Below are 53497 nucleotides of genomic sequence, written 5' to 3' on the forward strand. Positions count from 1 at the left end.
GCTGGTCGACGTAGCGGCTCTCGTGGGTGCCGAAGGCCTTGGCGATCTGCGCGTTGCTGCCGGTGGCGTTGACCACCTGGCGGTTGGCGCTGACCGAGGCGACCTTCAGACCCTGGCCCGCCAGGTAGGAACGGACCTGGTCGACGTCGGCCTGGGTCGGGCCGAAGCGCTCGGTGAACTGGGCCGGCGTCAGGTAGTGCCCGTACTCGGGCGAACCCTTGGTGCTGACGGCAGCGAGGAACCGGTCGAGCTGCGCGGTGTTGCGCAGCTCGAGGCTGACGGCCACGGATATCTGCTGGGCGGCGGGGACGTCGCCCTGCTTCTGGGAGTGGGCCACCGCGGGTGTCACGGTGTTGGGCAGGGCCACCCGGGGCGCCGAGACGTGGGGAGTCGGCGCGGCGTAGGCGGCCGTGGCACCCAGGGACGCCGCGGTCAGCGGCAGTACGGCGAGTGCCGAGGCAAGGACGAGCGAGCGGGGTCGCACGGGATCCTCCGGGAAGTGGGGGTCGCTCCGATGTGGGAGCGCTTGTCCGAAGTTCCCAGGAAACTCTCAGAATTGGGTCCAAGTCTGAGCAATTCCTTACTAAAAAACAGTCAACTGTGAACAGGCTGGGAGCAGCAACGGAATGACAGCGCCTCCATACAGTTAACTGACGGCACCACAGCCAGAGTTGGGGATGTCCACCGGACCGCCACCCAATCACCCGGATCGTGAAGCCCGTGTCCTCCTCGACTCCGGCCGGCCGGCCCGGGCTGCCGGAGTCCGGAAGCGTCAGCGATCGTTGCCCGGGCCGAGGCCGAGGAGGGTGTGGAGGAGGAGGGCGGAGCCGAGGCCGACGGCCCAGCCGTAGTCGGCGAGGGGCTTGAGGAAGGGGATCACGCCGTCGGCGGGGAAGGGGCCCTGCTTGACGCCGTGGGCGTCGAGGGTGGAGTAGGAGCCGCCGACGGCGAAGACGCTGCCGACCAGGAAGGCCAGCACGGCGCGGAGGTTCCAGCCGCCCGTGTACCAGTAGCGGCCGTCGGGGCGGTAGAGCTCTTCGAGGGCGAGCCGGGTACTGCGGAGCAGCCAGTAGTCGGCGATCAGGATGCCGGCCACCGTGCCGAGCAGGCCGCCGACCACACCGAGCCAGGTGAAGATGTAGACGTGCGGGTTGGCGATCAGCTTCCACGGCATGATGGCGATCCCGACCACGCCCGTGATCAGCGCGCCGGTACGGAAGTTGACGAAGCGCGGCAGCAGGTGGGCGAGGTCGTAGGCGGGGCTGACCACGTTCGCCGCGATGTTCACCGACAGGGTGGCGACCAGGACGACCAGCAGGGCGAACAGTGTGCCCGCGACGCTGTCCGTCTTCGCCGCCAGCGCGATCGGGTCCCAGATCGGGGCCCCGTAGACCGCCTGGGAGCCGGAGGTGACCAGCACCGAGAGCAGCGCGAAGAGCGTCATGGTGGTGGGCAGACCGAGGGCCTGGCCACGGATCTGGGCGCGCTGGCTGCCGCCGAAGCGGGTGAAGTCCGGGATGTTCAGCGACAGCGTCGACCAGAAGCCGATCATGCCCATCAGTGCGGGGAAGAAGACCTTCCAGAAGCCGCTCCCCCACCCGAGTGCCGACGGCTGGGACAGCAGCGGGCCGAACCCGCCCGCCTTCACCACGATCCAGGCCAGCAGCGCCAGCGCGCCCACGATCACGAACGGCGCCGCCCAGTTCTCGAACCGGCGCAGCGTCTCCATGCCCCGGGCGATCACCGCGATCTCGATCAGCCAGAACGCTCCGAACGCCAGCCACAGCGTCCACGGCTGCCCGGCGACCTGCCCGGCGTCCCGCCACCACGCGCCGAGCAGCTTCCCCGCCAGCAGGAAGATCCCCTCACCGCCGATCCAGGTCTGGATGCCGAACCACGCGCACGCGACGGCGGCCCGCAGCAGCGCCGGCAGGTTGGCCCCGCGCAGCCCGAAGGAGGCGCGGGCGAACACCGGGAACGGGATCCCGTACTTCGTGCCGGCGTGCCCGCTGAGCAGCATCGGCACGAGCACGATCAGGTTGGCCAACGCAATGGTGAGGACGGCCTGCTTCCAGTCCATGCCGAGCGCGACCAGGCCCGAAGCCAGGGTCCAGGACGGGATGTTGTGCGCCATGCCCACCCAGAGGCTCAGGTAGTTGTAAACACCCCAGGTGCGCTTCTCGACGGGCACGGGGGCCAGGTCGTCGTTGGCGAAGCGGGGATCGTCCAGGACGACGTCCGCAGCGAGGGCGACTCGGCCGTCGGGAAAGCTCTGCTGCGTCGTGGCGGTGCCGGGTCTTGAGCGTGCACTGGAGGACATCGAAGCCACCTCGGTTCGCGGAGTCTCGTGCAGCGGGACGTGACACCTCCCGAGGGGGCAGCACCGGGCCCTCGGGGTGGTACGAAGAAGCGGCGCGCGCCGAGGTTCGTGGCCGCTCTTGAGCGGCCCACGGCGCCGGGTGTCTGCGGCCGCCCCGGGTGCGGCCGCCTTCGACAAGCGGTCCGGATTCGCCAAGCGATCGGGATTCGACGAGCGGTCGGGCGGCCGGCCCGGCGGGGTCGGCCGCCCGACGGGGTGTCAGCCGAGCGCGGGGATGACGCTCTTGCCGTACGCGTCGATGGTCGCCTCCACCGCGTCGTGCATGGCGTAGACGGCGAACTGGTCGACGCCGAGGGCGCGCAGCTCGGCGAGCCGGGCGAGTTGGGCCTCGGGCGGTCCGATCAGGCAGAAGCGGTCGATGATCTCGTCGGGGACGAAGGCGGTGTCGGGGTTCCCGGCCCGGCCGTGGTGGGAGTAGTCGTAGCCGTGCCGGTCCTTGATGTACGCGGTGAGCGCCTCGGGGACCATCCCGGAGTGCTCGCCGTAGCGCGCGACCAGGTCGGCGACGTGGTTGCCGACCATTCCGCCGAACCAGCGGCACTGCTCGCGGGCGTGGGCGAGCGCGGCGGGCGAGTCGTCCTCCGTGACGTACGCGGGGGCGGCGACGCAGATGGTCAGCGAGGCGGGGTCGCGTCCGGCCTCGGCGGCGGCGGCGCGGACGGCCTTGATCATCCACTCGGTGAGGAAGGGGTCGGCGAGCTGGAGGATGAAGCCGTCCGCCTGGCGCCCGGTCAGCGCGAGCGCCTTGGGGCCGTACGCGCCCGTCCAGACCGGGAGCCGGGCACCCGGTTTGACCCAGGGGAGGTGCATGGCGGTGCCGTCCACCTCGGCCTCGCGGCCCTCGGCGAGCTCCTTGATGGCGTGCATGGCCTGCGAGAGCCGGTCCAGGGTGGCGGGGTGGCGGCCGGCCACCCGCATCGCGGAGTCGCCGCGGCCGATGCCGCAGACGGTGCGGTTGCCGTACATGTCGTTGAGGGTGGCGAACAGGGAGGCGGTGACCTCCCAGGTGCGGGTGGCGGGGTTGGTGACCATCGGGCCGACGACCAGGCGGCTGGTCTCGGCGAGGATCCGGCTGTAGATGACGAAGGGCTCCTGCCAGAGCACCACCGAGTCGAAGGTCCAGCCATGGGTGAAACCCGCCGACTCCGCCCGTTTCATCCGCTCGACGAGCAGCTGCGCGGGCGGGTCGGTCTGGAGCACAAGTCCGATGTCCACACTTCTCCTTAACGGTTGCCCAGGTGGTTCGGAGGCACCGGCAGGTACCTGCGGGTGCCTGCCGGTACGGCGGGTCTCGGCTCAGTCGAGGTACTGGCAGGTGGCGCGCGGCTGGTAGCGCCCGTGTCCGGCCCGGCCCAGGTAGGCACCGTCGTCGATGACGACGGCACCTCGGGAGAGGACGGTGCGGACCTTGCCGGTGACCTCCTTGCCCTCGTAGGCGGAGTAGTCGACGTTCATGTGGTGGGTGGCGGCGGAGAGGGTCTGCGTGGCCGCCGGGTCGTAGAGCACGATGTCGGCGTCGGCACCGGGGGCGATGGTGCCCTTGCGCGGGTAGAGGCCGAACATCCGGGCCGGGGCGGCGCAGGCGATCTCGATCCAGCGGCGACGGGAGATCCGGCCCTCGACGACCGCCTGGTGGAGCAGGTCCATCCGGTTCTCCACGCCGGGCAGACCGTTGGGGATCTTGGAGAAGTCGTCGCGCCCGAGCTCCTTCTGGCCGCTGAAGCAGAAGGGGCAGTGGTCGGTGGAGACCACCTGGAGGTCCCCGGTGCGCAGGCCCTTCCACAGCTCGGCCTGGTGCTCGCGCGGGCGCAGCGGGGTGGAACAGACGTACTTGGCGCCCTCGAAGCCGTCGGCTCCGGACTCGGCCAGGTTGTCGGTGGAGAGGAAGAGGTACTGCGGGCAGGTCTCCCCGAAGACGCTGAGTCCCTGCCGCCGGGCGGCGGCGAGTTCGGCGACCGCCGAGGCGGCGGAGACGTGAACGACGTAGAGCGGGGAGCCGGCCACCTGGGCCAGCTTGATGGCCCGGTGGGTGGCCTCGGCCTCCAGGAGCTCGCGGCGGACCTCGCCGTGGTAGCGCGGGTCGGTCTTCCCGGCTGCGAGGGCCTGTTCGACCAGGACGTCGATGGCGATGCCGTTCTCGGCGTGCATCATGATCAGCCCGCCGTTGTCGGCGCCGCGCTGCATGGCGCGCAGGATCTTCCCGTCGTCGCTGTAGAACACGCCGGGGTAGGCCATGAAGAGCTTGAACGAGGTCACGCCCTCCGCGACCAGCAGGTCCATCTCCTTGAGGCTGTGCTCGGTGACGTCGGCCAGGATCATGTGGAAGCCGTAGTCGATCGCGCAGGCGCCCTGGGCCTTGGCGTGCCAGGTGTCCAGTCCCTCGCGCAGCGAGGAGCCCACCGACTGGACGGCGAAGTCCACGATGGTGGTGGTGCCGCCCCAGGCGGCGGCCCGGGTGCCGGTCTCGAAGGTGTCGGAGGCGGAGGTGCCGCCGAACGGCAGCTCCATGTGGGTGTGCGCGTCCACGCCGCCGGGGATGACGTACAGCCCGCGGGCGTCGAGCACGCGGTCGGCCGTCCAGCCCTCGGCGACGCCGCTGCCGAAGGACGCCAGGGCCACCACCTTCTCGCCCTCGATCAGGACGTCGGCGTGCACTTCCTCGGCGGCGGTGACGACCAGGCCGCCGCGGATCACCGTACGGTTCATGTTCCCGTTCCTCTCAGGCCTCGGTGAGCGGGCCGTACGCCTCGGGGCGCCGGTCGCGGTAGAAGGCCCACTGCTGGCGGACCTCCTCGATCACGTCCAGGTCGAGGTCGCGGACGAGAAGTTCCTCCTCCTTGTCGGAGGCCACCTCGCCGACGAACCGGCCGCGCGGGTCGACGAAGTAGGAGGTGCCGTAGAAGTCGTTGTCGCCGTACTCCTCCACGCCGACCCGGTTGATCGCGGCGATGTAGTACTCGTTGGCGACGGCGGCGGCGGGCTGTTCCAGCTGCCACAGGTAGGAGGACAGGCTCCGGCTGGTCGCGGAGGGGTTGTAGACGATCTCGGCGCCGGCAAGGCCGAGCGCCCGCCAGCCCTCGGGGAAGTGCCGGTCGTAACAGATGTAGACGCCGACCTTGCCGACGGCGGTGTCGAACACCGGCCAGCCGAGGTTGCCGGGCTTGAAGTAGTACTTCTCCCAGAAGCCCTTGACCTGCGGGATGTGGTGCTTGCGGTACTTGCCGAGGTAGGAGCCGTCGGCGTCGATCACGGCGGCGGTGTTGTAGTAGAAACCGGACTGCTCGGCCTCGTACACCGGGACGACGATCACCAGACCCAGCTCGCGCGCCAGCTCCTGCATCCGGCGCACGGTCGGGCCGTCGGGGACGGGCTCGGCCCAGCGGTAGTGCTCGGGCTCCTGGACCTGGCAGAAGTAGGGGGCGTTGAAGACCTCCTGGAATCCGATGATCCGGGCGCCCTGCGCGGCCGCGTCCCGGGCCGCCTTCTCGTGGGCCGCGATCATCGTTTCCGGGTCACCCGTCCAGGCGGTCTGGAAGAGAGCTGCTCGAACGACTCGGCTCATCGGTCCACTCCTTCGACGAAGGTGCTGTAGACCGTTGAGACTAGGAGCTTCCCGGCGCCACGTGTAGTGCCACGCTGTAACGCCGGGAAGCCACTTTCATTCCGCCGCGAAACCCCGGGGCCGCACGGCCCCGTCAGCCCTCCAGCGGGGTCAGCCGCCGCAGTGCCAGCGGCTCGGCGAGGATCGTGTCCAGGACCTCGCTCGCGTGCCGGAAGTGCGGCGTGGCGAAGTGCTCCTGGAGCGCCTCCTCGTCCTGCCACTCCTCGATGATCACCATCCGCTCCGGGCGGTTCGGGTCGACCAGCGGCTGGTACGAGCGGCAGCCCGGCTCCTTCAGCGAGGGCTCGATCATGCCTTCCAGCAGCGTACGGAGGCGGTCGGCCTGGTCGGGCACCGCGGTCAGCTCGGCTATGAGGATCATCGGATGGTCTCCTTCGGATCGACGGGACCGGCCCGGCCCCGGTGCGCTCAAGGGTATCCGCGATCTCTGACGGTCCGTCAGCGCAGGGTCCCGGCCGTCCGCCCGCCCGGGCCGGAGGGGCATCCGGGCCACCGGCTCCGGGACGGGGCCGCGCCGCTCCGGTCGGCCGCCTGTTCGGCAGGCTTTGCCCGGGACGATCGCGAGCAGGCAAGATAGCGGAGTGACCCTCCTGGACCTGATGCCGAGCCCTGCCACCCCCGATGCGCTGTACGAGACCTTCGTCGAGTGGACGCAGGAGCGGGGCATCACCCTCTACCCAGCCCAGGAGGAGGCGCTGATCGAGCTGGTCTCCGGGAACAACGTGATCCTGGCGACCCCCACCGGCTCGGGCAAGAGCCTGGTGGCGGCGGGCGCGCACTTCGCCGCGCTGGCCGAGGGCAAGCGGACCTTCTACACCGCGCCGATCAAGGCGCTGGTCTCGGAGAAGTTCTTCGACCTGGTGAAGATGTTCGGCACCGAGCAGGTCGGCATGATGACCGGCGACGCCAGCGTCAACCCGACCGCGCCGATCATCTGCTGCACCGCCGAGGTGCTGGCGCAGATCGCGCTGCGCGACGGCGAGCGGGCCGACATCGGCCAGGTCGTGATGGACGAGTTCCACTTCTACGCCGAGCCGGACCGCGGCTGGGCGTGGCAGGTCCCGATCCTGGAGCTGCCGCAGGCGCAGTTCCTGCTGATGTCCGCGACCCTCGGTGACGTCCGCCGCTTCGAGGAGGACCTCACCCGGCGCACCGGCCGCCCGACCACCGTGGTCCGCTCCGCCACCCGCCCGGTGCCGCTGTTCTACGAGTACCGCCGCACCACCCTGCACGACACCCTGGAGGAGCTGCTGAAGACCGGCCAGGCGCCGGTCTACGTGGTCCACTTCACCCAGAAGGAAGCCGTCGAGCGGGCGCAGTCGCTGATGAGCATCAACATGTGCTCGAAGGCGGAGAAGGACGCCATCGCCGCCCTGATCGGCAACTTCCGCTTCACCACCAAGTTCGGCCGCAACCTCTCGCGCTACGTCCGGCACGGCATCGGCGTGCACCACGCGGGCATGCTGCCCAAGTACCGCCGGCTGGTCGAGCGGCTCGCCCAGGCCGGTCTGCTGAAGGTCATCTGCGGCACCGACACCCTCGGCGTCGGCGTCAACGTGCCGATCCGCACCGTGCTGTTCACGGCCCTGTCCAAGTACGACGGGCAGCGGGTCCGGGTGCTGCGCGCCCGCGAGTTCCACCAGATCGCCGGACGCGCGGGCCGGGCCGGCTTCGACACCGTCGGCCAGGTCGTCGCCCAGGCCCCCGAACACGTGGTGGAGAACGAGAAGCTGCTCGCCAAGGCCGGCGAGGACCCCAAGAAGCGGCGCAAGGTGGTGCGCAAGAAGGCGCCGGAAGGTTTCGTCGGCTGGAGCGAGGAGACCTTCGAGCGGCTGATCGCCGCCGACCCGGAGCCGCTGGTCTCCCGGTTCAAGGTCAGCCACGCCATGCTGCTCTCGGTGATCGGCCGCCCCGGCAACGCCTTCGAGGCGATGCGCAAGCTGCTCACCGACAACCACGAGGACCGCGCCGCGCAGCGCCGCCACATCCGCTCCACCGTCGCCATCTACCGCTCGCTGCTCGAGGGCGGCGTGGTCGAGCGCCTGCCCGAGCCGGACGCCGAGGGCCGGATCGTCCGCCTCACCCTCGACCTCCAGGAGAACTTCGCGCTCAACCAGCCGCTCTCCACCTTCGCCCTGGCCGCCTTCGAACTGCTCGACCCGACCTCGCCCTCGTACGCCATGGACGTGGTCTCGGTGGTCGAGGCGACCCTCGACGACCCGCGCCAGATCCTCGCCTCGCAGGAGAACAAGGCGCGCGGCGAGGCCATCGGCGAGATGAAGCGCGACGGCGTCGAGTACGAGGAGCGGATGGAGCGGCTCCAGGAGATCACCTACCCCAAGCCGCTGGAGGAGCTGCTCGGCCACGCGTACGAGGTCTACCGGCGGGCGCACCCGTGGATCGGCGACCACCCGCTGCGGCCCAAGTCGGTGATCCGCGACCTCTACGAGCGCGCGATGACCTTCACCGACTACGTCGGCCACTACGAGCTCGCCCGCACCGAGGGCATCGTGCTGCGCTACCTGGCCAGCGCGTACAAGGCGCTGGAGCAGACCGTCCCCGAGGACATCAAGACCGACGACCTCAAGGACGTCATCGCCTGGCTCGGCGAGCTGGTCCGCCAGGTCGACTCCAGTCTGCTGGACGAGTGGGAGCAGCTGGCGAACCCGACCACGCCCGAGGCCGCCGAGGTCCGCCTCGACGACAAGCCCGCGCCGGTCACCGCCAACGCCCGCGCCTTCCGGGTGCTGGTGCGCAACGAGATGTTCCGCCGGGTGGAGCTCTGCGCGCTGGAGCACTACGAGGAGCTCGCCGAGCTGGACGGCGAGTACGGCTGGGACGCCGACCGCTGGGCGGACGCGCTGGACGGGTACTGGGAGGAGTACGACGACCTCGGCACCGGACCGGACGCGCGCGGTCCCAAGATGCTGCTGATCGAGGAGGACGACTCCGCCTGGCGGGTCCGGCAGATCTTCGACGACCCGAACGGGGACCACGACTGGGGCATCAGCGCCGAGGTCGACCTGTACGGCTCCGACGAGGAGGGCCGGGCGGTCCTGCGGGTGACGGCGGTGGACCGCCTGGGCGGCTGACCACCGCCGCCTCCGGGAGACCGTCGGCCGGGCGCACCTGACCGGCGGTCTCACGGTCGGCGGTTCTCACAGCCGCCGGCCTCGTATCCGCCGGCCTCACATCCAGAGGAAGGTCGACCCCGCCGTGAAGGAGACGGCCCGGGTCGCGCGGTCCAGCGCCGGGTCGGGGGTGGGACCGGTGGCGCGCAGGTCCGCGTAGCGGGAGCTGGTGACGGTCAGGTAGTGACCGACCACCTCGACCTGGCTGTCGGTCAGCGGCTTGGGGCTGTTGGTGCCGCCGGACTGGCCCTGGGGCGGCTGCCCGGACGGCGACTGTCCGGACTGCGGCTGCCCGGACTGCGGCTGCCCGGACGGCTGCGGGCTCTCCGGCGGGGCCGATGACGCCTGCCCGCCCGGACTCGGCGACTGCGAGGACGTCGAGGTGCTGGGAGCGGGGCTGGGCGCGGGCGGGTTCGCGGCTTCCGGGGTGAGGAAGGAGACCGCCCCCGGGTCGTCCTTCAGCGCGTCCAGGGCCTTGCGGGCGGACGTCTCGTCAGCGAAGCGCAGCACCGTCAGGCTGGTCACCACCGGCTGGTCGGCCTGGCTGAAGCCGACCGCGAGATAGCTCTCGCAACCGATGTCGCGCAGCACGTTGCGGGTGCGGTCCTGGAACACCTCGCCGCAGTCCTCGCCGTCCCTGGCGGCGGTGCGGCGGGCCTTGTAGCCGTCCAGCTCGATGGCCCTCTGGAGCGGGAAGTAGTAGTCCGGGGCGAAGGCCTGGGCCTCCGTCAGCGGCTCGCCGGAGGCAGTGCCCCCGGCCGGGAGGGTCTTGCCGAGGTCCGAACCGGTCCGGCCGAGACCCGGTATCAGATCGCCTTTGCTGGAACTGGTCGCAATCCAGCCCGCCCCCGTCGCCGCCACCGCCAACAGTGCGCACCACACCAGAACCGGCCGGCGTCCCCCTCCCCGGTGGGTGTGGGCGGGTTTGGCGTCCTGCTGGCCTACCGGGCGCGGATCGCGCTCCCCCTGCGTGGTCATGGCGGAAATTCTAAGCAGACGGCCTTCCTGCCGCCCGACCCGCCTGCCCCGCACCGACCTGCCCACTTCGTCCGCGATCGAAGATCATCGGCATTGTGACAACTCGCACACGGCCACAGGGCCATCTTGGTGGGTTCTCTCTAGCGCGAGCCCGGGTTGTCCGGGCAGGATCAGGACCATGGATCTGCTCGACACCCTCACCGCCAAGGGCCTGCGCCGGGAACTCCCCACCAAGGAGGAGGCGCTCGCAGTTCTCTCCACCACTGACGACGAGTTGCTGGACGTGGTTGCAGCAGCCGGTCGGGTGCGCCGACAGTGGTTCGGACGCCGGGTCAAACTCAACTACCTGGTGAACCTGAAGAGCGGGCTCTGCCCCGAGGACTGCACCTACTGCTCGCAGCGGCTCGGCTCCAAGACCGAGATCCTCAAGTACACCTGGCTGAAGCCGGAGCAGGCCGCCGAGGCCGCCGCCGCCGGACTGGCCGGCGGTGCGAAGCGGGTCTGCCTGGTGGCCAGCGGGCGTGGTCCGACGGACCGTGACATCGACCGGGTCGCCGGCACCATCTCCGCCGTCAAGGAGGCCAACGAGAACGTCGAGGTCTGCGTCTGCCTCGGCCTGCTCTCCGACAACCAGGCCGAGCGGCTGCGCGCGGCCGGTGCGGACGCCTACAACCACAACCTCAACACCTCCGAGGGCACCTACGGCGACATCGCCACCACCCACACCTACGCGGACCGGGTGGACACCGTCACCAAGGCGCACGGCGCCGGGCTCTCCGCCTGTTCCGGCCTGATCGCGGGCATGGGCGAGACGGACGCCGACCTGGTGGACGTGGTCTTCGCGCTGCGCGAGCTGAACGCGGACTCGGTGCCGGTCAACTTCCTGATCCCGTTCGAGGGCACCCCGCTGGCCAAGGAGTGGAACCTCACTCCGCAGCGCTGCCTGCGGATCCTCGCGATGGTCCGCTTCGTCTGCCCCGACATCGAGGTCCGGATCGCCGGCGGCCGCGAGGTGCACCTGCGCACGATGCAGCCGCTCGGCCTGCACATCGCCAACTCGATCTTCCTCGGCGACTACCTGACCAGCGAGGGCCAGGCCGGACAGGCCGACCTCGACATGATCAAGGACGCCGGTTTCATGGTCGAGGGCACGGACGAGATGACGCTGCCCCGCCACCGCGCCGACGTGGCGGGCGGCAACTCGTGCGGCACGGGCGGCGGTTGCAGCCCCTGCGGCGACGGCTCCGCCGCGCCGGCCGGAGCCTGCGGCACGGCCGGGGACTCCGCCGTCGGCGAGGACTCCGCCGCGACCGGGGACGCTGCCCCGGCCGGGGACGAGACCCGCACCGACCTGGTCCGCGTGCGGCGCCGCGGCGCCGGCACCGAACTGGCGCCGAACGCCTGAGGACCGCGCACCCATGGCACAGCTCTCCCCCGAATCCCTCATCTCGCTGGACCGGGCCCACGTCTGGCACCCGTACTCGCCGATGCCCGGCAAGGCCACCCCGTACGTGGTCGAGTCCGCGTCCGGAGTGCGGCTCCGGCTCGCCGAACCGGCGGCCGGGCACCGGGAACTGATCGACGGCATGTCCTCCTGGTGGGCCGCCATCCACGGGTACGGCCACCCCGAACTGGACCAGGCCGTCCGCGACCAGCTCGGCCGGATGAGCCATGTGATGTTCGGCGGGCTCACCCATGAGCCCGCCGTCCGGCTGGCCACCAGGCTGGTCGAGATCACCCCCGAGCCGTTGCAGCACGTCTTCCTGACCGACTCGGGCTCGGTGTCCGTCGAGGTCGCGATGAAGATGTGCCTGCAGTACTGGCAGTCGCTCGGGCGGCCGGAGAAGCGTCGTCTGCTCACCTGGCGCGGCGGCTACCACGGCGACACCTTCCACCCCATGTCGGTCTGCGACCCCGAGGGCGGGATGCACCAGCTCTGGGGCGGGGTGCTGCCGCAGCAGGTCTTCGCCGGCGAGCCCCCGGCCGGGTTCGACGCCCCGGTCGACCCCGCCTACGCGGCCGAGCTCGCCGAGCTGATCGAGCGTACGGCCGGGGAGCTGGCCGCCGTGATCGTGGAGCCGGTGGTGCAGGGTGCGGGCGGGATGCGCTTCCACTCCCCCGCGTACCTGCGGCTGCTGCGCGAACTGTGCGACCGGCACGGCGTACTGCTCGTCTTCGACGAGATCGCCACCGGCTTCGGCCGCACCGGCGCGCTGTTCGCCGCCGAGCACGCCGGCATCTCCCCCGACGTGATGTGCCTGGGCAAGGCCATCACCGGCGGCTACCTGACGCTCGCCGCCACCCTGTGCACCGGTGAGGTCGCCGACGGCATCAGCAAGGGCGAGATGCCGGTGCTGGCCCACGGGCCGACCTTCATGGGCAACCCGCTGGCCGCCGCCGTCGCCAACGCCTCGATCGACCTGCTGCTCCGCCAGGACTGGCGGCTGGAGGTCAAGCGCATCGAGACGGGCCTGCGGGCCGGTCTCGCGGACGCGGTCGACGTGCCCGGCGTGCGCGACGTCCGGGTGCTCGGCGCGATCGGCGTGGTGCAGCTGGACCACCCGGTCGACATCGCCGCGGCGACCGAGGCGGCCGCCCGCGAGGGCGTCTGGCTCCGGCCGTTCCGCGACCTGCTCTACACCATGCCCCCGTACATCACCGGGGACGAGGACCTGGCGCGGATCGGCACCGCCGTGACCGCCGCGGCGGTGGCGGGATGAGCACCGACACGAGCAGCACCGACGGCATCCTGTTCGTCACCGGGACCGGGACCGAGGTCGGAAAGACCATGGCCACCGCCGCGGTCGCGGCCCTGGCACTGGACGCCGGGCGTACCGTGGCGGTCCTGAAGCCGGGCCAGACCGGGGTCACCCCGGACGAGCCCGGGGACGTGGACGAGGTCCTCCGGCTGGCCGGTCCGGCCGTCCACCCGGTCGAACTCGCCCGCTACCCCGAGCCGTTGGCCCCCGACACCGCCGCCCGGCGGTCCGGACTGCCCACGATCGGCCCCAAGCAGGTCGCCGAGACCGTGGCCGACCTCGCCGAGCAGTACGACCTGGTGATCGTCGAGGGCGCCGGCGGCCTGCTCGTCCGGTACGACGAGGACGGGCACACCCTCGCCGACATGGCCGTCGCCACGGCCGAACTCGGCCTGCGCCCAAGGGTGTTGCTGGTCGCGGCAGCCGGTCTCGGCACGCTGAGCGTCACCGCGCTCAGTGCCGAGGCGCTGCGCGCCCGCAGCCTGGAGCTGGCGGGCGTGGTGGTCGGCTCCTGGCCCGCCGACCCCGACCTGGCCTCCCGCTGCAACCTCGCCGACCTCCCGGCCTCCGCCGAGGCTCCACTGCTCGGCGCCCTGCCCGAGGGCGTGGCCGAGGGCGGCAGCACACCCTTCCGGCGCCGCGCCCGCCAGGCGCTCGCCCCCGCCCTCGGCGGCGACTGGGACGCGGCGGCCTTCACCGCCGAGCACCGGCCGGACAACTGACGCTGAGTCAATTTCCGCCCCACTCCTGCCGCAACCGCGCGGACCGACCGCAGCCACCCGGCCGGGCTCGTACGCCCGGCCGGGAGCGGGGTCGCGGTCGGCGAAGGGGTCGGGCCGGGTCCCGTCCGGTCAGGGTGAGAGCGGCTTGACCCAGCGGCACCACTGCTCCTCGCGGACGTACCCGGCCGCCCTCCAGGCGCGCTGGGCCTGCTCGTTGCCCTGGAGCACCCGGCGCACCGGGGCCACCGTGAATTCCACCCCTCGGGATCACCCGCCGGTCCGGACAGCCGGATCAGGCGAGCCGCCACACCGTGGTGGTCTTCACCGCGCTGTTCTCCAAGTCCGCCATCACCGGCACCTCGTACGAGGCGACCGCCGTGAACCGCCCCCGGGGCAGGTACGCCCGGCCCGGGTCGCCGACCAGGACCACCGCACCCCGGGCGTGCGCGCGCTCCAGGAACGGCAGGAAGCGGTCGGCCATCCAGCGCTCGTAGAACACGTCGCCGGCCAGTACGACTTCGGCCTCCCCGCCGTCGCCGTCCAGCAGATCGGCGCACTCCGCGGTCACCTCGACACCGTTCGCGCCGGCGTTCACCGCGATCGCGGCCACCGCGTAGTCGTCGATCTCCGCAGCCCGGACGGCGGCCGCCCCGCGCAGTGCCGCCGCGATCGAGACCACGCCCGAACCGGCGGCCACGTCCAGGACCTTCCGCCCCGCGACGATCTCGGGGTGGTCCAGGACGTAGCGGGACACCGCGACTCCCCCGGCCCAGGCGAACGCCCAGAACGGGGGCGGCAGTCCGACCTCGCCCTTGGCCGCCTCGGTCCGCTCCCACAGTTCGATGGCCTCCTCGGCCTGGCGCAACCGGATCTCCGGCAGGAACGGGACGGGGCCGAGGCTGGTCTGCTCCAGCACGAAGGCCGTACTGCCGCCCTCGGTGGTTGCGGTGCCGCCGGACATGGCGCTCCTCTGGTCACAGTGGCAAGTGAACAGACCCTAGTGCACGATCGGTTCCACCGTGCGCCATCGGGCGGACGGGCATCCCGGAGCGGCCGCACACCGGATCACCGCAGCCCTCACCCGAGGATCCCACCGCACCTGCTCCACTCGCCCCCGGTGCACACCCGATCCTCACGCGGTACGTACCGTTTCGATACCGAAGCCGTTATGAGCTGCGGAAATGCTCGCTAGAGCGGTGACTCCCGAGTAGCATCCGGCTCACGCCCTCCGGCGCCGTAACCCCGTGTCGCGCCGTCCGGTCGGCGATGCTCGCGGGACAGCTGGGGGTCTGCGCGCACTGGGCACTGCGCGCCAGAGCTGTCGCGCGTACGCGGAAGGGCAGGGACTTGGCGGATCGGCTCACCGGAGGGGACTCCTCCCTGCTGCGACGGATCAACGCGGCGGTCACGCTGCGCACACTGCGCAACGGCCGGTCGGTCACGCTCACTCAACTCGTCGGCGACACCGGCCTCTCCCGGCCGACCGTCGAAGGCGTGATCGAGGGCCTGATGGAATCCGGACTGGTCGCCGAGGTCGACCACACCCCTGTCGGCCGGCCTCCGGGCACCCGTCAGCGCGGCCGCCCCGCCCGCTGGTTCCGCTTCCGCGCCGAGGCCGGGCACGTCCTGGGCATCGAGATCGGCGTGCACGGTCTGCGGGTCGTGCTCGCCGACCTGACCGGCGAACTGCTCGGCAGCGAGGCCAGGGAGGTCGACGAGACCCTGGACGCCGAAGAACGGCTCTGCGCCGTCCGCACGGCCGTCGCCGAGGTCCTGCGCAGGACGGGCGTCTCCCGCGACAGCCTCTGGGCGGTCGCCGTCGGCAGCCCCGGCATCGTGGACCGCGACGGCACCATCCGGCTCGGCACCGCCATGCCCGGCTGGACCGGTCTCGACCTCGGCGCCCGGCTGCGCCGCTCCTTCCGCTGCCCCGTACTGATCGAGAACGACGCCAACCTGGCCGCCATCGCCGAACACTGGCAGGGCGCGGCCGTCGGCAAGGGCGACGTGGTCTTCGTGATGGCCGGGCTCAGCCCCGGGGCCGGTTCGCTGATCAACGGCAGACTGCACCGGGGCTTCGGCGGCGCCGCCGGGGAGATCGGCGCACTGCACCTGCTCGGCCAGGAGGCCACGCCCGAACGGCTGTTGTCCACCAGCGGCAAGCCGCTGGACCCGCTGGACGAGGCCGCGGTGGCGCGGGTGCTGCGGCTGGCGCGGGAGGGCGACGAGGTGGCCCGGGTGGCGATGGACCGCTTCCTGCGGCGGCTGGTGCACGACGTGGCGGCGCTGGTGCTGGCGCTGGACCCGCAGTTGGTGGTGGTCGGCGGCTGGGCGGCCGGGCTGGACGGCGTACTGGAGCCGCTGCGCGAACAGTTGGCGCTGTACTGCCTTCGGGCGCCGGAGGTCGCCCTGGCGGCCCTGGGCGAGGAAGTGGTCGCCTTGGGGGCCCTGCGCGTCGCACTCGACCACGTCGAGGAGCAGCTCTTCGCGGTCGACCCCCCGACGATCAGTCCACGCTAGGCCCCCGCCCGGGGGCAAGGGTGAACCCTCAGGGGCGCGGGGGACTGCGCGAAACGGAAGGGCAGCAGGCCGCACTGTTACCCGGCAGGGCACCATGCACCGCCCCACCGGGAGTTCACGAGGTGCACCGTGCTCGCCGGGGCGCGGCTGGACCATGGAGCCTTCCGCCTCGCGCAGTTCCCCGCGCCCCTGGCTGCGCGCGGCGCAGCGGCGGCCCGGCCTCAGGAGGCGGTACGGACCGCGCCCGCCTGGACCGGCGTGACCTCGACCTTGCCGGTCTCGCCGAAGGTCAGCTTGCAGGTGTCGGCCCGGTAGGTGGAGACGGCGAGGGCGACCAGCCGGCCGGCGGCCGCGTACCGGGCGGTGACCACCAGGACCGGAGTGCCGGGCGGGCGCTCCAGCAGGGCGGCCTGCTCGGCCTCGGCGACGCCGAGCTCGACCGAGCGGGACTCGCCGTCCACGCCGAGCCGCTCCAGCTGCCGCAGGACCGACTTCGCCTGGTCCTGCTCGGTGGCACTGCCGACGACGTGCGGAACGGCGGGCAGGTGCGGTACGGCCGAGTCCGGCACGTGCAGCGACTCGGTGGCCATGATCTGGCCCTGGACCAGCCGCAGTCGGCGGACGGTGTGCACGGTCTCGCCCACCGGGATGCCGAGTGCCGACGCGAGCTGGGCGGAGGCCGGGGCGCTCACGCAGTCCACGGCGCGCCAGGTCAGGCTGCCGCCGGGGGCGCCGGGGCCGCTCTCGCCGGGGCTGCTGACCGGGATGCCGACGCGGGGCGCGGCGATCAGGGTGCCGATGCCGCGGCGGCGGATCAGGCGGCCCTCCAGCTCCAGCTGGTCCAGCGCCTGCCGGAGGGTGGCCCGGGCCACGCCGAAACGGGCGGACAGCTCACGCTCGTTCGGAATGACCTGGCCGGTGGAGAACTCCGCGTCGATGGTCCGCAGCAGCACCGTGCGCAGGTGCCAGTACTTGGGCTCCGGTACTGTCGCCAGCTGTCCTTGCCCCACCGTGTCCTCCACCCTGAAGGACGTCGGACCGGCCCCGTGCCCTGTGTTGTGGCAGGTGGGAGGGGCAGGCTTTATCAGTCCTTCTTTATTAAAGGTCTTTGCAGTAAGCGACCCTAGGGGGTGGCCGACGAGATGGTCAAGACCAATGACACCGCACACGTCCTTCTCATCGGACCTTCATCCGGGCCGCTCGGCGCGGGCGCGGCCACTCGCCCGGCCGGGAGCGGGGCGGATACCCTTCCCCGGTGATCGTGGTGACGAGTGTGAACGTGAATGGCATCCGGGCTGCCGCCAAGAAGGGCTTCCTGGAGTGGCTGGCGGCCACCGAGGCGGAGGTGGTCTGCCTACAGGAGGTGCGCTCCGAGCCGGAGCAGCTGCCCGCCGAACTGCGCGACCTGCCCGGCTGGCACGCGGTCTGGGCACCTGCCGCCAGCAAGGGCCGGGCCGGGGTCGCCGTGCTCTCGCGGAAGGCTCCGGAGCGTACGGCGATCGGATTCGGCTCGGCGGAGTTCGACGGTTCGGGGAGGTACGCGGAGATCGACCTGCCGGGGCTGACCGTGGCCAGCCTCTACCTCCCGTCCGGCGAGGTCGGCACCGAACGCCAGGACGAGAAGGAACGCTTCATGGCGGAGTTCCTCGTCCACCTCGTCGAGCTGCGCGCGCGGGCGGCGAAGGACGGCCGCGAGGTGGTGGTCTGCGGTGACTGGAACATCGCCCACCAACCCGCCGACCTCAAGAACTGGAAGGCCAACCAGAAGAACGCCGGCTTCCTCCCGGAGGAGCGCGCCTGGCTGACCCGGGTCCTGGACGAGGGCGGCTACGTGGACGTGGTCCGCCGTCTCCACCCCGACCAGGAGGGCCCCTACAGCTGGTGGTCCTACCGCGGCCGCGCCTTCGACAACGACTCGGGCTGGAGGATCGACCTAATTATCGCTACTGGAATCCTCGCTAAGAAGTGCGTCGAGGCCTACGTCGAACGCTCCGCCACCCACGCCGAGCGGTGGTCCGACCACGCACCGGTCACGGCAGTGTTCGATCTGAACAACTAGGCAGCAGAAACTGGTAGTTCGACAGAATCAAGAGGCGGCCCCGACGCGGGGCATTCCACACGTCGGGGCTTCCTCTCGGTAGCAAATACGCCAGCGGCGAAGGAAGTCGCACGGCACTCCCGGAGTGGATTTTTCAGCAAAGCGATTCACGTGACCCTGCTTCCACAAGCGAAGCACCTGTCCGCCCCAGATCAGCTCCCCCGACGATCCAGACCCGAACATCCCTCTAGATACGGCCACCGCCCGCAACCCCTTGACCCCCAGCGGTCGAACGAGCGTCCGACTACTGCTGGCCGGTCCTGTTCGCGCAGGTCAGGGCCTATCTCGTCCGCTCCACATTACGCCCGATGCCGCCTCGTGGCACTCAATCCGTGAGAGCCCCGTGAGAGGTGCGCGAGCCGCTCTGAGTTGTCCCACTGCGGCTCAGTTGTGAGCGGATGCCGACGACCCGACCATCGCAGGCTGGACCCAACCGGTCCGCGACAGCCTGCGGAGCAGTCTCCATCACCTGCACCGCTTAATTCACCACCGCTGGACGCCGGCACAACCCGTCCTCCGCCGAACCATGACACACGGCCCCGCCCCAGAAAGAGGCCGTTCCCCGCATCGCTTCGGGGAACGGCCTTCCGGCCTGCATGAACGTAGCACCGACCGGGGCAACAGGATCTGAATCTACGCCCCCCTCACCCCGATTCACCCTGTGATCTTTCCCGCCGAAAAGGCGGACATTTTTACGACCACGAGTCGCAGAGTCAGGAATCCTGCCTCAGTGATCTGCATATTCGCCTCCTCGCGATCGTCCTACCGGTAACTTCTCCCGGTAATTTCCAGGATACTCCTTACTGCGATAATTCGAGCCCGCCGTGCACATAAGTTAATATTTGAAAATTCCCCCGCGTGACGTTTGAGCCTGGATCCACCGATTGGTGACGGGCTGCGGGAGGGTCTGACGCAGAGAGGTGCCCGCTGAGCTGGGAAGATGGGAGTTCCTACGCAACCATAGGTCGGCGGCGCTCGGGAACCGGGCGATGTCCGCGCCGATCTCCGCGAGGACCACCTCGGCTGCGCGGATGTTCATGCCGGGGATCGTGGTCAGCAGTTCGATGCGGCGGCGAAAGGGCCGCACCTGTGCGTCGATGCGCTCGCTGAGCCGGGTTTCCATCGCGGTGCAGGCGTCGATGCGGTCCAGCATGGCGCGGACCAGGAACGCGTGGTGGTCGGTGAAGCGGCCGGTCAGCGCGTGGGCGAGGATCTCGCGCTTGCCGCACATGCGCCGCAGCGCCAGTTCCGCGAGCACCAGGGGGTCGCGTTCGTCGGCGATGAGAACACGGCTTCGAACCCGAGGTTGGCCGCCCGACCATGCTGGGGCTCTCTGTGTCCGCGGCCGCCGCTGGGTGCGCGGACGCGGACACCAACACCCGGAGCGAGCAAGGGTTCCATGTACAGGAACAGCGAGTACAGCGCGACCGGGCAGTACGGGAGCAGCTCTGTTCTCCGTTCAGCCGAGCGGGGAACCGGCCGTGCCGAGGGTGTCGCGTAGCCACTGCTCGACACCTGCCACGTGGACCGTCGCCCAGGAGTGCGCGAGGTCGGGTGCGCGGCGGGTGATGGCGTCGAGGATGGCGTGGTGCTGCTGGCGGGTGCGCTCGACCGCGCCCTCCTCCGTCAGTCCGCGCCAGATCCGCGCGCGTGCGGTCGGGCCGGACAGGCCGTCGATCAGCGAGCAGAGCACGGTGTTGCCCGAGCCGGCGGCGATCCGGCGGTGGAACTCGAGATCGTTGTCGATCAGCTCCTGGAGCGTGGCGTCGTCACTGAGGCCGTCCAGCACCTCGCGCAGGGCTGTGATGTCCTCGTCGGACATGACCCGAGCGGCCATGGCCGCAGCGGCGGGCTCCAGGATGCGGCGGACCTCCAGGAATTCCAGCACCGTGTCGTCCTGGTGAAAGTCGACGACGAAGCCCAGGGCGTCCATCAGCAGGTTCGGTTCCAGGCTGGTCACGTACGTGCCGTCGCCCTGGCGCACGTCGAGCACCCGTATGAGCGAGAGGGCCTTGACCGCCTCGCGCAAGGAGTTGCGTGAGAGGCCGAGCCGCTCGGCGAGGTCGGCCTCCCTCGGAAGGCGAGAGCCGGGGCGGAGCTCGCCACTGACGATCATCGCCTTGATCTTCTCGATCGCCTCGTCAGTGACTGGCACTGCATGCCTCCCATGGTCATGTGCCTTGCAGCATAGTCCTCGCCGCGTCATTCGAACTTATCTTCGAAGTGGCGGCCGTCCACCACCGCCGTACTCACCTGGTCCGAGCCGACGGCCTGCGGTCTGCTCGCCGGGGTCGCTCACGCCTCGTCGTCAAGCGGCCCGGGTGGCCGCAGCCCGTACACCCGGATCGCGTTGCGGCCGAACACGGCCTCCTTCTCCCCCGGGGCCAGCCGGTCGGTGAGGCGGTCGGCAATCCGGACCACTTCGGGGTAGCCGGCCCGGAGGGTGCAGACCGGCCAGTCGGAGCCGAAGAGGATCCGGTGCGGGCCGAAGGCGTCCAGCGCGGTGTCCGCGTAGGGCTTGAGGTCCTCGCTCCGCCAGCTGCCCGGGGTGGCCTCGGTGACCATTCCGGAGAGTTTGCACACGGTGTTGGGCAGTGCCGCCAGCCGGCACAGGTCGGCTGCCCAGGGGTCGAGCGCGCCGGTGGCGATGGGCGGCTTGCCGAGGTGGTCGAGGACGAAGGTCAGCCCGGTGATGCCGGCGGCGGCGAGGGCGGCGGCACGCAGTTGGTGCGGCTTGACGACGAGGTCGTAGGCGAGGCCGGCCGCGGCGACGGCGAGCAGCCCGCGGCGGACATCCCGGCGGAGCAGCCAGTTCGGGTCGGGCTCGTCCTGGACCTGGTGGCGGATGCCCACCAGCCGCTCGCCACCGGGAAGTTCGCGCAGGGCCGCGATCGTGTCGGCGACGTCCGGGGCGGTGAGGTCGGTCCAGCCGACGACCCCGGCGACCAGGTCGTTGCCAGCGGCGAGGGCCAGCAGCTCCGGGGTCTCCTCGGGGACGCAGACCGTCTGGACGGCGACAGTGCCCACCACCCCGGCAGCACGCGCCTCGGCTTCGAGCTCGGCGGCGGAGAACGAGCGGGCGAGCGGTGCGAGGGACTCGCCGGCGATCCAGGGCTGCGGGCGGACGGCCAGGTCCCAGACGTGGTGGTGCGCGTCGATGATCTGCCGGCCGGTCACAGCTCCCACACCACCGGGATGCCTGCGGTGGCGCCGGCCTTCGAGTAGTCGTGGACCACGTCGAGGAGGTCTGCCATCCGGGTCTGCCAGGCGATGTTGACCGGCAGCTGCTCCAGCTCGGCGAGCAGGCCGGCGTAGTCCTCGCATTCGAGCAGGTGGAAGAGCTCGCAGCCGCTGCGCCAGATGGTCCAGGAGGTCGCGCCAGCGGCGCGGATCCCGGCGGTCAGCTCGTCCGGTACCGCACGGTGTGCGGCCTCGTATTCCTCGATCCGGTCCTCGCGGACGCGGGTGTGCAGGGCGATTCTCATGGCTGCTGCTCCGGGTGGGCGGGGTCGACGATGATGACGTCCAGGGTGCGGGGCCCGTGGACGCCTTCCACGCGGTCGAGTTCGATGTCGCTGGTTGCGGACGGGCCGGAGATGAAGGTCAGTGGCCGGGTCGGGTCGAGCCGGGCGAGGGCGTCGGGGACGTCGGCGGCGATCTGCTCGGCCCGGATGACGCACAGGTGGTAGTCGGGGACGAGGGTGAGTGCGCGGCGGCCCTGGCCGGGGCCGGTGTCGAGGACGATGGTGCCGGTGACGGCGATGCCGGCGGCGGCGAGGGTGATCGCACCGTCCAGGGCGTCCAGGGCGGGGATGTCCAGGGGCTCCGTGTGCCACGCCCAACTGCCGGCCGGCAGCAGCGCGACGGGAAATCCGTCCGGCAGGGCCAGGTGGCGGACATCGTGTCTGGCGAGGGTGGCGGCGATGGCGTCCGACAGGCCGGCCCGGTCGGTACGGGTGACGGTGGCGCGGTAGTCGGCGACGCGCTCGGCGAACAGCGCCACGGTGTTCTCGCCCGGCCGGGTGTGGGTGCGGCGGTAGTCGCGGGGCACGGGCACGTCGCCCGGGGTCTCGTCGGCCGGGACATCGGCGAGGGCGGCGCGGATGCGGCCGAGGACGGTGTCGCGGCTGGTCATCGCTCCCCTTCCTTGTTCTTGCGCCACCAGGTGCGGAAGGACTCGGCGGGCGGCGCGGGGGTGTCGCGGGTGTCGGACCACCCGTGCAGCGGGCCGGGCAGTCGGCCGATGCGGCCGCGTCGGGCGAGCGCACGGCCGCCGAGACTCGCCGCCTTCTGCGCAGCGGCGAGCAGCTGGGGGGAGTCGAGAACTCTGGCTGCGGCCTTCATCGCCACGGCCTCGGCCGTGGGCAGGCGTTCGGAGGTCCGCTTCGCCTCGACGACCTCGGCCCGCAGGTGGGCCAGGACCTCCGGGATGTTGATCTTTACGGGGCAGGCGTCGTAGCAGGCCCCGCACAGGGTGGAGGCGAAGGGCAGCAACGCGGCCCCGCTTTTTATGTCACCGTCCACTCCCACCAGCTGCGGGGTGAGTACGGCGCCGATCGGTCCGGGGTAGACCGAGCCGTACGCGTGGCCGCCGGTGCGCTCGAAGACCGGACAGACGTTGAGGCAGGCCGAGCAACGGATGCAGGCGAGGGCCTGGCGTCCGACGGTGTCGGCGAGGGTGTCGCTGCGGCCGTTGTCGAGCAGCACCAGGTGGAAGTCCTGCGGCCCGTCGCCGTCGGTGGTGCCGGTCCAGGTGGAGGTGTAGGGGTTCATCCGCTCGCCGGTGGAGGAGCGGGGTAGCAGCTGGAGGAACACCTCCAGGTCGGACCAGGTGGGGACGACCTTTTCGATGCCCATGACGGTGATCAGGGTCTGCGGGAGGGTGAGGCACATCCGGCCGTTGCCCTCGGACTCCACGACGACGACGGTACCGGTGTCGGCCATGGCGAAGTTGGCGCCGGAGACGGCGACCTTGGCGGTGAGGAACTTCTCGCGCAGGTGCAAGCGGGCGGCCTCCGCGAGTTCGGCCGGGTCGTCGCCCAGCCCGTCGGGCGCCGGTTGCCCCCACTCCCCCATCCTGGCGGTGAAGAGGTCGCGGATCTCGGTGCGGTTCCTGTGGATCGCCGGGACCAGGATATGGGAGGGCCGGTCGTCGCCCAGCTGGACGATGAGCTCGGCGAGGTCGGTCTCGTACGCGGTGATCCCTGCCTCAGCGAGGTGTTCGTTGAGGCCGATCTCCTGGGTGACCATGGACTTGACCTTCACGACCTCTTGCTCGCCGGTCGCGCGTACCAGGTCGGTGACGATCCGGTTGGCCTCGGCAGCGTCGGCGGCCCAGTGCACGGTTCCGCCCGCCGCGGTGACGGACTGCTCCAACTGCACCAGGTAGCGGTCGAGATGGCGCGACGTGCGCTTCTTGATCGCGGCAGCCGACTCGCGCAGCGCCTCCCAGTCGTCCAACTCGGAGGCGACGGCGAGGCGCTTGTCGCGGATGGTGGAGGTGGCCCGTCTGAGGTTGGCGCGCAGCTGGGTGTTCTTCAGTGCCTCGCGGGCGGCGTCGGGGAAGGACGGGGAGCCGAGCCAGACCACGCCGCGGTCGCCGGGGTTGCTCATCGCGCGGCTCCTTCGGTGGCTGCGAGGATCTCGGCCAGGTGCATGGTCCGGACCGGACTGCCCTGCCTGGAGAGGCCGCCGCCGATGTGCATGAGGCAGGAGTTGTCGGCCGCGCAGAGGACCTCGGCCCCGGTGGACAGTACCCCGTCCGTCTTGTCGGCGAGCATCGCGGCGGAGGTCTCGGCGTTCTTGACGGCGAAGGTGCCGCCGAAGCCGCAGCACGCGTCGGCGGCCGGCAGGTCGACCAGCTCGATGTCCTTGACGCCGCTCAGCAGTTGCAGCGGGCGGTCGCCGAGGCGCAGGCCGCGCAGCGAATGGCAGGTGGGGTGGTAGGTGACGCGGTGCGGGAAGCGGGCGCCGACGTCGGTGACACCGAGGACGTCGGTCAGGAACTCGGTGAACTCGTGCACTCTGGGCACCACTTCCGCGACCTGCCACTGGAGCTCGGTGTGCCCGTACTGCTCGGCCAGTACCGGGTGGTTGTCCCGCACCATGCCGGCGCACGACGCGGACGGGGTGACCACCGCGTCGTACTCGGCGAAGGTCCGGGCGAAGCGCGACACCAGTGGCACGGCGTCCGGGCGGTAGCCGGTGTTGAAGTGCATCTGTCCGCAGCAGGTCTGCTCCTGCGGGAAGTCGACCGTGTGGCCGAGCCGCTCCAGGACGGTCACCACCGCCCGGCCGGTGCCCGGAAACATGGTGTCGTTGAAGCAGGTGATGAACAGGGCGATACGCATCAGCCCACCTCCGAAGGGGTCGGCACGTCTGCGGCGAGCATCCCGCGCTCCTTCAACTCCGCCCACAGCGCATCCGGGATGGGGTGGTGGAGCATTGCGGCGGCGTCCCGCGCCTCGGCGGCGCTGCGGGTGCCGACCAGGACGCTCGCTACGGCTGGGTGCCCGAACGGGAATCGCAGGGCGGCGGCGCGCAGCGGCACGCCGTACCGTTCGCAGACGGTCTTGAACCCGATCGCACGCTCGAGTAGCTGCAGCTGCGCGGGAGCGTAGTCGAAGGTGGCGCCGGGTCTGGGGTCGGCGAGCAGGCCGGAGTTGAAGACCCCGCCGATCACCACGCCGACGCCGCGCTGGTGGGCGAGGGGCAGGAGTTCGGTGAGACCGCGCTGGTCGAGGAGGCTGTAGCGACCGGCCAGCAGCACGGCGTCGATGTCCGTCTCGCGGACGAAGCGGGTGAGCAGGTCGGCGTGGTTCATGCCGACACCGATCGCCCCCACCACGCCCTCTGCGCGCAGCCGTTCCAACTCGGGGTAGGCCTCGGCGAGGACCTGCTCGGCATGGTCGTCGGGATCGTGCAGGTAGGCGACGTCGATCCGGTCCAGGCCGAGCCGGTTCAGGCTCTCCTCGATGGAGCTGCGCACGCCCTTCGCACTGAAGTCCCAGCGTCGGCGGTGGGTCGCCGGGACGGCGAAGCCGTTCGCGAGGTCGTCGCCGCCGAGGTCGGCCGGCTCCAGCAGCCTGCCGACCTTGGTGGACAGTACGTACTCGCTGCGGGGCCTGGCGCTCAGTGCGTCGCCGAGGCGGCGTTCGGACAGGCCGAGGCCGTAGTGCGGGGCGGTGTCGAAGTAGCGGACGCCCGCCTCCCAGGCGGCTGCCACGGCCTGCTCGGCCTGCTTGTCGGTCACCGCCGTGAACAGGTTGCCGATTCCGGCCCCGCCGAAGGCGAGTTCGCTGACCCGTACCGGGGTTCGACCCAGTCGGTTGCGGTGCAGGTTCACGGCTTCGGCTCCGAGCGAAGGCGCAGGCCGGCCATGCCGCCGTCGACCGCGAGGGCGGTGCCGGTGACGCTGCCGGCGGCCGGAGAGGCAAGGTAGGCGATGGCCGTGGCCACCTCCTCGGCGGTGACCAGGCGACCGGTCGGCTGGCGGCCGTTCAGCGCGGCGCGCTCGGCGGTCGGATCTGCGGCGGCGTCCAGCAGCCGGCCGACCCACGGAGTGTCGACGGTGCCCGGGTTGACGCAGTTGACCCGGATGCCTTCGCGGACGTGGTCGGCGGCCATGGCGAGGGTGAGCGAGAGCACCGCGCCCTTGGACGCCGAGTACAGGGCGCGCTGCGGCAGCCCGGCGGTGGCCGCGATGGAGCAGGTGTTGACGATCGAGGCGGTACGCCCCGGATTGGACGACACAGAGCGGCGCAGGTGCGGCAAGGCAGCGCGGGTGACCCGGACCAGTCCCAGGACGTTGACGTCCAGCACCCGGTGCCACTGCGCGTCGTCGTTGTCCTCGACCGTCCCGGCGGCGCCGATGCCGGCGTTGTTGACCAGGATGTCGATGCCGCCGAGTGCCTCGGCCGCGCCGATGACGGCGGCGCGGACCGAGGCGTCGTCGCTGACGTCGGCGGTGAAGCCGCGCAGCGAGGCAGGGGCGGCGCCGGGGTCGAGGTCGAGGACGGCGACCTGCGCGCCGCGCTCGGCGAGCAGCCGGGCGGTGGCCAGGCCGATGCCGGAGGCGCCGCCGGTGACCAGGGCGGTGAGGCCGTCGAGTTCGGTCGTCATGCGCGCTCCTCGGTGTCTGCGCCGCAGAGGTCGGCGGCCGTGTCTGCGGCCCAGAAGGCGCCGTCGGGGTAGGTGTAGGTGTCGATGGTCGCCTGGTGCATGGTGGCGGAGAAGCCGGGCACGGTGGGCGCCCTGTAGCGGCCGCTGTTGATCACCACCGGGTCGAGGAAGTGCTGGTGGAGGTGGTCGACGTACTCGACGACGCGGTCCTCGATGGTGCCGGACAGCGCGACGTAGTCGAACATCGACAGGTGCTGGACCAGCTCGCACAGGCCCACGCCGCCGGCGTGCGGGCAGACCGGGACGCCGAACTTGGCGGCGAGCAGCAGGATGGCGAGGTTCTCGTTGACGCCGGCCACCCGGGCCGAGTCCAGCTGGAGGACGTCGATGGCACCGGCCTGGAGGAGCTGCTTGAAGACGATGCGGTTCTGCACGTGCTCGCCGGTGGCGACCTTGATCGGATGGACGCCCTGCCGGACGGCGGCGTGGCCGAGGACATCGTCGGGGCTGGTGGGCTCCTCGATCCAGTACGGGTCGAACTCGGCGAGGGCGTTCGTCCACTCGATGGCCTCGGCGACGTTCCAGCGCTGGTTGGCGTCGATCGCCATGCGGATGTCCGGGCCGACGGCCGCGCGGGCGGCGCGGCAGCGGCGGATGTCGTCCTCCAGGTCGGCGCCGACCTTCAGCTTGATCTGGGTGAATCCGTCGGCGACCGCCTGCTCGGCGAGGCGGGTGAGCTTCTCGTCGCTGTACCCGAGCCAGCCGGGCGAGGTGGTGTAGGCGGGGTAGCCTCGGCGCAGCAGTTCTGCGGCCCGCTCGCCGGCGCCCTGCTTGCCCTTGGCCAGCAGTTCCAGGGCCTCGTCGGGCGTCAGTGCGTCCGCGATGTAGCGGAAGTCGACCTGGGACACCAGCCAATCGGGGTCAGCGTCGGCGAGGAGCTGCCACAGGGGCTTGCCCTCGCGCTTGGCGGCCAGGTCCCAGACGGCGTTGACGACGGCGCCGATGGCCATGTGCATCACGCCCTTCTCGGGGCCGAGCCAGCGCAGCTGGCTGTCGCCGATCAGGTCGCGGTACAGGGAGCCGGGGTCGGCGCACAGCTCGGCGACGGGGCGTCCGACGATGTGCTCGCGCAGTGCGTCGATGGCGGCGACCTGGACGTCGTTGCCTCGTCCGATGGTGAACGTGAAGCCGTGGCCCTCGTGGCCGCCGGCGGAGGTGCGCAGCACGACGTACGCGGCGGAGTAGTCGGGGTCGGGGTTCATCGCGTCGGACCCGTCCAGTTCCCGCGAGGTGGGGAAGCGGATGTCGTAGGTGTCGACGGCGGTGATCCGCGCTGTGGTCGCGGGCAACGTGGTGCCTTTCATGCGTTGGAGAAGGTCTGACGCTGGGTGCCGAGGCCGTCAATGGACAGCTCGACGGTGTCTCCCTCGCGCAGGTACGGGGTGCCGGGCAGCCCCAGAGCCACGCCGGCCGGGGTACCGGTGTTGATGACGTCGCCGGGGCGCAGCACCATGTACTGGCTGAGGTACCAGACGAGGTACGCGACCTCGAAGATCATGTTCTTGGTGTCGCCGTCCTGGCGCACGTCGCCGTTGACCGAGAGCCGCAGCCCCAGTGATTGCGGGTCGGCGATCTCATCGGATGTCACCAGCCAGGGGCCCAGCGGGTTGAAGGTCTCGCAGGACTTCCCGAGGTCCCACTGCGCGGAGTACTCCAGCTGGAACTCACGCTCGGAGACGTCGTTGCTGATCGTGTAACCGGCGATGCACGCGCCGGCCTCGGCGGGGCTCGCCAGGTAGCGGGCCTCACGGCCGATGACGACCGCCAGCTCGACCTCCCAGTCGGTCTTCACCGAACCGCGCGGGATCAGTACCCGGTCGTAGGGGCCGACCACGGTGGAGGGGTCCTTCATGAAGACCACCGGCCGCTCGGGGACGGCCGCTCCCGTCTCCGCCGCGTGGTCACGGTAGTTGAGGCCGATGCACACCACCTTCCCCGGGCGGGCGATGGGAGCGCCGACGCGCAGGCCGGCTGTGTCGACGGTCGGGAGCGAGCCTTCGGCCAGCGCCTCCCGGGCCCGGTCGATGCCGCCGGAAGCGAGGAACGCCCCGTCGATGTCGGCGGTCAGGGCTGTGAGCGCGAAGGTGGCGCCGCTCTGGTCGACGACGACTGGAGTCTCGGCTCCCGGTGCGCCGATGCGCCCTAGTCTCATGTGTTCTCTCCTGTCGTCGCGCCGAGGACCGATGCCTCGCGGCCGCCGATACATCGGATGAATCGTGGCGCCCTGACCATACGAGCATCGCCCGCACCACCGCAAGAAGTCCTCCGATGATTGTCGGCAGATTCGGCCTGCTCTCCTCCATGCGCGCAGTTCAGATGACACATCTCGGGCCGATCGCGCCCTCTCCCCTAACCCGGATATCACGGTTGAGAATCATCCGAGGTCTCCTCTTGTCAGCCAGATGTCCGACTCGTAAGGTCCTCACTGCCGCAAGCCATCCGATGACTGCGAGGTCCGCTTCCTACTGTGACGGACCGCCACAACCACGGGCCGGTCGCTCCCTCCGCGCCGGGCCGCACCGGTTCCGAACTCAGCCCGTCAGGGGCGCCTGCCACCCCAGCCCCAAGGAGATCAGCACCATGAACCCTCGCTCCTCCAAGATCGCGGCCACGGCCGCCACCGTGGTCGTCCTGGCGGGGTTCGCCACGGCGTGCAACCGCGGCAGCGACTCGAACACCTCCGCCTCCGGCGGCAAGCCGGCCATCGGCGTCGACCTGCCCCGCGCGGACTCCGACTTCTGGAACTCCTACGCGCAGTACATCAAGCAGGACGGCTCCTCCCAGGGCCTGAACACCCTGCCGGTGAGCAACTCCCAGAACGACGTCACCAAGCTCGTCGCCAACGTCCAGGTCTTCCAGAACACCGGCGCCAAGGCCGTCGTGATGGCCCCGCAGGACACCGGTGCCATCGCCTCCACCCTCGACCAGCTCTCCGTCAAGAAGATCCCCGTGGTAAGCGTCGACACCCGCCCCGACAAGGGGCAGGTGTACATGGTGGTCCGCGCCGACAACAAGGCGTACGGCGCCAAGGCCTGTGAGTTCCTGGGCAAGCAGCTCGGCGGCAAGGGCAAGGTCGCCGAGCTCCAGGGCGCGCTGAGCTCCATCAACGGCCGCGACCGCTCCGAGGCCTTCGCCGCCTGCATGAAGGAGAAGTTCCCCGACATCCAGGTGATCGAGCTGGCCACCGACTGGAAGGGCGACGTCGCCTCCGCCAAGCTCCAGTCCACCCTGGCCGCCAACCCGGACCTGGGCGGCATCTACATGCAGGCCGGCGGCGTCTTCCTTCAGCCGACCCTCGCCCTCCTCCAGCAGAAGGGCCTGCTCAAGCCCGCCGGCCAGCCCGGCCACATCGCGATCATCTCCAACGACGGCATCCCGCAGGAGTTCGACGCGATCCGCAAGGGCGACATCGACGCCACCGTCTCCCAGCCGGCCGACCTCTACGCCAAGTACGCGCTGTTCTACGCCCAGGCCGGAGCCGAGGGCAAGACCTTCCAGCCCGGCCCCACCGACCACGGGTCGACCATCATCCAGCTGCCGAACGGCCTGGAGGACCAGCTCCCCGCGCCGCTGGTGACCAAGGACAACGTCGACGACAAGTCCCTGTGGGGCAACAACGTCAGCAAGTAATCCCCGCACCCTCGTGAACGGCGGCGCTCCGAGCCTGCTCAGGCCGCCGTTCACGGGAACCCTCGGAAAGGACACCCCCGCCATGGCGGACCCCAGCCCCGTCCGGGGCCCCGTCGTCGAGGCCGACGGGATCAGCAAGCGCTTCGGCGCCACCGTCGCCCTCAGCGACGCCCGCATCTCGGTCGCACCCGGCGAGTCGCACGCCCTGGTCGGCCGAAACGGCGCGGGCAAGTCCACGCTCGTCTCGATCCTCACCGGCCTGCAGAACCCCGACACCGGCACCCTGCGCTTCAACGGCCAACCCGCCCCGGCCCCCGGTGACACCGACGCCTGGCGGTCAAGGGTCGCCTGCGTCTACCAGCGCTCCACCATCATTCCCGCGCTGACCGTCGCGGAGAACCTCTTCCTGGACCGGCAGAGCACGGGTTCGCTGCGCCCGATCAGCTGGAAGCAGCTGCGGAGCCGGGCCGGTGAACTCCTGGCCGAGTATGGAGTCGACGTCGACCCGGGCGCACGCGCCGAGCACCTGAGCGTCGAGCAGCGCCAGTTCGTCGAGATCGCCCGGGCGCTGTCCTTCGGCGCCCGCTTCATCATCCTGGACGAGCCCACCGCCAAACTCGACGCGCGCGGTATCGAGAAGCTCTTCGACAAGCTGCGCTCACTCCAGCAGCAGGGTGTCGCTTTCCTCTTCATCTCCCACCACCTGCAGGAGGTCTACGACCTCTGCACCACCGTCACGGTCTACCGCGACGCCCGGCACATCGTCACCGCGCCGGTCGCCGAGCTCGACCAGCAGGCCCTGGTGGAGGCGATGACCGGCGATCGCGCCCGAGGCTCCGAGCCCGCGTGGTCGGTGACCGGCCGGACGCTCCATGACGGCGCCCCGCTTCTGGAGGTCTCCGGGCTCAGCCTGGACGGCGCGTACCAGGACTTCTCCCTGACCGCGCGTCCGGGCGAAGTCGTGGGCCTGGCCGGGGCGGCTGCCAGCGGCAACGTCCAGCTCGGTGAGACCCTCGCCGGCCTGCACCGCCCCCGGGCCGGCACGGTCACCGTCGCGGGCCGGCCGGTACGTACGGGCCGGGTTCCGGCCGCTCTCGCAGCAGGGATCGGCTTCGTCCCCGAGGACCGCCACATCCAGGGCCTGGTTCCACAGCGCAGCGTCGCCGAGAACGCCACCTTGACCGTCACCGACCAGCTCGGCCCGTTCGGCACGGTCATGCCCTCGCGGACCCGCGCCTTCGCCGAGCGGATGATCAGCGGACTCGACATCAAGACGCCCGGCCCCTCGACCCCGGTGTCCGCCCTGTCCGGCGGAAACCAGCAGAAGGTCGTCATCGCCCGCGCGCTCGCCACCGAGCCACACGTCCTGGTCGCCATCCGGCCCACCAACGGCGTCGACATCAAGTCCAAGGAGTCCCTACTCGGCACCGTGCGTGAAGTCGCCGATGCCGGCAAGAGCGCCCTGATCGTGTCCGACGAACTCGACGACCTGCGGGTCTGCGACCGCGTCCTGGCCATGTTCCACGGCCGCGTCGTCGCCGAGTTCGAGCACGGCTGGAGCGACGAACAACTGGTCGCAGCCATGGAGGGCATGGCCGGCCCGACCGACACGAAGGAAGACAATGACTCCCACCACTGAGGTCCGCGCGAACTCGGCCGCCGCCGTCCCCGCGCCCGCGCGGCGCCGCATCGACCTGGCCCGCTACCGCGATCTATCGCTCGTCCCGGTCCTGCTCGTCCTGGGAGTCATCGGCTTCGCGGTCTCCCCCGCCTTCCTCACCTCCGACAACCTCCTCGGCGTCGGACAACAGGCCACCGAACTGAGCCTGCTCGTCCTGGCCGAGGCCCTGATCCTGATCGCCGGCCGGATGGACCTCTCCCTGGAGTCCACCATCGGCGTCGCCCCGGTCATCGCCGTCTGGCTGGTCCTGCCCGACCACGGCGCCCGGTTCAACGGCCTCGGCCTCTTCCCCTCCTGGACCGCCATCCCGCTGTGCCTCGCGGTCGGCGCGCTGATCGGCGCGATCAATGGCTTCCTCATCCTCAAGCTGCGACTCAACGGCTTCATCGTCACCCTCGGCGCGCTCACCCTGCTGCGCGGCCTCCAAGTCGCCATCTCCCAGGGCCAATCCATCGTCAACCTGCCCGGCTCCTTCACCTACCTGGGCAGCACCAGCTGGCTCGGCGTCCCGGCCGCGATCTGGATCTGCGCCTTGCTCTTCCTGGCCGGCGGCAGCGCCCTCGCCTGGCTGCGCCACGGCCGCGCCCTGTACGCGATCGGCGGCAACGCAGAAGCCGCCAGGGCCGCCGGTATCCGGGTCGACCGGGTCACCTGGGCCGTCCTGATCCTCGGCAGCCTGCTCGCGGCCTTCGCGGGTGTCCTCTACACCGGCCACTACGGCTCCATCTCCGCTGACCAGGGCAACGGCTGGATCTTCCAGGTCTTCGCCGCGACCGTCATCGGCGGCGTCAGCCTCAACGGCGGCCGCGGCACCCTCTTCGGTGCCCTCACGGGCGTGCTGACCCTCCAGCTGGTGGTCAACGTCATGACCCTCGCGGGCGTGCCGCCGCTGTGGAACCAGTTCCTCAACGGCGCGATCATCATCGTCGCCCTGATCATCTCCCGCTTCGCCTCCGGCGAGCAGCAGGAGTAACGGGTCTGACCACCCCGAGCCGCCGGAGCGGCGCCACCAGTCGGTCGGGCACTGGTCGCGCCGCTCCGGCCTCCCGTTCCCGCACCGCCAGGACGGCCGCTCCACAGGCCCGTACGTTCCGCACCAGAGAGGACCCAGATGTCGGTAACCGATCAGGCCATCGAGCGGATCAAGGAGATGATCCTCTCCGGCGCCCTCCACCCCGGTGCCCGGCTGCCCAACGAGGCCGACCTGGCCGACCAGCTCGGGCTGTCCCGCAACTCCCTGCGCGAGGCCGTCCGCGCACTCACCGCGATGCGGATCCTCGTGCCCAGGCAGGGCGACGGCACCTACGTCTCCGGCCTCGAACCCCACCTCCTGCTGGAAACGCTCGCCTTCGCCGCCGACGTGTCCCAAGGCCGCACCGCCGGCCAACTCCTCCAGGTACGAAGGCTGCTGGAACCCCAGGCCACAGCGCTCGCGGCCCACCGGATCACCGAACCACGCCTGGCCGAGCTGCGCGCCATCCTCGACCAGAGCGCCCAGGACATCAGCATCGAGGAGTTCGTCGAGCTGGACATCGCGTTCCACCGGACCATCGTCGACGCCGTGGGAAACCCGGTCCTGTCCACCTTGCTCGGCATCCTCTCCACCCACACCCAGCGGCTGCGCATCGTCCGCGGCATCCGGCACGCGCCCGCCCGCGAACAGGCCCACCGAGACCATGAGACCATCTGGCTGGCCCTCGCCGCCGGAGACGCTCTCCTCGCCGCCAGCGCCAGCACCGTGCACGTGGCCGCCGTCGAGGACTGGCTGGCCACCGGAATCTCCACCGACTCCCCCGGACTCGACACAAGCACCTCGTAGCACCCGATGACTCGGACCTCCGGTCCTGCATGCCCGGCGCGCAGCACCCCCCCCCCCCCCAAGGACGGTCTGAAAGTGAAGAGATCAATCGCCCGGACCCTGTGCGCATGCAAGACCGCGGTACTGCTTGCCGGATGCCTCACCGCCTGCGGGACCGGTTCCGCCCCTGACAGCCTTCCCCTGCAGATCGGCGTCGATCTCCCCCGCGCCGACTCCGACTTCTGGAAGGCGTACGCGAAGTACCTCCGCACGGAGATCGCCGACCAGCGGCTGACGGGGACGACAACACGTTCACCGCCAACATCCAGTCGCTGGCAGCCAAGCACCCCAAGGCCATCGTCATGGCACCGCAGGACACGATCAACACCGGCATGGTGCTCGACGGCCTGCTGGCCAAGCACATCGCTGCCGTCAGCGTCGACACCGTGCCGGAGAACGGCGACGTCTTACATGGTGGTGCGTACCGACAACCGGCTGTACGGCACCCATGCCTGCGAGTTCCTCGGCAGACAGCTGCACGGTAAGGGCAAGGTCGCCGAACTCCAGGGCGCACTGGTCTCGATCAACGGCTACGAGCGCTCCCAGGCGTTCGCCTTCTGCATGAAGAACGAGTTCCCCGGCATCCAGGTCATCGAGCTGGCCACCGACTGGAAGGGCGATGTCGCCTCCGCCAAGCTGCAGTCCACGCTGGCCGCCAACCCCGACCTGAACGGCATCTACATGCAGGCCGGCGGCGTCTTCCTGCAACCCACCCTTGACGTCCTGCGTCAGAGGGGCCTGCTCAAACCGGCCGGCCAGAGCGGCCACATCGTCGTCGTCTCCAACGACGGCATCCCGGCCGAGCTCGACGCGATCCGCAACGGTGACATCGACGCCACCGTCTCCCAGCCCGCCGACCTGTACGCCAAGTACGCCTTGTACTACGCCCGGGCCGCAGCCGAGGGCAGGACATTCAAGCCCGGCCCCACCGACCACAACTCCACCATCATCCTTCTGCCGAACGGCCTGGAGGACCAGCTTCCCTCCCCCCTGGTCACCAAGGACACCGTCGACGATCCGTCGCTCTGGGCCAACCACGCCACCGGCTGACCGCACGACACCACACCCACAGACCAGGTCGGCGTCCGGCTGCGGCGGGCAGCCCGAGCGGTCGGCCTGAACACCCATCACAGGACCCCCACCACAGAAGGGCCGCAACATGAGAAGTGCACCCGTAGCCAGAGCGATCACCGCCCTGGCGCTCGGCACGTCGGCGATCGCGTGGTCGCCGACGGCCGCAACGGCGGCGACCACGACGACCGCCTGGTCCAACGGAGCGTTCGCCGTCGACACACCCAACCTCGTCCGCGAGGCCAACATCGTCCTCGGCAGCCCCAACACCGCGGCGACCCAGTCGATGCCGCTCGGCAACGGCACCCTGGGCGCCGCGGTCTGGGCCGCGAACGGCTTCACCGCCCAGCTCAACCGCGCCGACACCCTGCCCGGCCGCAAGTCTCCCGGCTGGCTGCAGATCCCCAGCCTGTCGCGGATCACCGGCGCCACCGACTTCACCGCCACCGTCGACCCCTACGACGGCGTGCTGCGCGAGTCCGGCGGCGGCATGAGCGCGACGATCTACGTCCGCGCCGACAAGGACGAGCTGGTCGTGGACGTGACCGGCGCCGACCCCAACACCGCCCAGACCGCCACCGTGAACCTGTGGTCCGGGCGCACGCCCACCGCCGCGGCCTCCGGCAGCGTCGCCACGCTGGCCGAGACCTGGGTCGACAACAACGCGACCACCGGCTCGGGCCGCACCTTCGGCTCGCTCGCCGCACTCACCGCCGGCGGGCGCAACGTCACCGCCACGGTCACCGACGCGCAGACCGTCAAGGTCAACCTCACCCCCAACGCCGACGGCAGCTTCCGAATCCTGGTCGGCAGCCCGACCTGGACCGGCGGCAACGCCGCCTCGACCGCAGCCGCCCTGCTGGGCACCGACGCCTCGGCGACCAGCAGCGCGCTGCAGGCCCCACACCTGTCCTGGTGGCACACCTACTGGGCCAACCTCGGCCTGGTGAAGCTCTCCTCGGCCGACGGCACCGCCCAGTACATGGAGAAGCTGCGGACCCTGTACTACTTCACCACCGCCGAGGAGTCCCGCGGCCCGCTCCCGGGTTCCCAGGCCGGGGTCGCCGACCTGTTCAACTTCTCCCAGGACACCCAGAACTGGTACCCCGCCGGCTACTGGATCTGGAACCTGCGCGGCCAGATCGCCGCCAACATCGGGGCCGGCGCGACCGCCCTGAACTCCGGGTTCTACAACCTCTACACCTCGAACCTGGCCAACATCCAGGCCTGGACCAAGACGTACATGGGCAACCTACCCGGTATCTGCGTGCCGGAGACCATGCGCTTCAACGGCAACGGCTTCCAGAACGACAGCAACCCGTTCGGTGACGCCTCCTGCGACCAGGCGCTGAGCACCTGGAACGGCCGGACCGTCTCCTCCGGCGCCGAGGTCGGCCTGTGGGTCTGGCAGCAGTACCTCACCACGGGCGACCGGACCTTCCTGACCACCAACTACCCGCTGATGCAGCAGGCGAGCCAGTTCCTGCTCGCCTACACCACCGTCGGAGCCGACGGCAAGCGCCACGCGGTGGCCAACGTCCACGAGAACCAGTGGAACGTCCAGGACCCGGTCAACATGATCGACGCGATGAAGGCCCTCTTCCCCGCCACCATCTCCGCCGCCCAGACCCTGAACACCGACGCCTCGCTCGTCTCCCAGCTGCAGACCGCGATTCCGCAGATCCCCGACTACCCGCGCACCGACGCCGCCACCCACCAGCAGAACCTCACCGCCTCCGCCGACGCCTCCGGCACCGACGTGCTCGGCCAGTCCTCCCAGCCCACCGCCCCCGTCAACAACAGCGAGAACGACGACCTCGACGCCGTGTGGCCCTACGGCCTGGTCGGCGACAACTCGCCGCTGCTGTCGCTGGCGCAGCGCACCTACGCCAGCCGGGTCAACGTCCAGCAGAACGACTGGAGCTTCGACGCCGTCGACGCCGCCCGCCTCGGCCTCGGGTCGCGGGTCGCCGCCGACCTGACCGCGCTCACCCAGAAGTACCAGACCTACCCCACCGGCATGGCCAACCTGTGGGGCCAGTCCGGCGGCACCGAGCCCTACATCGAGCAGGCCGCCAACGTCGCGCTCGCCGTCAACGAGTCGCTGGTCCAGGACTACGACGACCTGCTGCGGATCGCCCCCGCCCTGCCCCCGGGCTGGGACGCGGACGGCACCCAGTACATCCAGGGCGGCAGCACCGTCTCCGTCCAGGTCCACGGCGGCGTCATCGGCACCGTCGGCATCCACGCCGGCTCCACCGGCACCATCACCATGCGGAGCCCCTGGCCCGGCCAGAGCGTGTCAGTCGTCGACGGCACCGACAGGACGACCGTCGTGGTGAGCCCCACCACCGCCGGCCAGTTCTCGATCCCGGCCACCGCCGGCAGGTCCTACCTCGTCCAGCAGGTCACGGCCCCGGTCTCCGGCATGACATTCAGCCAGGTCACCGGCACCCCGGCCACGGCGGCCAGCCACCTCGGCAACGTCCAGATCGGCCTCGACCGCACCCTCGGCACCGGGCAGATCACCGGCATCAACGGGCTCTGCGCCGACAACTCGGGCGCAAGCACCACCAACGGCAACCCCATCATCGTCTGGGACTGCAGCACCACCGGCGCCACGAACCAGCAGTGGACCGCCGGCGCTGACGGCACCCTGCGCGTCCAGGGCAAGTGCATGGACATCACGGGTGGCAGCTCCGTATCGGGCACCAACGTCGAACTGTGGGACTGCACGCCCGGCGCCGCCAACCAGATCTGGCAGGCCCAGGCCAACGGCACCCTGAAGAACCCGCAGTCCGGCAAGTGCCTCGACGACGCCGGCGCCGGCCCGGTCGGCACCCAGCTGATCATCTGGGACTGCTCCACCGGCCCGTCCGCCAACCAGGTCTGGCACCTGCCGTAACCCCTGGCTTGTAAATCCGGACCGTGATCCCGGCCGGACCGAAACATCCGGCCCGCACCGCGCACCCGCGGTGCGGGCCGCATCGTGCGCGCCCCGGATCACCGGCTCCCCTCCGGGGAAGGCACACGCGCAGCTCCTCCAGCGCGGGTCGAGCATGGACCGGCCAGATCACGGGCTTCGACGTTGTCGAACGGCTCGAACCAGGCCGCCGGCCGCAGGTCGCCGATGCCGAAGTGGCGGTTGACGTCGCCGTCGGGGTCCTCGATGCCGTCGAACCGGGGGCTGTAGAGCATCAGGACGTCGGAGTCCTGGAAGAGCAGGTCCTTGCAGGCGTCGAAGTCGTAGTCGTCCTCATGGACGGGGAGCTTACGGTGCGGGCTGCCCTCGTTGTCGTCGACGTCGTCAAGATAGCTGGGTGCTTCGCCGAGTGCCAGGTGCAGGGCGAGTTCTTCGGCGGTGCAGGTCGGTTCGGGCCAGTGGCCGTGTTCGAGGTCGTCGGCCAGGTCGTCCAGGGCCCGGGCCATGCGGCGGCGCCACTGCAGGTCGCAGCCGTGGGCGAGCTTGGGCAGACGGGCGAACAACTCCCAGTCCCCCTTCTCCTCGGCTGTGACGAGCCGGTCCCCCAGGGCTTCGGCTTCGTCGTAGGCCTGGCCCGCCAGCACGGTCAGCGCGGTGTGCAGGAGGTCGGCGGTTCGGGGGGGCAGCTGCCAGCCGCAGTCCTCGCACTCCTCGCCTCCGCAGTCGTGCTCGGTCACCGAGAACAGAGTGGCGAAGTCCGGGATGTCCCCCCACTCCGTGCTGATCGACCGCTTGTCAGTCTGCTGGGTGGAAAGGCGCCATACGCCGCCTAATCTGCGACGATGCCTTTTCGAGCGGCACAAGCTTCGGGCTCCCGCCAACGACCCGGACGTCATCCCCTTGCCCGCACAGCGCATCCAACGCCACGACATCCTCGGCGGGCTGATCTACGAGTACCGGAACGCCGCCTGACGAAGATCACGACAGTTGACGAAGCCACAGGTCAGCACAATGCGGGGCCTTTGGAACCCTACAGGAGGATCAGCGGCTGCCGGCCGGGCCGGTGCTGTCCCGGACGATCAGCTCGGGGCGCAGCAGTTGGAGTGAGTTGGCCGGCGCGCCCGACTTGGTGAGGGCGCGCAGCAGCAACTCGATGGCCTCGCGGGCCATTTCCCGCTTGGGGATGGCGACGCTGGTGAGGGCCGGCCGGGAGACTCCGACCTCCGGGTTGTCGTCGTGCCCGACGATCGACAGGTCGTGCGGGACGGAGCGGCCGGCGGCCCGGGCGGCCTCCAGGGCGCCGAGTGCGAGGACGTCGTGGGTGGCGAAGAGCGCGGTGGTGCCGGGATCGGCGGCCAGTGCCGCGTTCGCCGCCGCGAAGCCGCCCGCGGAGGTGGGCTCGGGAGCCGTGTAGACGGCCTCGTCGGGGACGGTCAGGCCGTCGACGGCGAAGGCGCGCCGGAAGCCCGCCACCCGCGGGCCGTGGTCGGGGCTGGCCAGCACGGCGACCCGCTCATGGCCGAGTTCGCGCAGGTGGCGCCCGGCCAGGTAGCCGGCGCGCTCGTAGTCGATGGTGACCACCGGGAAGCGGTCGGGGGCGTCGGTCTCCCAGGCACACAGGGCGACCGGGAAGGAGGCCTCGGCCAGCAGCGGCAGGTGGTCGATCAGGTCCCGGTCGCCAGCGATCAGTAGGGCGTCCACCGAGCGGCTGGTCAGGCCCGCCAGGTGCCGCTTGGCGCGCTCGCCGTCGAGGCGGGTGGTGCACAGCAGCAGGTGGTAGCCGTTCTCGTCGAGGACGTCCTCGACCTCCTCGACGATGTCGGCGTAGAAGGAGCCCGTCACGGTGGGGACGAACAGGCCCACCGTCCTGGTGGCGCCGGTCGCCAGGGATCGTGCGACCAGATTGGGGGTGTAGCCCAGCTCCTCGATCGCGGCGCGCACCCGGGCTGCGGTCGGCGGGCTCACGGCCCCCCGGCCCCGGATGACGTTGGAGACGGTCTGCTTCGTGACCCCGGCGCGCTCGGCCACGTCCTGCATCGTCACCATGACTGGATCCTTCGATTTTACCGGTCAACTTGCTTTCGATGAAACGTAGGGCACCGGCGAAGGGCCGTCAAGGTTGATCCAAACCCTTGCTCCGCCCATGACTTGATGATTCGTCGCCAAGATGGCGCCATAGCGGAACGACCTGGCAGAGGATTCTGCAAGGACCATTGATTTACCGGTCAACCCGCCCGTATCGTCCCAGCCATCCAGCAACGCCCCTGTCCCCTGGCCCTGCTGACGACCAGTCCGCGCGGCGTTTCGCGCCTCCGAGAGGAACCACCCATGGGCAGAACGACCGTGTCCGCAAGCCGAGTCGTCGGCGCGGCCACCGCTGTGGCACTCGCGCTCGCCGTGAGCGCCTGCAGCAGCGGTGCGGGGGACGACGCGAAGTCCGGCGGCAGCTTCACCTACTGGTCGATGTGGCGCTCCGACGAGCCGCAGGCCAAGGCCCTGAAGGCCGCGATCGACGACTTCACCGCCGCCACCGGCGCCAAGGTGACCATCACCTGGGCCGGCCGGGACATCGCCAAGAAGATCGGCCCGGCCATCGCCGCCAACCAGGCCCCGGACCTGTGGGACGAGTCCGACGACAAGGTCTACGGCACCACCGCCTCCGCCGGACAGGCCCTGGACCTCTCGCCCGTACTGCAGCTGCAGGTGCCGGAGGAGAACGTCCCGGTCTCCCAGGTGATCCCGGCCAAGTACTTCGACATGCTGCCGAAGGACCCGTCCGGCTCGAACCACTACGTGATCCCGTACGAGGTCGTCACCAACGCGATGTTCTACCACGCGGCCGACCCCGCCGTCGCCTCGGCCATGCCGAGCCCGCCCACCGACTGGGCCGGCCTGCTCAAGGTCTGCGACGCGCTGAAGGCGGCCGGGAAGGCGTGCATCGCCTCCGAGGGCGAGGACCCCTGGACCAACGCGCTGTACTTCGACTACCTGCTCAACGGCGCCGGCGTGAACGTCGCCCAGCTCTCCGCCGACAAGTCCGGCGCGGCCTGGGACAACCCGGCGGTCCTCACCGCGGCGCAGCAGGTGGAGCAACTGGTCAAGGGCGGCCACCTGATCCCCGGCTACGACGCCACCAAGTTCCCGGCCCAGGAGACCAACTGGACGGCCGGCAAGGCCGCCTTCTACATGGACGGCAACTACGTCACCGCCGAAGTGGCCAAGCAGGTCCCGGCCGGCTGGAAGACGGCCTCGATACTGCCACCCACCGCGAAGGCCCCGGACGCCGGCCTGATCGGCTTCGCGATCCCCAAGCGCGCCAAGAACGCGGCCGCCGCACAGAAGTTCATCGCCTTCTTCCTGCAGAAGAAGCACCTGTCCGGGATCTCGACCACCGCGCTGAACATCACCCCGCGCACCGACATCCCGGCCCCCGCCGAGCTGGCCGACGTCCAGAAGACCCTCGAAGCCCCGACCGTCCGGCTCAGCTTCGACGGCGCGGGCGGCAGCTGGCTGCCCAAGGTCCTGAACGAGAACTACCTGGACTTCTGGCACGGCAAGACCACCGCCGCCCAGTTCGTCGCCAAGTGCAAGGCCGACCAGGTCACCTACTGGCAGACCCAGGGCTGACGGTGGCGACGACGATCGACAACCCGCCCCGGACGGACGCCGTCCGGGGCCGGTCCGAGCGCACCGCCCGCACCGGCGTCGGCCCGCTGGAGCGCCAGCGCCGTCGGATGTTCTGGCCGTTCACCGCGCCCGCGCTGATCGTGTACGCGGTGCTGTTCATCGCCCCGGTTGGCTACGCGCTGTGGACCAGCCTGTACAAGTGGGACGGCATGGGCGCGATGGACTGGCGCGGCCTGCAGAACTACACCCTGCTGTTCCGTGACCCGAGGTTCCGCACCTCCCTGTTCAACACGCTGGAACTGATGGTCATCGGCGGCACGATCACCTTCGTGCTCAGCTTCGCGCTGACCCTGGTGCTGCGCGAGATGCGGGCCAAGCTTTTCGCCCGCTCCGTGCTGTTCTTCCCCTCGCTGGTCAACGGCATGGTCTTCGGCATCGCCGCCGGCTTCCTGTTCTCGCCCACCGGCCCGGTCAACCAGGCGCTGAAGCTGTTCGGAGTGACCACACCGCCCAAGTGGCTGTCGACGGACAACCTGCTGCCGATGGTGCTGGGCACCCTGGTCTGGACGGCGACCGGCTACTACACCCCCATCATCATGGCGGCGGTCGACCAGATCCCCGACTACCTCTACGAGGCGGCCGAACTCGACGGCGCCGGCCCGTTCCAGCGCTTCCGGCACATCACCCTGCCCTGCGCCTGGGACGTGATCGCGGTCTGCGCCGTGCTGTGGACGGTCAGCTCGGTGAAGATCTTCGAGCTGATCCTGCTCTACGGCGGCAGCACCGACGCCTACCCGCCGGTGAGCAGTTGGAACACCGCCGTGTACGTGTACACCGAGGCCTTCCCGCAGGGCACCGTCCCCCGGCTGGGCACGGCCACCGCCGCCGCGATCGTCAGCCTGGCCATGGTCACCCTGATCACCGTCGTGCTGCGCCGCCTGCTGCGCCGTGACCCGGTCGAGTACTGACCCGCACGGCCGACCCCCGAACCTCGACCCCCGAAAGGCCACCACCCGTGCGAAGCAGAAGCAGAACCCGGAGCGGATACGGATCGGGACTCGCGACCCGGATCGGCACGGCCGCCGTCTGGCTCGTCGTCGCCGCCGACCTGCTGCTGGTCCTGTGGATCCTGCTCACCTCGCTGCGCGGCGGCCCCGACATCCTGCACCACGCCTTCGGCCTGCCGACCAGCCCGAAGACCGACAACTACGCCACCGCGCTCGACGAGGGCGGCTTCGCGCAGGCGGCCCTCAACAGCGTGCTCACTGCCGGCCTCTCCTCCGTGGTCGCCGTCGCCCTCGCCGCCCCCTGCGCCTACGCCCTCGCCCGGCGCCGCTCACGCACCTCCTCGGCGCTGACGATGACCTTCGCCATGGGCCTCGGCGTTCCCGGCCAGGTCCTGGTGGTGCCGCTGTTCGTCGGCCTGTCCCGGGTGAACCTGACCGACAGCGACCTCGGCCTCGGGCTCGTCTACGTCGGCCTGGCCATGCCCTTCACGGTCTTCCTGCTGACCGGCTTCTTCAGCGGCATCCCCGGCGTCCTGGAGGAGGCGGCCGTCCTGGACGGCGCAGGCCCCCTGCGCACCTTCGTCCAGGTGGTGCTCCCGGTCGCCCGGGGCGGGCTGATCACCGCCTTCCTCCTGCAGTTCATCACCGCCTGGAACGAGACCCTGTTCGCCCTCGTGCTGACGAACAGCCAAGGGAAGATCACCCTTCCGGTGGCCCGCTCCTCCTTCGTCGCGGCACAGCAGTTCAACGGCCTGGACTACGGCACGATGTTCGCCGGAGTCTGCATCATCCTCGCCCCGATGATCGCGCTCTTCTCCTGGATGGGCTCGCGGATCATCCAGGGCATGACAGTTGGGATCGGCAAGTGACCTCGACACTGCGTACCGACGTTCTCCGCATCGCAGGCACCCCCGACCCGGTCGGCGGCACCCTGCCGATCCTCCAGGGCCTGCCGCACCAGACCGCCGCCGACGTCGGGGTCGACGCCGAGATGCGCCGCAACCTGGCCTACGGGGTGCCGCGCACCCTGCTGCCGTACACCCGGCAGGGCGGGTACGCCCGCGACCGCGCGGAGCGCGAACTCCCCTGCGTGGTACTGGAGAACGAGACCCTGACCGCGACCTTCCTGCCCTCCCTCGGCGGGCGGCTGTGGTCCCTGGTCCACCGACCCAGCGGGCGGGAGCTGCTGCACCGCAACCGGATCCTCCAGCCCGCCAACCTCGCGCTGCGCGACGCCTGGCTGGCCGGCGGGGTGGAGTGGAACCTCGGCACCACCGGGCACTGGCCGCTGACCTGCGAGCCGCTGCACGCCGCCCGGGTCACCGCGCCGGACGGCACCCCGGGCTTGAGGATGTACGCCTTCGAACGGCTGCGGCGCCTGGTGCTGCGGATGGACAGCTGGCTGCCCGCCGGCTCCCCGGTGCTGTACGTCCACGTCGCCGTGCACAACCCTTCGCCGACCGAGACCCCGGTCTACTGGTGGTCCAACATCGCCGTACCCGAACACGAGGGCGTCCGCGTCCTCGGCCCGGCCGACCACGCCTTCCACTGCGACTACGTCAGCGACCTGCGGCGCGTCCCGTTCCCGCGGGTCGAGGGGGCCGACCGCAGCTACCCCGGCCGGGTCCCGCGCGCCGCCGACTACTTCCTCGACATCCCCCGCGGCGAACGCCCCTGGATCGCCGCGCTGGACGACGCCGGTGCCGGACTCGTCCAGACCTCCACCGCGCGACTGCGCGGGCGCAAGCTGTTCTGCTGGGGCACCGGCACCGGAGGCAAGCACTGGCAGGAGTGGCTCTCCGGCCCGGACTCCGCCTACCTGGAGATCCAGGCGGGCCTGGCCCGCACCCAGCTGGAACACCTGCCACTGCCCGGCGGAACCACCTGGACCTGGACCGAGGCGTACGGCCTGCTGCAGGCCGATCCGGCCGCCGTGCACGGGAGTTGGCAAACTGCCCGGTCCGCCGCCGCCGAGGCGCTGGACCAACTCGTCCCGCCGCTGGAACTGGAACTGGCCGAGGCGCTGGCCGCCGGCTTCGGCGGCCCCGAGGAACTGCTGGCCGAGGGCGGCGGCTGGGCCGCGCTTGAGATCGAGGCCGGCGCCCTGCCCGCCTCGCCGCTGCTGCCCTTCGGCGAGCCCGGTGCCGCCCAGGAGCCCTGGCGGCAACTCCTCAAGACCGGCACACTGCCGGTCTGCGACCCGCCAGCCGAACCGGTCACGGGGCCGCACTGGCGGGCGCTGCTGGAGACCGGCGCCGCGGACTGGCACGCGCTCTACCAGCTCGGGCTGCTGCGGCTGGCGGCCGGGGAGCGCGAGGCCGCCCGTGAGGCCTTCGAGCACTCGATCGCCGTGCAGTCCTCACCCTGGGCGCTGCGGGCGCTCGCCTTCCTGACCCCGGACCGGCAGCAGGCCGCCGACCTCGCCCTCTCGGCCCACCGACTCCGGCCCGGTCTGCTGGAGTTGACGATCGAGACGCTGGAGGCGCTGCGCCGGGCCGAGCGTCCCGCCGAGGCACTCGCGCTGATCGAGGCGCTGCCGGCGGCCGACCGGGCGCACGGCAGGATCAGGCTGGCCGAGGCGGAGGCGGCGCACGCCTCGGGCGACGACGACCGGGTCCGGCGCCTGCTGGCCGAGGGCATCCAGGTCGACAACATGCGCGAGGGCGAACTCTCCCTGGACACGCTCTGGCTCGCCGTCCACCCCGGCACGCCCGTCCCGCCGCAGTACGACTTCCGGATGGCGGACGGCTGAGCCGCCGCCTCCCACCGACCACTCTCCCGTTCCGCACCCCCCACACCAGGGGCGCAACGGCGCGCCCCACCACGGAAGAGGAGCAGCAGTGTCAGCCCTACCTACAAGATCAGCTCTGCGCACACGATGGGTCGGCGCCCTCACCGCCGCCGCCCTTGCCGCCCTCGGCACCGGCACGCTGGCCGCCACCCCGGCGGCCGCCAAGCACGCCGGCGCCACCTACACGATCTCGATCGGGAAGACCGGCTCGTACGCGTACCCGGACGACACCCCGGCGAGCGTCTACACCGACAAGGACGGCACGTTCCACCTCCAGCAGTCGCACTCGCTGTACGGCGCCAAGGACTCCCGACAGTGGGACTTCTACACCGGCACGGACTTCGACAGCGCCACCCGCTCGGCCGCGATCAGCGACGCGGTCAACCCCGCCAACCCCGACGACCGCAACAACGACACCACCTGGCGCTGCAACAACAGCCCCACCGGCCTGGAAGCCAGCTACGCACCAGCAGGCTCCGGCTATTCGCAGAAGAACTTCTGCGACCTGTCCGGGGTCTGGGTCGACCCGGACACCGGGGACTGGTACGGGCTGGTGCACAACGAGTTCACCCCCCAGCCCTTCGGTGACGGCCTGCACTACGACGCGATCGACTACGCGGTCTCCACCGACCAGGGAAAGACCTGGTCCATCAAGGACCACGTGATCACCTCGCCGTACAGCACCAAGCGCGGAGACACCGCAGCCTTCCCGCAGCAGACGTTCTACTACGGCGACGGCGACCAGCGGCTGTTCGTCGACACCGCCTCAGGCTACTTCTACGTCTTCTACGGCTCCCGGATCGTCGACAAGGGCGGATCCTGGGGCGCCTTCCAGCAGCACGTCGCGCGGGCCCCGATCTCCGCCAAGATGTCGCCCGACAGCTGGCAGAAGTGGTACGACGGCTCCTGGACGCAGCCGGGCGCGGGCGGCCTGGAGAGCGACATGGTGCCCGCCGACGCCACGAACCCAACCGGGTACCTGGCGCCCGCCAAGGAGTACGACCCGACGAACCCCGGCACCGTCAAGCAGCAGATCGCCGCCGGCACACTCGCCCCGACCACGCCGCTGTTCGTCATGAACGTCAGCTACGACGCCTACCTCGGCCTCTACATCGGCTCCCCGCAGGCCGTCGACCAGAGCGGCAACGCCCCGCAGCAGATCTACGCCACCAAGGACCTCGCCACCCAGAAGTGGACCCTGCTCGGCGACACCGGCGGCTACCACACCGCCTCCTGGTACCGCTGGTTCCTGGACAGCGCCAACCGGACCGACTCGACGATCGTCGGGAAGACCTTCCGGACGTACTGCTCCATCGCCTGCGCCGGCTCGGACGGCCAGTACGTCGACATGACCATCGGCTCCTCGGCACCGGCTGCCCCGCCGGTCGACCTGCGGAAGACCTACCGGATCCAGAACGGCGACGGCCGGGTCCTGGCCCAGGCCGACGGAGGGTCCGGCACCACCTCCACGGCCCGGCCCAGCGGCTCCGCCCGCGAGTCCTGGAGCTTCCTGGCCGACGGCGACGGCGCGTACCGGATCGCGAACGCCGCCACCGGGCAGTTGCTGGGCGTCGACTCCACCGCGACGGCCGGCCGGGCCTGGGGCGCGGGGCTGACCGTCACTGATGCCGTCGGCGGGAACGCCACCGTCGGCCAGCAGTGGTTCATCCTCCCCAGCACGGCCGGCAAGGGCGGGTTCCAGCTGGTGAACCGTTACAGCGGCCTGGTGATCGGCCTGTCCGGCACGGCGGACCGGCTCACCGAGACCACACCCGCCCGCTCCTGGACCGACGCCACCGGCAGCACGGTCGGCGGCGGCCGCACCGCCGACGAGCAGACCCTCGCCTTCACCCCGACCGGGACAGCCCCCGAGACGGTCGTGCTCAACGCCCCCGGCGACCAGTCCGGCACCGTCGGCAAGGCCGCCTCGGTGCAGCTGAGCGCAACCGACAACGCCGGCAAGCCGCTCACCTTCTCGGCAACCGGCCTGCCCGCCGGGCTCTCCGTCAGCCCCTCGGGCCTGATCTCCGGCACCCCGACCGCCGCCGGGGTCGCCACCGTGACCGTCACCGCCTCCTCCGGCACCGCGAGCGCCTCGACCTCCCTCACCTGGACCGTCACCCCGGCGCTCAGCGGGAACCACACACTGACCACGGGCGGCAAGGCCCTCGACGACGCCGACAACAGCACCACCGCCGGCAACCACCTCATCACCTGGACCACCTCCGGGAGCAGCAACCAGCTCTGGCAGTTCCGCCCGCAGCCCGACGGCTCGTACGAACTGGTCAACGGCCGCTCCTCGATGTGCGCCGACGTCACCGGCGGCTCCACCGCCGCCGGCGCCCAGGTGATCCAGTGGCCGTGCAGCGGCGGGAGCAACCAGCACTGGAACGTCCGGCTGACGGCCGACGGCTCGTACGCCGTCACCTCGGCCCGCAGCGGCCTACTGCTCACCACCGACTCAAGTGCCGACGGCGCCCCGGTGACGCAGCAGCCAGACACCGGCTCTCCACTGCAGCGGTGGTCGATCTCCTGACCCAGGCCCGCAGGACATTCCCTGGAGGGACGGGCCTGACGCCGGGCTCCCGGGGGCTGTCCCGGGGGCCTCACCGTCACACTCAACGCCGCCCTGGACCTCACCTACCGGTTGCCGGAGGTCCGGCCGCACGCGAGCAACCGCGTGCGGAGCGCCCACGAACTGGCCGCCGCGACCGGCACCCCGGATCCGGTCGAGGGCACGGAACGGCTGCGCGCCGCCGGAGGACCTCCCCGAGGAGGACCCCGGCCACCGGCACCTGTCCCACCTCTACGGCCTGTACCCGGGCAGCGCCATCGACCCGATCACCGCACCCGCACTCGTCGAACCGGCACGGCTGGCCCTCGCCCGTCGGCTGGGGCACGGCGGCAGAAGCACCGGCTGGAACCGGGCCTGGGTCTGCGCACTCGCCGCCCGGCTGGGCGACGCCGAGCTCGCCCACGACAGCGTCAGGGCGATGCTGGCGGAGTTCACCGCGCCCAATCTCTTCGGCCTGCACCCGCCGGACATCTTCCAGATCGACGGGAACTTTGGGATCACGGCCGCGATCATCGAGATGCTGATACAGAGCCACAACGGGATCCTGCGCCTGCTGCCCGCGCTGCCGTCGGCCTGGCCCACCGGCTCGGTCACGGGTCTTCGCGTCAGGGGCGGCGTCGGCGTCGGCCTCACGTGGGACGGAGGTCGCCTGGTCGAAGCCGATCTGGAAGTGACCCGCACCCGCCCCCTCACCCTTCAGCTACCGGCCGGGACCCCAAGCCTGGCAGTGACCAACAACACCGGAGCCACAGTCGATGCCAGGCTCGTCCAGGCCGGGCCCGGACCGCGGCTGAGCGTCAAGGCCCAGGCGGGTACGACGTACCGCCTGTCCGCCGTCCACTGACAGCCGCAGCCTTCAGCCGCCTCCACTGCATCGGCAAGGAGATGCGTCGGGTCCGCCGCTCGTGGACCACCGCAGCCTCGCTCCAGTTCGCCGTACCAGGAAGACAGAACCATGAACAAGACCACCACCAAGCTCGCCGACGGCCGCGAGCTCCTCTACTACGACACGGACGACACCTCGATCCGCGACGTACTCGACCCCCGCCCGCTCGAACCGACCACCACCCTGTCCGAGATCCGGCGCGACCCGGCCACCGGCGACTGGGTCACCATCGCCGCTCACCGCCAGGGCCGCACCTACCACCCGCCGGCCGACCAGTGCCCGCTCTGCCCGTCCCGCAACGGACGGCCCGGCGAGATCCCGGCCGGCGCCTACGAGGTGGCGGTCTTCGAAAACCGTTTCCCTCACTCGCGTTCGACACCGCCGCCCACATCAGCCGCTCCGACACGCCCCTCCGCACCAGCGCACCCGCCGCGGGGCGGTGCGAGGTCGTCTGCTTCACCTCCGACCACGGGGCGAGCTTCACCGACCTCACTCCGGAGCAGGCCCGCCTGGACCGACCGCACCGCGGACCTCGCCGCCCGCCCGGGCGTCCAGCAGGTCTACTGCTTCGAAAACCGCGGCGCCGAGATCGGCGTCACCCTCGCCCACCCGCACGGCCAGATCGCCGCTTTCCCCTTCGTCACCCCGCGCACCGAGCGCGTGATCACCGCAGCGGCCGAGCACCGCGCCCGCACCGGCGGCAACCTCTTCGAGAACCTGCTGGCCGCCGAACGCGCCGACGGGACCCACGTCGTCCTGGCCGGCGAGCACTGGACCGCCTTCGTCCCCTTCGCCGCCCGCTGGCCGTACGAAGTCCATCTCTACCCGCACCGCCGGGTCCCCGACCTGACCCACCTCGACGAGGCCGAACGTGCAGAATTCCCCGGCCTCTACCTGGAACTGCTGCGCCCCGGGTAGCCGCATCACCCCGGGCCGGGGATGCAAGGCGACTTGTATGTGGTCAGGATGAAGAGGTGAGGGCGATGACGCCTCATGTTCGGACGCTTGGCGACCCTCGCACCGACCGCAGCAGGAGGACGTCACGATGACTGCGACGACAGGCTCAACCCAATCGGCTCACCCCGAGCGCCCGGGCAGGTCGGATGGGGTCTGCAGCGAGTTCACCGTCTTTACCAAGATCAAGCCGGGCCACGCTGATGCGTTGCGTGAGGATCTCGCCACGCTCGCCAGCGGGTCGGCTGACGTGAAGTCCCGTGCGGCACTGCGCCAGATCGGCACCCTGCATGACGCACGGCACGTGATCTTCGACAATGACACCCGGTTCATGTTCGCCAGTGTCTTCGACGGCTCCTGGGACACCTACATCGACGACTTCGCCCAGACGGTAATCGGGGCGAACTTCGACAAGATCTTCTCGCACAGCGAAGGGTTCCCCGGCGTCGCCGATCCAGGGGTGAAGGACTGGTTCGTCGCCCACCAAGCCCCCGCGGGTGTCTTCGTCAGCTCGTATCCCGACCTGACCGTTCAGCAGATCTGGAAGGACCACCGCGTGGACGACGCGTTCCAGGAGGTGCTGGACACCGCCGAGTTCCGGGTGATGCTGGACAACCCGGCCAACGCGGAGTTGGTGGCCACGCCTGCCTTCCAGAAGCTGCTGGAGGAAGCCTCGGCCTAGAACCCGGACACAGCCGCCCCTCGGAGCCCACCCACCCTCGGTGGACCGCGTCGGCCGGTGCGAGTCGGCCATCGCAGGGCTGTCCGGCAGAGACCGATACGGAGGCACAAACGAGCATGAACACAACGGACAGCGGCAGCGCGGCCGGCGTGAGCGTCGAGATCGACGACGTCCAGAGCGGGGCACTGCGTCCACGGCCCGTGCCGTACGAGGGGAAGTTCCTCTTCCTGCGCGTCGATGACCGCCATGCCGGGCGCGACCTGCTGCGGCGGCTGCTCCCGGTGACCTCGGGTGGACTGCCCGGCGTGGACCGGAGCCAGGACGCCTGGGTGGCGGTGGCGCTCACCTTTCAGGGGCTGAGGGCCCTGGGGGTGCCCCAGGAGTCGCTGGACAGCTTTCCGCGGGCGTTCCGTGAGGGCATGGCCGCTCGGGCGGAGCGGATCGGTGATGTGGGCGAGAGTGGCCCGGACCACTGGGAGGCACCGTTCGGAACCGGCGATGTCCATATCGCGTTGAGCGCCCTGTCCTCCGATGCGGCGCAGCTGGACAAGGAACTGGAGCGGGCCCGTGCCGTCTACGAGGACACGCCCGGTGTCCAGGTGATCTGGCAGCAGGACGTCCATCAGCTCCCGACCGGGCGCACCACGTTCGGCTTCCGTGACGGCATCAGCCATCCGAACATCGAGGGCGTCGGACTGCCCGGCTCCAACCCGCAGGAAGCCCCCATCAAGGCCGGCGAGTTCATCCTCGGCTACCCCGACGAAACCGGCAGTCTGCCGCCCATGCCCAGCCCCGATGTGCTGGGGCGCAATGGGACCTACGTGGCCGTTCGCAAGATCCACACCAACGTGGCGGCCTGGCGCCGGTACCTGCGTGCGAACAGCTCCAGCGCCGAGGAGGAAGCACTGCTGGCGGCGAAGATGGTCGGGCGCTGGCCGAGCGGGGCGCCGCTGACGCTGACGCCGGAGCACGATGACCCGGAGCTGGCGGCCGATCCGCACCGCGTCAACAATTTCCTGTACCGGGAGAACGACGACCGAGGCTACCGTTGCCCCGCCGGTGCGCACATCCGGCGCACCAACCCCCGCGATGCCACGATCATCGGCGACGCGCGGATGCACCGCCTCATCCGTCGCGGCACCACCTACGGCCCGCCGCTGCCCGAGGGCGTGCTGGAGGACGACGGCGCCGACCGCGGCCTGGTCGGAGCATTCATCGGGGCCCATCTGGAACGACAGTTCGAGTTCATCAAGGCCGAGTGGATCAACGACGGCAACTTCATCGGCTACCCCGGCGAGAAGGACCCGGTGGCCGGGCATCACGGCGGAACCGGCAAGGTCACCATCCCGGAGAAGCCGGTCCGGCGTCGCCTGCAGAACCTGCCCAGCTTCGTGGTCACCCGCGGCGGCGAGTACTGCTTCCTGCCGGGTCTGCGCGCCCTGCGCTGGCTCGCCGAACTGGAGGACTGACCGCGATTCCCACCCCCTGCGGTCCGATCACGCTCTCCGAGGAGAGGTCGAAGCCATGGCAGCACAGTTCGTCCGCTACACGCCGGACGTCGAAGACGACGACCCGCACTTCGACCGCAGCGTGCAGACGGTGATCGAGAAGACCGAGAGCTACATCGCCGAGTCGGTCACGGCCGGTGGCACCGGACGGGCCCTGCGCGACGCCCACGCCAAGGGCTACGGGCTGGTCCGAGGGGAAGTGGAGATCCTGGACGGGCTGCCCCCCGAGTACGCCCAAGGCATCTACGCGACTCCGGGAACCCACGATGCGCTCATCCGCTTCTCCAACGGCTCGCCGCACACCGGAGCCGACGCGCGACTGGGCGCCGCCATCGGACTGGCGCTGAAGATGTTCGACATCCCCGGCCCGACCCTGCTGGAAGACGAACCGGACACAGGCACATTCGACTACACCAACATCAACGGACCGATCTTCTTCTGCAACACAGTCGAGCACTACCTGTTCATCCAGGAATTGTTCCTGAACGCGCCGGCCTACTTCTCCCAGGGCCGCCCCGGCGCGCATCGCTTCTACACCGAGTTCGTGACCGGAAAGGGAACCCTCGACCAGGACGACTGGGCATGGGACGAGTTCCTCGCCTTCCTGCGCCTATCCAAGATCCCCCCGGTCAACGTACTGCTGTCGAGCTACTGGACGATGGGCGCGGTCAGGCACGGGGACTACATCGCCAAGGTGCGCATCACCCCCGACCCGCACTCCGCCGCCGCCGTGGTCCGACGCGACATCGACCCGACCTCCGCGCCAGAGGTCTTCCGACCGGCCCTGCAAGCCGAGTTGCAGGAGCGGCCCCACGCCTTCGACATCCAGGTCCAACTCTGCACCGACCTGGAGCGGATGCCGGTGGAGGACACCACAGTGGAGTGGCCCGAACAGCTCTCGCCATCCGTCACCGTGGCCAAGCTGCGGCTACCGCAACAGGACATCTCCGGCCCGGAAAACCTGGAGAAGATGGACGCACTGTCCTTCACACCCTGGCGGGTCACCGCCGAGCACGCGCCCCTGGGCAACATCATGCGGGCCCGCAAGGAGGTCTACCGGCGATCCTCCATCGCGCGCCACAAACTCAACCAGCAGCCGCGCACAGAGCCCCGCAATGCCGACGAGGTACTTGGCGCTTGACCCGCCCCACCACCGCGACGATGCGTCAACCAAGGCGGCCGGCCCCCACGGCCCGGTGGCGGCGGCGCAGTTCGCCGATGACGGTGCCGTCGGCGATGTTGAACGCGGCGAACCGACTGGTGATGCCGTGCCGCAGATAGTCGTGGGTACGGCGCTCGGGCATGCCCGGCATCATCGGCAGCACCGGCTGGGAACGGTCTGTCGGGGTACTGCATCATGCTCGCCGACCACGATGGCGTCCCGCGGGATGGTGTAGCCGATCAAGGTTGAGGTGTGCGCGGGCTCGCTCCCGGGGCGCACACCCGCGAAGGACTCACGCTCCCTGAGCATGAGTCAGCCACCGTGCAACTCTCCGTAGTGAACTGCCAGTTCAACGAGGGAGATGCACGGTGGCCCTGTCCCAGCATGACCTACTACGCCTGCTGGAGTCACTACGTTCGGCGGACGGGCTCGAACTTGTCCGCGGTGTGGCCGAGCGGATGCTTCAGGAGCTGATCGAGGCCGAGGCCACCGCGAGGATCGGCGCGGAATGGAACGAGCACACCGAGACGCGCACCACGTTTCGCAACGGCCACCGGGACAAGACCCTGACCACCCAGGCCGGCGACCTGGACCTGGCCATCCCCAAACTGCGGTCGGGGAGCTTCTACCCGAGCCTGCTGGAGCGGCGACACCGGATCGACCAGGCCCTGTACGCGGTCATCATGGAGGCCTACGTCCACGGCGTGTCCACGCGGTCGGTCGACGACCTGGTCAAGGCCCTCGGCGCGGA

At 70.6% G+C, this 53497-nt stretch carries 47 protein-coding genes and 1 pseudogene; 24 read left to right on the top strand and 24 right to left on the bottom strand.

Annotated elements, in window-relative coordinates:
* The 6 genes from UK12_RS15555 to UK12_RS15580 all read right to left on the bottom strand — a co-directional run.
* On the bottom strand, nucleotides 1-484 hold a 484-nt coding region (locus tag UK12_RS15555), incomplete at its 3' end, for a protease pro-enzyme activation domain-containing protein (protein ID WP_045303564.1).
* Nucleotides 485-772: 288 nt separating this feature from the next.
* Complete coding sequence (locus UK12_RS15560; protein WP_045303565.1) at nucleotides 773-2320, bottom strand: NCS1 family nucleobase:cation symporter-1; 1548 nt, start codon at nucleotides 2318-2320, stop codon at nucleotides 773-775.
* 258 nt (nucleotides 2321-2578) lie between these two features.
* Nucleotides 2579-3595: a TIGR03842 family LLM class F420-dependent oxidoreductase gene (locus UK12_RS15565; protein ID WP_045303566.1), complete on the bottom strand. Its 1017-nt coding sequence runs from the start codon at nucleotides 3593-3595 to the stop codon at nucleotides 2579-2581.
* An 81-nt stretch (nucleotides 3596-3676) separates the two neighbouring features.
* A complete protein-coding gene (gene hydA, locus UK12_RS15570; protein ID WP_045303567.1) occupies nucleotides 3677-5086 on the bottom strand; it encodes a dihydropyrimidinase in 1410 nt (469 codons plus the stop codon).
* Nucleotides 5087-5099: 13 nt separating this feature from the next.
* Nucleotides 5100-5942, bottom strand: a complete 843-nt coding sequence (locus tag UK12_RS15575; RefSeq protein WP_045303568.1) for a nitrilase-related carbon-nitrogen hydrolase — start codon at nucleotides 5940-5942, stop codon at nucleotides 5100-5102.
* Nucleotides 5943-6075: 133 nt separating this feature from the next.
* The gene (locus tag UK12_RS15580; protein WP_045303569.1) at nucleotides 6076-6363 is read right to left on the bottom strand and encodes a putative quinol monooxygenase; all 288 of its coding nucleotides are present in this window, start codon (nucleotides 6361-6363) and stop codon (nucleotides 6076-6078) included.
* Nucleotides 6364-6583: 220 nt separating this feature from the next.
* On the opposite strand from UK12_RS15580, the gene UK12_RS15585 reads away from it, so the two are divergent.
* Nucleotides 6584-9094 (top strand): DEAD/DEAH box helicase, encoded by a 2511-nt coding sequence (locus UK12_RS15585; RefSeq protein ID WP_045303570.1) that lies wholly within the window; start codon nucleotides 6584-6586, stop codon nucleotides 9092-9094.
* 96 nt (nucleotides 9095-9190) lie between these two features.
* Here the strand turns inward: UK12_RS15585 and UK12_RS15590 are convergent, their stop codons facing one another.
* The gene (locus UK12_RS15590; protein WP_156178751.1) at nucleotides 9191-10111 is read right to left on the bottom strand and encodes a hypothetical protein; all 921 of its coding nucleotides are present in this window, start codon (nucleotides 10109-10111) and stop codon (nucleotides 9191-9193) included.
* A 178-nt stretch (nucleotides 10112-10289) separates the two neighbouring features.
* Here UK12_RS15590 and bioB point away from each other — a divergent pair, with 178 nt between their 5' ends.
* The 3 genes from bioB to bioD are packed head-to-tail and all read left to right on the top strand — an operon-like array spanning nucleotide 10290 to nucleotide 13592.
* Complete coding sequence (bioB, locus tag UK12_RS15595) at nucleotides 10290-11516, top strand: biotin synthase BioB (protein ID WP_045303572.1); 1227 nt, start codon at nucleotides 10290-10292, stop codon at nucleotides 11514-11516.
* Between the two features lie 13 nt (nucleotides 11517-11529).
* A complete protein-coding gene (locus UK12_RS15600; RefSeq protein WP_045303573.1) occupies nucleotides 11530-12831 on the top strand; it encodes an adenosylmethionine--8-amino-7-oxononanoate transaminase in 1302 nt (433 codons plus the stop codon).
* Complete coding sequence (gene bioD, locus UK12_RS15605; RefSeq protein WP_045303574.1) at nucleotides 12828-13592, top strand: dethiobiotin synthase; 765 nt, start codon at nucleotides 12828-12830, stop codon at nucleotides 13590-13592. Before UK12_RS15600 ends, bioD begins: the two co-directional genes overlap by 4 nt.
* Before the next feature lie 129 nt (nucleotides 13593-13721).
* On the opposite strand, the gene UK12_RS44410 is transcribed toward bioD, so the two are convergent.
* Both UK12_RS44410 and UK12_RS15610 read right to left on the bottom strand, forming a co-directional pair.
* Nucleotides 13722-13850 (bottom strand): hypothetical protein, encoded by a 129-nt coding sequence (locus UK12_RS44410; RefSeq protein WP_269432017.1) that lies wholly within the window; start codon nucleotides 13848-13850, stop codon nucleotides 13722-13724.
* Nucleotides 13851-13884: 34 nt separating this feature from the next.
* The gene (locus tag UK12_RS15610; protein WP_045303575.1) at nucleotides 13885-14553 is read right to left on the bottom strand and encodes a class I SAM-dependent methyltransferase; all 669 of its coding nucleotides are present in this window, start codon (nucleotides 14551-14553) and stop codon (nucleotides 13885-13887) included.
* 386 nt (nucleotides 14554-14939) lie between these two features.
* On the opposite strand from UK12_RS15610, the gene UK12_RS15615 reads away from it, so the two are divergent.
* Nucleotides 14940-16112 (top strand): ROK family protein, encoded by a 1173-nt coding sequence (locus tag UK12_RS15615; RefSeq protein ID WP_045303576.1) that lies wholly within the window; start codon nucleotides 14940-14942, stop codon nucleotides 16110-16112.
* 221 nt (nucleotides 16113-16333) lie between these two features.
* On the opposite strand, the gene UK12_RS15620 is transcribed toward UK12_RS15615, so the two are convergent.
* Nucleotides 16334-17122: a GntR family transcriptional regulator gene (locus tag UK12_RS15620; RefSeq protein WP_045303577.1), complete on the bottom strand. Its 789-nt coding sequence runs from the start codon at nucleotides 17120-17122 to the stop codon at nucleotides 16334-16336.
* 245 nt (nucleotides 17123-17367) lie between these two features.
* Between UK12_RS15620 and UK12_RS15625 the strand changes: the two genes are divergently transcribed.
* A complete protein-coding gene (locus UK12_RS15625) occupies nucleotides 17368-18171 on the top strand; it encodes an exodeoxyribonuclease III (protein WP_045303578.1) in 804 nt (267 codons plus the stop codon).
* 874 nt (nucleotides 18172-19045) lie between these two features.
* On the opposite strand, the gene UK12_RS15630 is transcribed toward UK12_RS15625, so the two are convergent.
* The 11 genes from UK12_RS15630 to UK12_RS15680 form a co-directional block, all read right to left on the bottom strand.
* On the bottom strand, nucleotides 19046-19468 hold the full coding sequence (locus tag UK12_RS15630) for a transposase (protein WP_045303579.1): 423 nt from the start codon (nucleotides 19466-19468) through the stop codon (nucleotides 19046-19048).
* A gap of 201 nt (nucleotides 19469-19669) precedes the next feature.
* Nucleotides 19670-20365 carry a FadR/GntR family transcriptional regulator gene (locus tag UK12_RS15635; RefSeq protein WP_045303580.1) on the bottom strand — a complete coding sequence of 232 codons (696 nt, stop codon included), beginning with the start codon at nucleotides 20363-20365 and terminating at the stop codon, nucleotides 19670-19672.
* A 140-nt stretch (nucleotides 20366-20505) separates the two neighbouring features.
* Nucleotides 20506-21387, bottom strand: coding sequence for an amidohydrolase family protein (locus UK12_RS15640; protein ID WP_045303581.1), 882 nt, complete (start codon nucleotides 21385-21387; stop codon nucleotides 20506-20508).
* Nucleotides 21384-21695 carry an L-rhamnose mutarotase gene (locus UK12_RS15645; RefSeq protein WP_045303582.1) on the bottom strand — a complete coding sequence of 104 codons (312 nt, stop codon included), beginning with the start codon at nucleotides 21693-21695 and terminating at the stop codon, nucleotides 21384-21386. The genes UK12_RS15640 and UK12_RS15645 overlap by 4 nt, the downstream gene beginning before the upstream one ends.
* Nucleotides 21692-22345, bottom strand: a complete 654-nt coding sequence (locus tag UK12_RS15650) for a LutC/YkgG family protein (protein WP_045303583.1) — start codon at nucleotides 22343-22345, stop codon at nucleotides 21692-21694. Before UK12_RS15650 ends, UK12_RS15645 begins: the two co-directional genes overlap by 4 nt.
* On the bottom strand, nucleotides 22342-23823 hold the full coding sequence (locus UK12_RS15655; protein WP_045303584.1) for a LutB/LldF family L-lactate oxidation iron-sulfur protein: 1482 nt from the start codon (nucleotides 23821-23823) through the stop codon (nucleotides 22342-22344). The genes UK12_RS15650 and UK12_RS15655 overlap by 4 nt, the downstream gene beginning before the upstream one ends.
* Nucleotides 23820-24560 carry a (Fe-S)-binding protein gene (locus UK12_RS15660; protein ID WP_045303585.1) on the bottom strand — a complete coding sequence of 247 codons (741 nt, stop codon included), beginning with the start codon at nucleotides 24558-24560 and terminating at the stop codon, nucleotides 23820-23822. The genes UK12_RS15655 and UK12_RS15660 overlap by 4 nt, the downstream gene beginning before the upstream one ends.
* Complete coding sequence (locus tag UK12_RS15665; protein ID WP_045303602.1) at nucleotides 24560-25549, bottom strand: aldo/keto reductase; 990 nt, start codon at nucleotides 25547-25549, stop codon at nucleotides 24560-24562. Before UK12_RS15665 ends, UK12_RS15660 begins: the two co-directional genes overlap by 1 nt.
* Before the next feature lie 2 nt (nucleotides 25550-25551).
* Complete coding sequence (locus UK12_RS15670; RefSeq protein WP_045303586.1) at nucleotides 25552-26331, bottom strand: SDR family NAD(P)-dependent oxidoreductase; 780 nt, start codon at nucleotides 26329-26331, stop codon at nucleotides 25552-25554.
* Nucleotides 26328-27695, bottom strand: coding sequence for an L-fuconate dehydratase (locus tag UK12_RS15675; protein ID WP_045303587.1), 1368 nt, complete (start codon nucleotides 27693-27695; stop codon nucleotides 26328-26330). Before UK12_RS15675 ends, UK12_RS15670 begins: the two co-directional genes overlap by 4 nt.
* A complete protein-coding gene (locus tag UK12_RS15680; protein ID WP_045303588.1) occupies nucleotides 27692-28543 on the bottom strand; it encodes a fumarylacetoacetate hydrolase family protein in 852 nt (283 codons plus the stop codon). Before UK12_RS15680 ends, UK12_RS15675 begins: the two co-directional genes overlap by 4 nt.
* A 428-nt stretch (nucleotides 28544-28971) precedes the next feature.
* Between UK12_RS15680 and UK12_RS15685 the strand changes: the two genes are divergently transcribed.
* The 6 genes from UK12_RS15685 (at nucleotide 28972) to UK12_RS15710 (ending at nucleotide 37536) form a co-directional block, all read left to right on the top strand.
* Nucleotides 28972-30021, top strand: a complete 1050-nt coding sequence (locus UK12_RS15685; RefSeq protein WP_045303589.1) for a sugar ABC transporter substrate-binding protein — start codon at nucleotides 28972-28974, stop codon at nucleotides 30019-30021.
* Between the two features lie 82 nt (nucleotides 30022-30103).
* Entirely contained in the window at nucleotides 30104-31660 is a 1557-nt protein-coding gene (locus UK12_RS15690; protein WP_045303590.1) for a sugar ABC transporter ATP-binding protein, read from the top strand.
* Complete coding sequence (locus UK12_RS15695; RefSeq protein ID WP_045303591.1) at nucleotides 31644-32675, top strand: ABC transporter permease; 1032 nt, start codon at nucleotides 31644-31646, stop codon at nucleotides 32673-32675. Before UK12_RS15690 ends, UK12_RS15695 begins: the two co-directional genes overlap by 17 nt.
* A 138-nt stretch (nucleotides 32676-32813) precedes the next feature.
* Nucleotides 32814-33521 (top strand): FadR/GntR family transcriptional regulator, encoded by a 708-nt coding sequence (locus UK12_RS15700; protein WP_045303592.1) that lies wholly within the window; start codon nucleotides 32814-32816, stop codon nucleotides 33519-33521.
* 450 nt (nucleotides 33522-33971) lie between these two features.
* The gene (locus UK12_RS43305) at nucleotides 33972-34610 is read left to right on the top strand and encodes a sugar ABC transporter substrate-binding protein (protein WP_231591232.1); all 639 of its coding nucleotides are present in this window, start codon (nucleotides 33972-33974) and stop codon (nucleotides 34608-34610) included.
* Nucleotides 34611-34719: 109 nt separating this feature from the next.
* Nucleotides 34720-37536 carry an RICIN domain-containing protein gene (locus UK12_RS15710; RefSeq protein WP_052681906.1) on the top strand — a complete coding sequence of 939 codons (2817 nt, stop codon included), beginning with the start codon at nucleotides 34720-34722 and terminating at the stop codon, nucleotides 37534-37536.
* Nucleotides 37537-37634: 98 nt separating this feature from the next.
* On the opposite strand, the gene UK12_RS36610 is transcribed toward UK12_RS15710, so the two are convergent.
* Nucleotides 37635-38291: a hypothetical protein gene (locus tag UK12_RS36610; protein WP_052681907.1), complete on the bottom strand. Its 657-nt coding sequence runs from the start codon at nucleotides 38289-38291 to the stop codon at nucleotides 37635-37637.
* A gap of 40 nt (nucleotides 38292-38331) precedes the next feature.
* On the opposite strand from UK12_RS36610, the gene UK12_RS15720 reads away from it, so the two are divergent.
* The gene (locus tag UK12_RS15720) at nucleotides 38332-38526 is read left to right on the top strand and encodes a hypothetical protein (RefSeq protein WP_156178752.1); all 195 of its coding nucleotides are present in this window, start codon (nucleotides 38332-38334) and stop codon (nucleotides 38524-38526) included.
* Nucleotides 38527-38595: 69 nt separating this feature from the next.
* On the opposite strand, the gene UK12_RS15725 is transcribed toward UK12_RS15720, so the two are convergent.
* Nucleotides 38596-39600, bottom strand: coding sequence for a LacI family DNA-binding transcriptional regulator (locus tag UK12_RS15725; RefSeq protein ID WP_045303594.1), 1005 nt, complete (start codon nucleotides 39598-39600; stop codon nucleotides 38596-38598).
* Nucleotides 39601-39882: 282 nt separating this feature from the next.
* Here UK12_RS15725 and UK12_RS15730 point away from each other — a divergent pair, with 282 nt between their 5' ends.
* The 10 genes from UK12_RS15730 to UK12_RS15775 all read left to right on the top strand — a co-directional run bounded on the left by UK12_RS15730 (nucleotide 39883) and on the right by UK12_RS15775 (nucleotide 52725).
* A complete protein-coding gene (locus UK12_RS15730) occupies nucleotides 39883-41181 on the top strand; it encodes an ABC transporter substrate-binding protein (RefSeq protein ID WP_045303595.1) in 1299 nt (432 codons plus the stop codon).
* A gap of 2 nt (nucleotides 41182-41183) precedes the next feature.
* Nucleotides 41184-42149, top strand: a complete 966-nt coding sequence (locus UK12_RS15735) for a carbohydrate ABC transporter permease (RefSeq protein WP_197084888.1) — start codon at nucleotides 41184-41186, stop codon at nucleotides 42147-42149.
* Between the two features lie 47 nt (nucleotides 42150-42196).
* Nucleotides 42197-43057, top strand: a complete 861-nt coding sequence (locus UK12_RS15740) for a carbohydrate ABC transporter permease (protein ID WP_045303596.1) — start codon at nucleotides 42197-42199, stop codon at nucleotides 43055-43057.
* Nucleotides 43054-44940 carry a DUF5107 domain-containing protein gene (locus UK12_RS15745; RefSeq protein WP_052681908.1) on the top strand — a complete coding sequence of 629 codons (1887 nt, stop codon included), beginning with the start codon at nucleotides 43054-43056 and terminating at the stop codon, nucleotides 44938-44940. Before UK12_RS15740 ends, UK12_RS15745 begins: the two co-directional genes overlap by 4 nt.
* An 88-nt stretch (nucleotides 44941-45028) precedes the next feature.
* Complete coding sequence (locus UK12_RS44415; RefSeq protein ID WP_045303597.1) at nucleotides 45029-47515, top strand: RICIN domain-containing protein; 2487 nt, start codon at nucleotides 45029-45031, stop codon at nucleotides 47513-47515.
* Between the two features lie 187 nt (nucleotides 47516-47702).
* Nucleotides 47703-48398 (top strand): glycosyl hydrolase family 95 catalytic domain-containing protein, encoded by a 696-nt coding sequence (locus tag UK12_RS45045; RefSeq protein ID WP_442973796.1) that lies wholly within the window; start codon nucleotides 47703-47705, stop codon nucleotides 48396-48398.
* 111 nt (nucleotides 48399-48509) lie between these two features.
* Entirely contained in the window at nucleotides 48510-49358 is an 849-nt protein-coding gene (locus tag UK12_RS15760; protein WP_052681909.1) for a galactose-1-phosphate uridylyltransferase, read from the top strand.
* Between the two features lie 127 nt (nucleotides 49359-49485).
* The gene (locus UK12_RS15765; protein ID WP_197084889.1) at nucleotides 49486-50076 is read left to right on the top strand and encodes a hypothetical protein; all 591 of its coding nucleotides are present in this window, start codon (nucleotides 49486-49488) and stop codon (nucleotides 50074-50076) included.
* A gap of 116 nt (nucleotides 50077-50192) precedes the next feature.
* Nucleotides 50193-51545, top strand: coding sequence for a Dyp-type peroxidase (locus UK12_RS15770; RefSeq protein WP_045303599.1), 1353 nt, complete (start codon nucleotides 50193-50195; stop codon nucleotides 51543-51545).
* 55 nt (nucleotides 51546-51600) lie between these two features.
* Nucleotides 51601-52725 carry a catalase family protein gene (locus UK12_RS15775; RefSeq protein WP_045303600.1) on the top strand — a complete coding sequence of 375 codons (1125 nt, stop codon included), beginning with the start codon at nucleotides 51601-51603 and terminating at the stop codon, nucleotides 52723-52725.
* 46 nt (nucleotides 52726-52771) lie between these two features.
* Here the strand turns inward: UK12_RS15775 and UK12_RS39745 are convergent.
* Nucleotides 52772-52924 (bottom strand): annotated as a pseudogene (locus UK12_RS39745) (IS630 family transposase); the annotation flags it as partial.
* 223 nt (nucleotides 52925-53147) lie between these two features.
* Between UK12_RS39745 and UK12_RS15780 the strand changes: the two are divergent.
* A partial coding sequence (locus UK12_RS15780) for a transposase (protein WP_231591234.1) occupies nucleotides 53148-53497 on the top strand: 350 nt, incomplete at its 3' end.

Origin of the sequence: Saccharothrix sp. ST-888, from assembly GCF_000955975.1 — a bacterium.
GTDB lineage: Bacteria > Actinomycetota > Actinomycetes > Streptomycetales > Streptomycetaceae > Kitasatospora.

Coding starts and splice junctions, on each gene's coding strand:
- UK12_RS15560 (WP_045303565.1), bottom strand. CDS start 2,320: ATGTCCTCCAGTGCACGCTCAAGACCCGGCACCGCCACGACGCAGCAG.
- hydA (WP_045303567.1), bottom strand. CDS start 5,086: ATGAACCGTACGGTGATCCGCGGCGGCCTGGTCGTCACCGCCGCCGAG.
- UK12_RS15575 (WP_045303568.1), bottom strand. CDS start 5,942: ATGAGCCGAGTCGTTCGAGCAGCTCTCTTCCAGACCGCCTGGACGGGT.
- UK12_RS15580 (WP_045303569.1), bottom strand. CDS start 6,363: ATGATCCTCATAGCCGAGCTGACCGCGGTGCCCGACCAGGCCGACCGC.
- UK12_RS15590 (WP_156178751.1), bottom strand. CDS start 10,111: ATGACCACGCAGGGGGAGCGCGATCCGCGCCCGGTAGGCCAGCAGGAC.
- bioB (WP_045303572.1), top strand. CDS start 10,290: ATGGATCTGCTCGACACCCTCACCGCCAAGGGCCTGCGCCGGGAACTC.
- UK12_RS15600 (WP_045303573.1), top strand. CDS start 11,530: ATGGCACAGCTCTCCCCCGAATCCCTCATCTCGCTGGACCGGGCCCAC.
- bioD (WP_045303574.1), top strand. CDS start 12,828: ATGAGCACCGACACGAGCAGCACCGACGGCATCCTGTTCGTCACCGGG.
- UK12_RS15610 (WP_045303575.1), bottom strand. CDS start 14,553: ATGTCCGGCGGCACCGCAACCACCGAGGGCGGCAGTACGGCCTTCGTG.
- UK12_RS15645 (WP_045303582.1), bottom strand. CDS start 21,695: ATGAGAATCGCCCTGCACACCCGCGTCCGCGAGGACCGGATCGAGGAA.
- UK12_RS15650 (WP_045303583.1), bottom strand. CDS start 22,345: ATGACCAGCCGCGACACCGTCCTCGGCCGCATCCGCGCCGCCCTCGCC.
- UK12_RS15655 (WP_045303584.1), bottom strand. CDS start 23,823: ATGAGCAACCCCGGCGACCGCGGCGTGGTCTGGCTCGGCTCCCCGTCC.
- UK12_RS15660 (WP_045303585.1), bottom strand. CDS start 24,560: ATGCGTATCGCCCTGTTCATCACCTGCTTCAACGACACCATGTTTCCG.
- UK12_RS15670 (WP_045303586.1), bottom strand. CDS start 26,331: ATGACGACCGAACTCGACGGCCTCACCGCCCTGGTCACCGGCGGCGCC.
- UK12_RS15675 (WP_045303587.1), bottom strand. CDS start 27,695: ATGAAAGGCACCACGTTGCCCGCGACCACAGCGCGGATCACCGCCGTC.
- UK12_RS15680 (WP_045303588.1), bottom strand. CDS start 28,543: ATGAGACTAGGGCGCATCGGCGCACCGGGAGCCGAGACTCCAGTCGTC.
- UK12_RS15685 (WP_045303589.1), top strand. CDS start 28,972: ATGAACCCTCGCTCCTCCAAGATCGCGGCCACGGCCGCCACCGTGGTC.
- UK12_RS15690 (WP_045303590.1), top strand. CDS start 30,104: ATGGCGGACCCCAGCCCCGTCCGGGGCCCCGTCGTCGAGGCCGACGGG.
- UK12_RS15695 (WP_045303591.1), top strand. CDS start 31,644: ATGACTCCCACCACTGAGGTCCGCGCGAACTCGGCCGCCGCCGTCCCC.
- UK12_RS15700 (WP_045303592.1), top strand. CDS start 32,814: ATGTCGGTAACCGATCAGGCCATCGAGCGGATCAAGGAGATGATCCTC.
- UK12_RS43305 (WP_231591232.1), top strand. CDS start 33,972: ATGGTGGTGCGTACCGACAACCGGCTGTACGGCACCCATGCCTGCGAG.
- UK12_RS15710 (WP_052681906.1), top strand. CDS start 34,720: ATGAGAAGTGCACCCGTAGCCAGAGCGATCACCGCCCTGGCGCTCGGC.
- UK12_RS15725 (WP_045303594.1), bottom strand. CDS start 39,600: ATGGTGACGATGCAGGACGTGGCCGAGCGCGCCGGGGTCACGAAGCAG.
- UK12_RS15730 (WP_045303595.1), top strand. CDS start 39,883: ATGGGCAGAACGACCGTGTCCGCAAGCCGAGTCGTCGGCGCGGCCACC.
- UK12_RS15760 (WP_052681909.1), top strand. CDS start 48,510: ATGAACAAGACCACCACCAAGCTCGCCGACGGCCGCGAGCTCCTCTAC.
- UK12_RS15765 (WP_197084889.1), top strand. CDS start 49,486: ATGACTGCGACGACAGGCTCAACCCAATCGGCTCACCCCGAGCGCCCG.
- UK12_RS15770 (WP_045303599.1), top strand. CDS start 50,193: ATGAACACAACGGACAGCGGCAGCGCGGCCGGCGTGAGCGTCGAGATC.
- UK12_RS15775 (WP_045303600.1), top strand. CDS start 51,601: ATGGCAGCACAGTTCGTCCGCTACACGCCGGACGTCGAAGACGACGAC.